The 56,776-nt window shown below is 67.5% G+C and carries 55 protein-coding genes, 1 tRNA gene and 1 pseudogene (1 of these 57 cut by a window edge); 39 read left to right on the top strand and 18 right to left on the bottom strand.

Translation table 11 applies throughout. The features are described from left to right. Together AC0B44_RS11790 and pdhA are read right to left on the bottom strand one after the other, a co-directional pair. On the bottom strand, window positions 1-376 hold the 5' portion of the coding sequence (locus AC0B44_RS11790; RefSeq protein ID WP_471903064.1) for an alpha-ketoacid dehydrogenase subunit beta. The gene continues 617 nt to the left of window position 1, outside the view; 376 of the gene's 993 nt are visible here — the first part of the coding sequence; the start codon lies at window positions 374-376; its stop codon lies beyond the left edge, outside the window. Continuing rightward, entirely contained in the window at window positions 373-1,473 is a 1,101-nt protein-coding gene (gene pdhA, locus AC0B44_RS11785) for a pyruvate dehydrogenase (acetyl-transferring) E1 component subunit alpha (RefSeq protein ID WP_471903063.1), read from the bottom strand. The genes AC0B44_RS11790 and pdhA overlap by 4 nt, the downstream gene beginning before the upstream one ends. 164 nt (window positions 1,474-1,637) lie before the next feature. Between pdhA and AC0B44_RS11780 the strand changes: the two genes are divergently transcribed. Next, entirely contained in the window at window positions 1,638-2,138 is a 501-nt protein-coding gene (locus tag AC0B44_RS11780) for an Lrp/AsnC family transcriptional regulator (RefSeq protein ID WP_471903062.1), read from the top strand. Here AC0B44_RS11780 and AC0B44_RS11775 read toward each other — a convergent pair. Both AC0B44_RS11775 and AC0B44_RS11770 read right to left on the bottom strand, forming a co-directional pair. After that, window positions 2,135-2,605 (bottom strand): acyl-CoA thioesterase, encoded by a 471-nt coding sequence (locus AC0B44_RS11775; protein ID WP_471903061.1) that lies wholly within the window; start codon window positions 2,603-2,605, stop codon window positions 2,135-2,137. The genes AC0B44_RS11780 and AC0B44_RS11775 overlap by 4 nt on opposite strands. Continuing rightward, the gene (locus AC0B44_RS11770; RefSeq protein ID WP_471903060.1) at window positions 2,565-3,806 is read right to left on the bottom strand and encodes a benzoate/H(+) symporter BenE family transporter; all 1,242 of its coding nucleotides are present in this window, start codon (window positions 3,804-3,806) and stop codon (window positions 2,565-2,567) included. Before AC0B44_RS11770 ends, AC0B44_RS11775 begins: the two co-directional genes overlap by 41 nt. 67 nt (window positions 3,807-3,873) lie before the next feature. On the opposite strand from AC0B44_RS11770, the gene AC0B44_RS11765 reads away from it, so the two are divergent. Beyond that, window positions 3,874-4,713 (top strand): sulfurtransferase, encoded by an 840-nt coding sequence (locus tag AC0B44_RS11765; RefSeq protein ID WP_471903059.1) that lies wholly within the window; start codon window positions 3,874-3,876, stop codon window positions 4,711-4,713. 76 nt (window positions 4,714-4,789) lie between these two features. Beyond that, window positions 4,790-5,665: a DUF5995 family protein gene (locus AC0B44_RS11760; protein ID WP_471903058.1), complete on the top strand. Its 876-nt coding sequence runs from the start codon at window positions 4,790-4,792 to the stop codon at window positions 5,663-5,665. A gap of 43 nt (window positions 5,666-5,708) precedes the next feature. On the opposite strand, the gene AC0B44_RS11755 is transcribed toward AC0B44_RS11760, so the two are convergent. Next, complete coding sequence (locus AC0B44_RS11755) at window positions 5,709-6,527, bottom strand: shikimate 5-dehydrogenase (protein ID WP_471903057.1); 819 nt, start codon at window positions 6,525-6,527, stop codon at window positions 5,709-5,711. A gap of 89 nt (window positions 6,528-6,616) precedes the next feature. On the opposite strand from AC0B44_RS11755, the gene AC0B44_RS11750 reads away from it, so the two are divergent. Beyond that, complete coding sequence (locus tag AC0B44_RS11750) at window positions 6,617-7,399, top strand: enoyl-CoA hydratase/isomerase family protein (RefSeq protein ID WP_471903056.1); 783 nt, start codon at window positions 6,617-6,619, stop codon at window positions 7,397-7,399. Window positions 7,400-7,462: 63 nt separating this feature from the next. Here AC0B44_RS11750 and map read toward each other — a convergent pair whose 3' ends face one another. Beyond that, window positions 7,463-8,236, bottom strand: a complete 774-nt coding sequence (gene map / locus AC0B44_RS11745) for a type I methionyl aminopeptidase (RefSeq protein ID WP_471903055.1) — start codon at window positions 8,234-8,236, stop codon at window positions 7,463-7,465. A 117-nt stretch (window positions 8,237-8,353) separates the two neighbouring features. Here map and AC0B44_RS11740 point away from each other — a divergent pair, with 117 nt between their 5' ends. Beyond that, the gene (locus tag AC0B44_RS11740) at window positions 8,354-8,620 is read left to right on the top strand and encodes a helix-turn-helix domain-containing protein (protein ID WP_471903054.1); all 267 of its coding nucleotides are present in this window, start codon (window positions 8,354-8,356) and stop codon (window positions 8,618-8,620) included. Between the two features lie 10 nt (window positions 8,621-8,630). Here the strand turns inward: AC0B44_RS11740 and AC0B44_RS11735 are convergent, their stop codons facing one another. Next, on the bottom strand, window positions 8,631-8,957 hold the full coding sequence (locus AC0B44_RS11735) for a hypothetical protein (protein WP_471903053.1): 327 nt from the start codon (window positions 8,955-8,957) through the stop codon (window positions 8,631-8,633). Between the two features lie 128 nt (window positions 8,958-9,085). Between AC0B44_RS11735 and AC0B44_RS11730 the strand changes: the two genes are divergently transcribed. Both AC0B44_RS11730 and AC0B44_RS11725 read left to right on the top strand, forming a co-directional pair. Next, window positions 9,086-11,899, top strand: coding sequence for a DEAD/DEAH box helicase (locus AC0B44_RS11730; RefSeq protein ID WP_471903052.1), 2,814 nt, complete (start codon window positions 9,086-9,088; stop codon window positions 11,897-11,899). Then, entirely contained in the window at window positions 11,899-12,615 is a 717-nt protein-coding gene (locus AC0B44_RS11725) for an SWIM zinc finger family protein (protein WP_471903051.1), read from the top strand. Before AC0B44_RS11730 ends, AC0B44_RS11725 begins: the two co-directional genes overlap by 1 nt. Window positions 12,616-12,651: 36 nt before the next feature. On the opposite strand, the gene AC0B44_RS11720 is transcribed toward AC0B44_RS11725, so the two are convergent. Genes AC0B44_RS11720 through AC0B44_RS11710 form a run of 3 tightly spaced genes read right to left on the bottom strand, consistent with a single transcriptional unit; the run spans window position 12,652 to window position 15,092 of the window. After that, entirely contained in the window at window positions 12,652-14,037 is a 1,386-nt protein-coding gene (locus tag AC0B44_RS11720; RefSeq protein WP_471903050.1) for a DUF6297 family protein, read from the bottom strand. Beyond that, complete coding sequence (locus tag AC0B44_RS11715) at window positions 14,034-14,702, bottom strand: ABC transporter ATP-binding protein (RefSeq protein WP_471903049.1); 669 nt, start codon at window positions 14,700-14,702, stop codon at window positions 14,034-14,036. Before AC0B44_RS11715 ends, AC0B44_RS11720 begins: the two co-directional genes overlap by 4 nt. Window positions 14,703-14,756: 54 nt before the next feature. Continuing rightward, window positions 14,757-15,092, bottom strand: coding sequence for a DUF6412 domain-containing protein (locus AC0B44_RS11710; RefSeq protein WP_471903048.1), 336 nt, complete (start codon window positions 15,090-15,092; stop codon window positions 14,757-14,759). Between the two features lie 131 nt (window positions 15,093-15,223). Between AC0B44_RS11710 and AC0B44_RS11705 the strand changes: the two genes are divergently transcribed. Genes AC0B44_RS11705 through AC0B44_RS11685 form a run of 5 tightly spaced genes read left to right on the top strand, consistent with a single transcriptional unit; the run spans window position 15,224 to window position 20,662 of the window. Continuing rightward, window positions 15,224-16,756 (top strand): CoA-acylating methylmalonate-semialdehyde dehydrogenase, encoded by a 1,533-nt coding sequence (locus AC0B44_RS11705; RefSeq protein WP_471903047.1) that lies wholly within the window; start codon window positions 15,224-15,226, stop codon window positions 16,754-16,756. 12 nt (window positions 16,757-16,768) lie between these two features. Further along, complete coding sequence (locus AC0B44_RS11700) at window positions 16,769-17,923, top strand: isobutyryl-CoA dehydrogenase (RefSeq protein WP_471903046.1); 1,155 nt, start codon at window positions 16,769-16,771, stop codon at window positions 17,921-17,923. Then, window positions 17,920-18,984: an enoyl-CoA hydratase/isomerase family protein gene (locus AC0B44_RS11695; RefSeq protein ID WP_471903045.1), complete on the top strand. Its 1,065-nt coding sequence runs from the start codon at window positions 17,920-17,922 to the stop codon at window positions 18,982-18,984. The genes AC0B44_RS11700 and AC0B44_RS11695 overlap by 4 nt, the downstream gene beginning before the upstream one ends. Continuing rightward, the gene (gene mmsB, locus AC0B44_RS11690; RefSeq protein ID WP_471903148.1) at window positions 18,921-19,889 is read left to right on the top strand and encodes a 3-hydroxyisobutyrate dehydrogenase; all 969 of its coding nucleotides are present in this window, start codon (window positions 18,921-18,923) and stop codon (window positions 19,887-19,889) included. The genes AC0B44_RS11695 and mmsB overlap by 64 nt, the downstream gene beginning before the upstream one ends. Beyond that, window positions 19,886-20,662: an enoyl-CoA hydratase gene (locus AC0B44_RS11685; protein WP_471903044.1), complete on the top strand. Its 777-nt coding sequence runs from the start codon at window positions 19,886-19,888 to the stop codon at window positions 20,660-20,662. The genes mmsB and AC0B44_RS11685 overlap by 4 nt, the downstream gene beginning before the upstream one ends. Window positions 20,663-20,775: 113 nt before the next feature. Here the strand turns inward: AC0B44_RS11685 and AC0B44_RS11680 are convergent, their stop codons facing one another. The 4 genes from AC0B44_RS11680 to AC0B44_RS11665 all read right to left on the bottom strand — a co-directional run bounded on the left by AC0B44_RS11680 (window position 20,776) and on the right by AC0B44_RS11665 (window position 24,504). Continuing rightward, the gene (locus AC0B44_RS11680; protein ID WP_471903043.1) at window positions 20,776-21,303 is read right to left on the bottom strand and encodes a MarR family winged helix-turn-helix transcriptional regulator; all 528 of its coding nucleotides are present in this window, start codon (window positions 21,301-21,303) and stop codon (window positions 20,776-20,778) included. Between the two features lie 86 nt (window positions 21,304-21,389). After that, window positions 21,390-22,538, bottom strand: coding sequence for a sulfotransferase family protein (locus tag AC0B44_RS11675; RefSeq protein ID WP_471903042.1), 1,149 nt, complete (start codon window positions 22,536-22,538; stop codon window positions 21,390-21,392). A gap of 11 nt (window positions 22,539-22,549) precedes the next feature. Then, window positions 22,550-23,341 carry an SDR family oxidoreductase gene (locus AC0B44_RS11670; RefSeq protein ID WP_471903041.1) on the bottom strand — a complete coding sequence of 264 codons (792 nt, stop codon included), beginning with the start codon at window positions 23,339-23,341 and terminating at the stop codon, window positions 22,550-22,552. Next, a complete protein-coding gene (locus AC0B44_RS11665; RefSeq protein ID WP_471903040.1) occupies window positions 23,338-24,504 on the bottom strand; it encodes a hypothetical protein in 1,167 nt (388 codons plus the stop codon). The genes AC0B44_RS11670 and AC0B44_RS11665 overlap by 4 nt, the downstream gene beginning before the upstream one ends. An 81-nt stretch (window positions 24,505-24,585) precedes the next feature. On the opposite strand from AC0B44_RS11665, the pseudogene AC0B44_RS11660 reads away from it, so the two are divergent. The 5 genes and pseudogenes from AC0B44_RS11660 (at window position 24,586) to AC0B44_RS11640 (ending at window position 30,585) form a co-directional block, all read left to right on the top strand. Beyond that, window positions 24,586-25,514: pseudogene (locus AC0B44_RS11660) on the top strand (IclR family transcriptional regulator). Window positions 25,515-25,627: 113 nt separating this feature from the next. Further along, complete coding sequence (gene cysD, locus AC0B44_RS11655; RefSeq protein WP_471903147.1) at window positions 25,628-26,584, top strand: sulfate adenylyltransferase subunit CysD; 957 nt, start codon at window positions 25,628-25,630, stop codon at window positions 26,582-26,584. After that, entirely contained in the window at window positions 26,584-28,419 is a 1,836-nt protein-coding gene (gene cysC, locus AC0B44_RS11650) for an adenylyl-sulfate kinase (RefSeq protein ID WP_471903039.1), read from the top strand. Before cysD ends, cysC begins: the two co-directional genes overlap by 1 nt. Continuing rightward, window positions 28,416-29,543 carry a 3'(2'),5'-bisphosphate nucleotidase CysQ gene (locus AC0B44_RS11645; protein ID WP_471903038.1) on the top strand — a complete coding sequence of 376 codons (1,128 nt, stop codon included), beginning with the start codon at window positions 28,416-28,418 and terminating at the stop codon, window positions 29,541-29,543. The genes cysC and AC0B44_RS11645 overlap by 4 nt, the downstream gene beginning before the upstream one ends. Window positions 29,544-29,595: 52 nt before the next feature. Next, the gene (locus tag AC0B44_RS11640) at window positions 29,596-30,585 is read left to right on the top strand and encodes an MBL fold metallo-hydrolase (protein ID WP_471903037.1); all 990 of its coding nucleotides are present in this window, start codon (window positions 29,596-29,598) and stop codon (window positions 30,583-30,585) included. A gap of 74 nt (window positions 30,586-30,659) precedes the next feature. Here AC0B44_RS11640 and AC0B44_RS11635 read toward each other — a convergent pair. The 3 genes from AC0B44_RS11635 to AC0B44_RS11625 all read right to left on the bottom strand — a co-directional run bounded on the left by AC0B44_RS11635 (window position 30,660) and on the right by AC0B44_RS11625 (window position 32,376). Then, window positions 30,660-30,735 (bottom strand) — tRNA-Arg (locus tag AC0B44_RS11635). A 106-nt stretch (window positions 30,736-30,841) separates the two neighbouring features. After that, window positions 30,842-31,534 (bottom strand): DUF305 domain-containing protein, encoded by a 693-nt coding sequence (locus AC0B44_RS11630; protein WP_471903036.1) that lies wholly within the window; start codon window positions 31,532-31,534, stop codon window positions 30,842-30,844. 2 nt (window positions 31,535-31,536) lie between these two features. After that, window positions 31,537-32,376, bottom strand: a complete 840-nt coding sequence (locus tag AC0B44_RS11625; RefSeq protein ID WP_471903035.1) for a DUF3105 domain-containing protein — start codon at window positions 32,374-32,376, stop codon at window positions 31,537-31,539. A 156-nt stretch (window positions 32,377-32,532) separates the two neighbouring features. Here AC0B44_RS11625 and argS point away from each other — a divergent pair, with 156 nt between their 5' ends. The 21 genes from argS (at window position 32,533) to AC0B44_RS11520 (ending at window position 54,452) form a co-directional block, all read left to right on the top strand. Continuing rightward, complete coding sequence (gene argS, locus AC0B44_RS11620; protein ID WP_471903034.1) at window positions 32,533-34,185, top strand: arginine--tRNA ligase; 1,653 nt, start codon at window positions 32,533-32,535, stop codon at window positions 34,183-34,185. Beyond that, window positions 34,182-35,603: a diaminopimelate decarboxylase gene (gene lysA, locus AC0B44_RS11615; protein WP_471903033.1), complete on the top strand. Its 1,422-nt coding sequence runs from the start codon at window positions 34,182-34,184 to the stop codon at window positions 35,601-35,603. The genes argS and lysA overlap by 4 nt, the downstream gene beginning before the upstream one ends. Next, a complete protein-coding gene (locus AC0B44_RS11610; RefSeq protein WP_471903032.1) occupies window positions 35,600-36,925 on the top strand; it encodes a homoserine dehydrogenase in 1,326 nt (441 codons plus the stop codon). The genes lysA and AC0B44_RS11610 overlap by 4 nt, the downstream gene beginning before the upstream one ends. After that, on the top strand, window positions 36,922-38,013 hold the full coding sequence (gene thrC, locus AC0B44_RS11605; protein ID WP_471903031.1) for a threonine synthase: 1,092 nt from the start codon (window positions 36,922-36,924) through the stop codon (window positions 38,011-38,013). The genes AC0B44_RS11610 and thrC overlap by 4 nt, the downstream gene beginning before the upstream one ends. Before the next feature lie 37 nt (window positions 38,014-38,050). Beyond that, window positions 38,051-38,980, top strand: a complete 930-nt coding sequence (gene thrB, locus AC0B44_RS11600) for a homoserine kinase (RefSeq protein ID WP_471903030.1) — start codon at window positions 38,051-38,053, stop codon at window positions 38,978-38,980. 452 nt (window positions 38,981-39,432) lie between these two features. Then, complete coding sequence (rho, locus tag AC0B44_RS11595; protein WP_471903146.1) at window positions 39,433-41,481, top strand: transcription termination factor Rho; 2,049 nt, start codon at window positions 39,433-39,435, stop codon at window positions 41,479-41,481. 119 nt (window positions 41,482-41,600) lie between these two features. Beyond that, complete coding sequence (rpmE, locus tag AC0B44_RS11590; protein ID WP_169622497.1) at window positions 41,601-41,834, top strand: 50S ribosomal protein L31; 234 nt, start codon at window positions 41,601-41,603, stop codon at window positions 41,832-41,834. 168 nt (window positions 41,835-42,002) lie between these two features. Further along, entirely contained in the window at window positions 42,003-43,082 is a 1,080-nt protein-coding gene (gene prfA, locus AC0B44_RS11585) for a peptide chain release factor 1 (RefSeq protein ID WP_471903029.1), read from the top strand. Window positions 43,083-43,215: 133 nt separating this feature from the next. Next, window positions 43,216-44,136, top strand: coding sequence for a peptide chain release factor N(5)-glutamine methyltransferase (prmC, locus tag AC0B44_RS11580; protein ID WP_471903028.1), 921 nt, complete (start codon window positions 43,216-43,218; stop codon window positions 44,134-44,136). 55 nt (window positions 44,137-44,191) lie between these two features. Next, window positions 44,192-44,854 (top strand): L-threonylcarbamoyladenylate synthase, encoded by a 663-nt coding sequence (locus tag AC0B44_RS11575; protein WP_471903027.1) that lies wholly within the window; start codon window positions 44,192-44,194, stop codon window positions 44,852-44,854. A 19-nt stretch (window positions 44,855-44,873) separates the two neighbouring features. After that, a complete protein-coding gene (locus tag AC0B44_RS11570) occupies window positions 44,874-46,079 on the top strand; it encodes a glycosyltransferase family 4 protein (RefSeq protein ID WP_471903026.1) in 1,206 nt (401 codons plus the stop codon). Between the two features lie 56 nt (window positions 46,080-46,135). Continuing rightward, window positions 46,136-46,573, top strand: coding sequence for a hypothetical protein (locus tag AC0B44_RS11565; protein ID WP_471903025.1), 438 nt, complete (start codon window positions 46,136-46,138; stop codon window positions 46,571-46,573). A gap of 255 nt (window positions 46,574-46,828) precedes the next feature. Continuing rightward, a complete protein-coding gene (gene atpB, locus AC0B44_RS11560) occupies window positions 46,829-47,677 on the top strand; it encodes a F0F1 ATP synthase subunit A (protein WP_174555795.1) in 849 nt (282 codons plus the stop codon). Between the two features lie 92 nt (window positions 47,678-47,769). Continuing rightward, window positions 47,770-48,021, top strand: coding sequence for an ATP synthase F0 subunit C (locus AC0B44_RS11555; RefSeq protein ID WP_072700316.1), 252 nt, complete (start codon window positions 47,770-47,772; stop codon window positions 48,019-48,021). 13 nt (window positions 48,022-48,034) lie between these two features. Then, window positions 48,035-48,598: a F0F1 ATP synthase subunit B gene (locus AC0B44_RS11550; RefSeq protein WP_169622503.1), complete on the top strand. Its 564-nt coding sequence runs from the start codon at window positions 48,035-48,037 to the stop codon at window positions 48,596-48,598. A gap of 5 nt (window positions 48,599-48,603) precedes the next feature. Then, window positions 48,604-49,419 carry a F0F1 ATP synthase subunit delta gene (locus AC0B44_RS11545; RefSeq protein WP_169622504.1) on the top strand — a complete coding sequence of 272 codons (816 nt, stop codon included), beginning with the start codon at window positions 48,604-48,606 and terminating at the stop codon, window positions 49,417-49,419. 60 nt (window positions 49,420-49,479) lie between these two features. After that, a complete protein-coding gene (gene atpA / locus AC0B44_RS11540; RefSeq protein ID WP_471903024.1) occupies window positions 49,480-51,123 on the top strand; it encodes a F0F1 ATP synthase subunit alpha in 1,644 nt (547 codons plus the stop codon). Window positions 51,124-51,171: 48 nt separating this feature from the next. Then, window positions 51,172-52,149 (top strand): F0F1 ATP synthase subunit gamma, encoded by a 978-nt coding sequence (locus AC0B44_RS11535; protein WP_471903023.1) that lies wholly within the window; start codon window positions 51,172-51,174, stop codon window positions 52,147-52,149. 6 nt (window positions 52,150-52,155) lie between these two features. After that, the gene (gene atpD, locus AC0B44_RS11530) at window positions 52,156-53,604 is read left to right on the top strand and encodes a F0F1 ATP synthase subunit beta (protein ID WP_072700323.1); all 1,449 of its coding nucleotides are present in this window, start codon (window positions 52,156-52,158) and stop codon (window positions 53,602-53,604) included. A 6-nt stretch (window positions 53,605-53,610) separates the two neighbouring features. Further along, window positions 53,611-53,976, top strand: coding sequence for a F0F1 ATP synthase subunit epsilon (locus tag AC0B44_RS11525; RefSeq protein WP_471903022.1), 366 nt, complete (start codon window positions 53,611-53,613; stop codon window positions 53,974-53,976). Window positions 53,977-54,029: 53 nt separating this feature from the next. Further along, window positions 54,030-54,452 (top strand): DUF2550 domain-containing protein, encoded by a 423-nt coding sequence (locus tag AC0B44_RS11520; protein ID WP_471903021.1) that lies wholly within the window; start codon window positions 54,030-54,032, stop codon window positions 54,450-54,452. Window positions 54,453-54,461: 9 nt separating this feature from the next. On the opposite strand, the gene AC0B44_RS11515 is transcribed toward AC0B44_RS11520, so the two are convergent. Next, on the bottom strand, window positions 54,462-55,034 hold the full coding sequence (locus AC0B44_RS11515) for a cob(I)yrinic acid a,c-diamide adenosyltransferase (RefSeq protein WP_471903020.1): 573 nt from the start codon (window positions 55,032-55,034) through the stop codon (window positions 54,462-54,464). Between the two features lie 57 nt (window positions 55,035-55,091). Here AC0B44_RS11515 and murA point away from each other — a divergent pair, with 57 nt between their 5' ends. After that, entirely contained in the window at window positions 55,092-56,372 is a 1,281-nt protein-coding gene (gene murA / locus AC0B44_RS11510) for a UDP-N-acetylglucosamine 1-carboxyvinyltransferase (protein ID WP_471903019.1), read from the top strand. Window positions 56,373-56,776 lie beyond the last annotated feature (404 nt).

The following is a 56,776-nucleotide window of genomic DNA, read 5'->3' as shown; positions in this document are numbered from 1 at the left end:
CGCCGTAGGGGATGCGGATGGTCAGCGGCGCGGTCACTGCGCCGGCAGTGCGATAGTGGATCTTCGCGACCTGCGAGACGATCTGGTCGAACGCGGGGTAGACGAAGCCGTCGAACTGGATCTCGCACACCGGGCGGTAGCCGCGCAGCGCCATTCCGAATGCTGTTCCCACGATGCCCGATTCGGCCAGGGGAGTGTCCATCACCCGCGCCTCGCCGAAGTCCTTCTGCAAGGTGTCGGTGACCCGGAAGACGCCGCCGAGGCGGCCGACGTCCTCGCCCATGATGATCACCTTGCGGTCCTGTTCGAGCGCGCGGCGCAATCCCGCGTTGAGGGCGGCGCCGAGCCCCATGGTCGTGGTCGTGGTGGTGGTCATCGCGCAGCCTCCTCGTCGGTGGCGGTGAAGCTCGCGAGATAGCCGGCGTATCCGGCGCGTTCCTGCGCGAGCAGGTCATGGTCGGTGGCGTAGACGTGGTCGAACATCGTCAACGGGTCCGGGTCGGGAAGTTCGATGGTGCCGCGGCGTAGCCGCATCGCCGCGGCCCCGGCGGCGGTGTCCACGTGGTCGAAGAACGCCTGATCGACGAGGTTCTCGCGTTCGAGCAGGCGCCGCAGCCGGTCCACCGGATCGCGGGCCTTCCATGCCTCGAGATCGGCGGGGGCGCGGTACCGGCCCGGATCGTCCGAGGTCGTGTGCGGTCCCATCCGGTAGGTGAGCGCTTCGACGAAGAAGGGACCCGAGCCTTCGCGGGCGTGCCGGGCGGCCTGACGGGTGACCGCGAGGACGGCGAGCACGTCGTTGCCGTCGACCTGCACGGCGGGCATCCCGAATCCGGCGGCGCGCTGGGCGAGCGGAACCGGGCTCTGCAACTGGGTGGGTGCGCTGATCGCCCAGTGGTTGTTCTGGCAGAAGAACACGACGCCGGCACCCCACCCGACCGCGAACCCGAGGGCCTCCGACAGGTCGCCTTGGCTGGTGGCGCCGTCACCGAAATAGACGATCGTGGCGATGTCGGCGCCGTCGAGTTTCGCTCCCATCGCGTAGCCGGTCGCATGCAGGCCCTGCGCACCGACGACGATCGCGGGGTTGGTCATGTTGACGTCGGCGGGGTTCCAACCCGAGTGGGCGCAGCCGCGCCACAGCGCTGTCATATCTGCGGGGTCGACGCCGCGACACCATGCGACGGCGTGCTCGCGGTAGCTGGTGAAAACGTAGTCGTCGGGGTCGAGCGCGCGGGCGGAGCCGACCTGGGCGGCCTCCTGCCCGGTCATCGGCGCCCAGAGCCCGAGTTCGCCCTGTCGCTGCAATGCGGTGGCTTCGGTGTCGAGGCGACGGACGACCACCAGGTCGCGATACAGGTCGCGGAGCCGGGCAGGTCCGATATCGGCGACCAGCGCGCTGTAGGCGGGGTTGTGGACGCGTTGCCCGTCGGGCTGGATCAACTGGACAGGGTGGGTCGTGGGTACAACCATCGGGTCACCTCGTGGGTGTCGTCCGGGTGAGCCGGGTGAGCCGCGCCGGAGTGTGAGTGGTGTACCTCACATCATCCACCTGCGGGACGCGTGCGCAATCGATGCCCGGCGGAGTGTGCAGGAAGCACAGTCGAAGGACCCGTCCGAATGGCAGACTGCGGAGAATGACCAGTTTGGACGGTACCGACGCACGCTTGCTGCTCGAGCTCGCGCGCACACCGCGCGCCACGGGTGTCGAGTTGTCGCAGCGGCTCGGCCTCTCCCGGAACACGGTTCAGGCGCGGCTGAGCCGGTGGGAGGCCGAAGGGGTGCTCGCCTCGTTCGAGCGGCGCGTCGATCCCGTCGCGCTCGGATACCCGCTCGCTGCCTACGTCTCCACCCGCGTCGACCAGCACCGCCTCGACGCGGTCGTCGACGAGCTTGCCGGGATTCCCGAGGTCACCGAGGTGTACGGGGTCACCGGCCCCATCGACCTGTCCGTGAAGATCGTCGCCCGCGACGCCGACGACCTGTACCGGCTCGCGGAACGCATCCTCGGGATTCCCGGCGTCGAACGCACCGACATGTCACTCGTGATGCGCGAACTGGTGCCACATCGCACCGGGCCGCTCCTCCGGCGCGCCGCCGGGGAGGGAGAGCTGCGAGGATCGGCGGGTGAGGGCTAGGTCCCGGGAGAGGTGACCAACTGCATCACAGCTTTCCGGATCTGTTCGGGAATCGGCACCGGCTGCCGGGTCTGTATGTCGATGTAGACGTGCACGAAGCGGCCGGTCGCCGCGGGCTGAAGCGTGCCGTCCGCCTCGCGGAAGATGGCGAGCGAGTAGGTGACGGAGCTGGTGCCGAGCCTGTGGACCGCGAGACCGACCTGGAGCCGGTCGGGGAACGACAGCTCGGAGAGGTAGCGGCACGAGGTCTCCGCGACCACTCCGATCGCGTCGAGTTCCCGGATGTCGACCCCGGTCGTGGCCATGAGCCAACCGTTCACCGCGGAGTCGAAGTACGAGTAATAGGTGACGTTGTTGACGTGGCCGTAGTGGTCGTTGTCGGCCCAGCGTGTCTGCATGGGCCAGAGCACCGGGAACTGTTCCGGATCAGGCTGTGCGGCGGGTCTCGTCGGCTGACAGTTGCTCACCCTTCGACGATAGTGCTCTCCGGACGGCAAGTCCGACCAACAACGCCCAGAATGCAGAACCGACACCGAATATCGACAATCCGGATGCCGCGACGAGGAAGGTCACCACTGCCGCCTCGCGCCCGTGCAGATCGCCCAGGGCGGCGGAGAGTGCGCCGCCGAGTGTCGCCAGCAGAGCGAGGCCGGCAACCGTCTCGACCACACCCGCAGGTGCCTGCGCGACCAGCGCGGCCAACCCGGCCGAACACATCGCGAGTACCAGGTACGACCACCCCGCGGACCACGCCGCGACCCAGCGGCGCCGCGGGTCGGGGTCGGCATCGGGCGCGGCTGCGAGCGCGGCACTGATGGCGGCCAGGTTGACCGCGTGACCACCCGCCGGAGCACCTACCAGCGTGCCGAGGCCGGTCACCGTCATCACCGCACGCCAGGGTGTCGGATAGCCGAACGAGTTCAGCACTGCCGTACCCGGAATGTTCTGCGACGCCATCGTCACGATGTAGAGCGGCAGCGCGATCCCCAGCAGCGCCTGCCACGTCCAGGCGGGTGCCGTCAGTTCGATGCGGGGGACGAGTTCGGCCGGCGTCACCGCCGTCCCGGTACGGACGAGATGCACGACGATCACCACCGCCGCCGCGGCGAACGCACCCGGAACCGCCCAGCGGGGTCGCACGCGTTGGAGCAGCAGCCATACCAGTGCCACCGGCGCGATCACCGCGGGGGATTCGGCCAGCGCGGTGACCGGGGCCAGGCACAACGGGACGAGGATGCCCGCGAGCATCGCCTGCGCGAGGGATGTGGGAATGGATGCGATCAGTCGTCCCAGGAAGGGCCACAGACCCGTAGCCACGATTGCCGCGCCTACGACGACGAAGGCGCCCACGGCCGCAGGCCATCCCCCGGCCACCACGCCTGCACCGGCGAGCAGCGCCGCGCCGGGAGTGGACCATGCGAGCGTGATGGGAGTTCGGAACCGGCGCGACAGCCAGAGAATGCCCAGACCCTGGGTCAGGCACAACGCAACGAGCCCCGATGCGGCTTCGGTGGGCGAGGCACCCACCGCGCGCAAGCCCGTGAGCACGACGGCGAAGGAACTGGTGAAACCGACGAGGGCGGTCACCACTCCCGCGGAAATCGGTCGCGAGATCGGTGCCGACGCACCTTCGGGCGGAGACGGGTCGTGCAGCGGCGGTTCGGTCACGCAGCGGCATTGTGCCGGATCGCGCATGGTGATGCGCACCGATCATGTTCCGTGCCAGGATCGAAACATGCCCGACACCAACGTGCTCGTCTCGGCGTCCGACCTGGCGCAGTTGATCGAACTCGGCAAGCCTCCGGTACTGCTCGATGTGAGGTGGGCTCTCGGCGACACCCACGGAATCGAGCGTTACTACCGGGGACACATTCCCGGAGCGGTCTACGTCGACCTCGACTCCGAACTGGCCGATCCGCCGTCGCTCGAACTCGGCCGCCATCCCCTTCCCGATATCGCGCACCTGCAACAGGCGGCGCGACGGTGGGGCATCTCCGATGGCGACCCGGTTGTCGCGTACGACGCGTCCGGCGGGCTCGCGGCCGCACGCGCATGGTGGTTGCTGCGCTGGGCGGGGCTGACCGATGTGCGCCTGCTCGACGGCGGGCTACAGGCGTGGAGTGCGGGCGGGCACGATGTGGCCGCGGGTCCGGGGGAGCACCCGTATCCGGGGAACGTGTCGTTGAGCGCCGGACATCTGCCGACCGTGGGCACCGACGAGGTGGCGCGTTTTCCGTCGCACGGGGTGCTGCTCGATGCGCGTGCGTCCGAGCGTTTCCGCGGCGACGAGGAACCTGTCGATCACCGCGCCGGACATGTTCCCGGAGCGGTCAGTGCGCCGACCACCGAAAACCTCCGGGAGGACGGCTCGTTCCGCCCGCCGGACCAGTTGGCGGCGCGGTTCGAGAGGCTCGGGGTGACCGGCGGTGACGTGGCCGTCTACTGCGGTTCGGGAATCCACGCGGCCCACGAGATCGCCGCGCTCGCGATCGTCGGGATCGACGCGGCGCTGTATCCGGGGTCGTGGTCGCAGTGGTCGGCCGATCCTCGGAGGCCCGTGGCGACGGGGAACTGATCCGGCGGTCCGCCGGCGCTGTGCGCGCCGATGCCGCGATCGTTCCCTTCTCCGTGTCCTGTGTAGATTCGGAAGAATGGCGCATTTCACACGAATGACACGGAGAAGAGTCGCCCTGTCCTTGAGTGCTGCGGCCCTGGCAGCAACGGTCGCGGCAGCGCCCGCTGCGTCGGCGGCGCCCACTGCTTCCGCCGTGCCCACGGATGCCGTTGCCTCGGCATGTGTGTCGGCCACACCGGTCGCCGATATCGCTGCGCTCACGGATCCCGCGGGGATCGAGACGTTCGACGACGCACGGGCCCGGATCGCCGAGTTGCGGGAGGTGCTCTCCCGCAGCGACGACTACCGGGGCACCTTCGCACTCGCCTTCGACGAGATCCTCGAACTCACCGGACCGACGCTGGACTCCGGTATCTACGACGACCCGGAGTGGGCGACTGCGCTCGCGGTCGAGGTCGTGCGCTTGTACCTGACCAATTTCCACGAATACGTCACCGGCGGAACCCCCGCGGCGCACTGGGCCGAGGCGTTCGCCGAGACCGAGCGATGCGACCGCAGTCCGGGGCGCGTGCTGGTCGGCGCGATCGTCGCGCACCTCGTGATCGATTTCCCCGAGGCACTCGTGACCATCGGCTCCACCCCCGACCACAAGGCCGACTTCTACACCTTCGGCGGCGCACTGGTCGACGCCGCGCCCGTCATCGCCGACGAGTTCGAAGCCACGTACGGAACGGCTCTGCACGACTTCTTCACCGGTTGGTTCGTCGGTGACCTGGTGGGCGAGACGGAGACGACGACACTCATGTTCCAGTCCGCGCGAACGTCCGCTTGGGTCAACAACTTCGGCCTCCAGGACCCGGACACGCACGAGCTGACCCGGTCGGCGATGAACGCGGCCTTCGGCGCGGCGAACGTGGCTCTCGACGGCCTCGAAGCCACGGGCACGATCTGATCCTCCGCGCCTTCGTCACGGCACTGGCACGCCCTGCCCCCGCTCAGGAGCGCGAGTATTCGGACGCGCGGCGCACCTGATCGGGGGTGGGGGTGACTCCCGTGTACAGCGCGAACTGCAGTGCTGCCTGAAGCGCGATCACCTCGTCGCCGGTGATCACCGGAATGCCCTGCTCGCGGGCGAATCGCACCAGCGGCGTCTCGGGCGGCACCGCGACGACGTCGAACACGACCGCGGCCGCGGCGACGACCTCTTCGGGGACGGGCAGGCGATCGGCGTCCGGCCCACCGGCCATCCCGACGGGCGTCGCGTTGACCAGCAATCCCGGCCGCGCCGCCTCGGCGTCCGCGTGCCATTCGTACCCGTACTTGCGGGCGAGCGGACGACCCGTCCGTTCGTTGCGCGCGACCACCACTCCTTCGGTGAACCCGCTGTGCCGTAGCGCGGCGGTGACCGCCTTGGCCATACCGCCGCTTCCGGTGATCGTCACCGGCAGTGAGGAATCCACGCCGTGAGCTACGAGCAGATCGGTGACCGCCTGGTAATCGGTGTTGTACGCGTGCAGCGCGCCGTCGTCGTTGACGATCGTGTTGACCGATTCGATGGCGCGTGCGGAATCGTGCAGAACGTCGACGAGGGGCAGCACCGCTTCCTTGAAGGGCATCGACACCCCTGCGCCGCGAATGCCGAGTCCCCGGATCCCCGCGACCGCGTCCTCGATGTTCGTGGGCGCGAACGCCTTGTAGACGAAGTCGAGTCCGAGTTCGTCGTACAGATAGTTGTGGAATCTGGTGCCGATGTTGCTGGGTCGAGCCGACAGGGAGATGCACAGCCGGGTGTCCTTGGTGATGCGCGCAAGCATCCTTCCACCGTAGTCCCGGCGTTCGGAGGCGCTCCGGGATCGCCCGAACATACCATTCTCATTTTGGGAGAATCGTATATGCTCCGGACATGGGAGACGACCTCAGTGCCGGTGGTTTGAGATTCGAGCGGGAAGGCGCGATCGGCTGGTGCATCATCGACCGGCCCGCGGCCCGCAACGCATTCACCCCCGCGATGTACTACGGACTCAAACGGGCGGTGCGGTTGGTCAACAGCGACCCCGACCTCGCCGCGCTCGTCATCACGGGCGTGGACGACGTATTCGCGCCCGGTGGTGACCTCGGCGGTCGCTCCGAGCCCGGAGACGACCTGCCCGAAGGTCTCGCCGGCAACGACGTGGTGCCGTTCCTGACCATCCGCGACAGCCGGGCGCCGGTCATCTCGGCGGTCAACGGCATCTGTCAGGCGGGTGGACTGCTCGTCGCGATGATGTCGGACATTGCCGTCGCGAGCGAGCGGGCAACCTTCCGCGTACCCGAACTGCTGCGCGGCATCCCCGACGCCACGTTCGCGGCGGCGCTGCCGGCTCATGTCGGGATCGCGGCGGCCCGCGACCTGATCCTCTCGGCGCGACGTTTCGACGCCGCAGAGGCCCTGCGGCTCGGAGTGATCTCGCGCGTGGTGCCGCACGACGAGTTGCGTGAGGCCGCGCTGACCGCCGCGCGCGAGGTCCTCCAGACGGCGCCGCTCGCGCGCGCTCAGGTCAAGCGCATGCTCAACGAGCGCTACGGGCAGATCGACTACCAGACGATGTTCGGTTCGCTCGAGACGTCGCCCGAACCGCGGGAAGGGATGCGCGCCTTCATGGAGAAGCGCGACCCGGAGTGGATTCCGCGCAACCTTCCCGTGTAACCGGATCGGGCGGCGCAGCAGTCGCATTCGACTCCTGGCCGCTGAGCCGGGATAATGGAGCGACTACTGCTCGGCCGGTGCGGTGAGGATCCGCGGGCCGTCCTCGGTGATCGCGATGGTGTGCTCGCTGTGTGCGGTGCGCGAACCGTCGGCGGAACGGATCGTCCAGCCGTCGGGGTCGAAGACGATCTCGTCCGTCGTCGGGGTCCACCACGGCTCGAGGGCGAGGGTCAGGCCCGGACGCAGAACGAGGCCGCGACGGGCACGGCCGGAGTTGGAGACGTGCGGGTCTTCGTGCATGGTGCGGCCGAGACCGTGGCCGCCGAACTGGGTGTTGACGGGGTAGCCGTATTCGGCGGCGACGGCTCCGATGGCCGCCGAGATGTCGCCGAGGCGGTTTCCGGCCTGCGCTGCGGCGATGCCCGCTGCGAGGGCGACTTCGGTGGACTCGATCAACCGGCGATCCTCGGGCCTTTCGGTCCCGACGACGACGGTGCGCGCGGAGTCGGCCACCCATCCGTCGATCGACACGGCGATGTCCATGGAGAGCACGTCCCCGTCCTGCAGCACGTAGTCGTGCGGCAGTCCGTGCAGCACAGCGTCGTTCACCGACAGGCAGATGACATTGCGGAACGGGCCACGTCCGAACGAGGGTGAGTAGTCCCAGTAACAGGAGACCGCGCCCCGGTCGGCGATCAGGTCGCGTGCCCGCTGTTCGAGGTCGAGGAGATTGACCCCAGGCGCCGCCCTGTGTGCGAGATCGTCGAGGAGGCCGGCGATGAACGCGCCGGTGGTGCGCATCGCGTCGATCTCTCGCGGGGTCTTCAGTTCGAGCACCGCTCGTGTCCTTCCGGAAGGGTTCGTGAGTTCCGGTATAAAAATACCAGAACGGCACGAGGTTGGTATTCTCATACCGGACCCCGGCCTTGTGGCGTCTCGGATACGCTCGAAGCCATGGTGCGTCTCCCGTTGTCCCCGCAACAGCTTGCTGCAGGTAAACGCCTCGGTGCGCTCCTCCGCGAGGCGCGGCGCGACCGCACCCTCGCCGACGTCGCCGAAGCGGCAGGAATCTCGCCGGAGACGCTGCGCAAGATCGAAACCGGCAGGCTTGCGACGCCGGGATTCGTCACCGTCGCGGCATTGGCACGTGCACTGGAACTCCCGCTCGACGACCTCGCGCAGGTCTGCCTCGACGCCGAGGAACTCGAGGACGCCGGCTAGATCTGCGACGTCACTCGCCGGGTCGTGCCGGGAACCGCGCCGCGCTGATCGACCCGACCGTGGCACCGTCGTGCCCGACGATCCACGACCCGCCGGATTCGGCACACTCCGCGATCTTCTCGAACATGTTGAGCAGGAAGAAGATCGCTTCCTGCGACGACGCGGTGGTGGCGAGCCGGTGCGACTCGCCCTGCTTGGTGCCGTCGAGCCACACACCGCAACGACCGTCGAGACGAAGCGTGGTCACGTGATCCCAGTCGACGAACCCGTACTTGACCTGTTCCCACGGCGTACGCGTGCTCGGCGTCTGTTCGAGAACCTGCACCAGAATGGACATCGCGGCTCCTGGAGTTTTCGGACGTGTGCCGACCAGTGTCCCCCGATCCCTCTCCGTTGACCGGCAGTTCGTTCGACGCGCCAACCCTCCCATGAGCCGCGCCGCGGGCGGCTGGCACCATGGAGGGCATGTTGCACGGGCTGTGGTCACCGGGATCAGGCCTGATGCTGTGGCGTGATCCCGCGGTCGAAGCCGACGACGACGTGTTGCCGTCGGCTCTGCGGCGCTGGATCGACCGGCCCTTCCGGCACCGCGTCGAGCTGACCCTCCCCGGTGACACCGCGCCGCGTGTGCTGCCGGCGGTCGCCGTGGCACCACCCGACGCGGCCGTTCTCCTGCTCGATCTCCCGCGACGCCCGAACGGTGTCGCGGGCGATCTGCGCTACCTCGCCCACGTGGCCCACGGCATCGAGCGGTGGGCGCAGGCGGGCCGGGTCGCCCCCGAACTCGTCCGCGCGGAGAAGCAGTGGTGGGCGCGGTGGCAGTTGCTCGGCGGCGAGAAGACACGGGCGTGGTCGGCGGAACTCGCCGCGGCGATGCCCCCCGTCCAGCGGCAACTCGGTCGTCCGACGGCGTTGCTCGACAACATGTGTGCCGAACTCACCGACCCGATCGTCCGCACCCTGCACGGGTCTTCGACATCCCTGCACCCGCTGGTCGCCGCCCTCGCGGAAGGCCGACCCCACCCCCGTGGCACGCAACGGATGGCGGATGCGCTGGACGAGTGGCGGGCGAGCCTCGCCGGTTACGAACCCGACCTGGTTCTGCGTCTCGTCGAACCGGAGGACACCGACGACGAGGGCGACATCGGTGTGGCCGCGTTGTGGCGGCTGGAAGTGTGCCTGCGCGCGGAGGGACAGGCGCCCGTGCCGGTGACCGTGGACGGCACCGACCCCCATCTTCTGCAGATCGCCATCCGCAAGCTCGGCGCGGCGATCACCGCCTACCCACGGCTCCAGGACGTGCCACGCGACATCGACACCCTCGACCTGCTGCTGCCCACCCCGGTGGTGATCGACCTCGTCGAACACGGTGCCCGGGCGTTGCAGGCCGCAGGCGTGGCGCTGCTGCTGCCGCGAGCCTGGGCGACAGTCGATCCGTCCCTGCGCCTCCAGGTCGACTCGCCCGTCGCGCCGGTCAGCGCCGACGACAGCGTCGTCGGCATGAGTGCGATCGTGTCGTACGAATGGCAGCTCGCGGTGGGCGACATGTTGCTCACCCGGGCCGAGATGGACGAACTGGTCGCGGCGAACAGCGACCTGGTCAAGCTGCGCGGCAAGTGGGTGCGCGCCGACGCCGAGGCACTCGCACGGGCCGCCCGCTTCGTCACGGCGCATTCGGAACGCGATGCCACTCTCGGGTCGCTGTTCGCGCAATTCACCGGGGAAGACGCCCCGCCCGTCGAGGTCACCGACATCGCCGCGTCCGGTTGGGTCGAGACATTGCTCGACGGGCAGGCACAGCCGGAGGAGATCACACCGCCGGCCGGACTCGTGGCGGAGTTGCGGCCCTACCAGCAGCGCGGACTCGAATGGCTCGCGTTCATGAGCCGGCTCGGACTCGGCGCGGTCCTCGCCGACGACATGGGGCTCGGCAAGACCGTGCAGGTGCTGGCACTGCTCGCACACGAACGCGAAACTGCTCCCGCGGGTGCGCCCACGCTCCTCGTGTGCCCGATGTCGGTGGTCGGCAACTGGCAGCGGGAGGCGGAGCGGTTCGTCCCGGATCTGCGCGTCTACGTCCATCACGGCGCGCAGCGGCTGAAGGGGGAGGCCCTGGCCGCGGCGGTCGCCGCCGGTGAACTGGTCGTCACCACCTATGCCATCGCTGCCCGCGACGTCGCGCAGCTTGCCGAATTGCCGTGGCGCCGTGTTGTTCTCGACGAAGCGCAGCACGTGAAGAACACCGCGACCGCACAGTCGCGCGCCACCCGGGCGATCCCGGCGGCCCACCGCATCGCCCTCACCGGTACGCCGGTCGAGAACCGGCTCGAAGAACTGCGGTCGATTCTCGATTTCGCGAATCCCCGGTTGCTCGGCAGTGCGGCCTCGTTCCGCGCGCGATTCGCTGTGCCCATCGAACGCGACCACGACCCGGTGGCGGCCGCGCGACTGCGGGCGTTGTCGGCGCCGTTCGTGCTGCGACGTGTCAAGACCGACCCGGACGTGATCTCCGATCTTCCGGAGAAGTTCGAGCAGACGGTCCGCGCCAACCTCACCGCCGAACAGGCTGCGCTCTATCGCGCCGTGGTGGACGACATGATGCGCAAGATCCGCGACAAGGAAGGTATGGCCCGCAAGGGCGCAGTCCTCGCCGCCCTGACCCGGCTCAAGCAGGTGTGCAACCATCCGGCGCACTACCTCGGCGACGGTTCGCCGGTGATGCGACGTGGCAGACACCGCTCGGGCAAGCTCGGACTGGTCGAGGACATCGTGGAGTCCGTGCTCGCCGACGGCGAGAAAGTCCTGCTGTTCACGCAGTTCCGCGAGTTCGGGGAGCTCATCGCGCCCTATCTCGCGGAGCGGTTCGCGACGACGGTGCCGTTCCTGCACGGTGGGGTGACCAAGACGAAACGCGACGACATGGTGGCGCGGTTCCAGGGCGACGACGGGCCGCCCATCATGTTGCTCTCGCTCAAAGCCGGTGGCACGGGCCTGAACCTGACCGCCGCCAATCACGTTGTGCACCTGGACCGGTGGTGGAACCCCGCGGTGGAGAACCAGGCCACCGACCGGGCGTTCCGTATCGGCCAGCAGCGCAACGTCCAGGTGCGCAAACTCGTGTGCGTGGGCACCGTGGAGGAGCGGATCGACGAAATGCTCACCGGCAAACAGGAACTGGCCGACCTGGCGATCGGGGTGGGGGAGAACTGGATCACCGAGTTGTCTACCGACCAGTTGCATTCCCTGCTGTCCCTCGGCGACGAAGCGGTGGGTGACTGATGGCGCTCGACAACCGGGTCGAGACCCGCACCAAGCGCGGCGCGATCGGCCGCAGCTGGTGGTCGAAAGAGCTGATCGCGACCATGGAACAGGTGGCCGACAAAGGCCGGCTGACGCGGGGTCGCGCCTACGCGCGGTCCGGGCAGGTGGTCTCGATGCGGATCGAGCCCGGCGCCGCGGTCGGGGAGGTCCAGGGCAGTCAGCTGCGACCGTTCACCTCGACGGTGACCGTGCGACGCCTCGACGACGACGCCGTCGAGGAACTGATCCGGGAGGTGCGAGCCTCACCCGGTGTGCTGGCACGACTGGCCGCGGGGGTGCTCCCCGAAGAACTCGGGCCACTGCTGCTGCCGCGACGCGCGGGCGAACTCGATTTCGACTGCACCTGCCCCGACGACGGCTGGCCGTGTAAGCACGCCGCCGCCGTGGCGTATCTGCTCGCCGAGCACATCGACGACAAGCCCCTCGCCGTTCTCACCCTGCGCGGTGTCGATCTGGGGACGCTGATCGGCGGTGTCGACAACGCCCCCGACACGGGCGACTTCTACGGCGAGGACACCGAACTGCCCGATCTTCCGTCGGAACGATTCCGGCCCGCGCTCGAAGACCTCGACCCGATGCTGTTGCGTCGCGCGTTGCGAGCCGGGGGCACGGACGAAGCCGTCGTCATCCGCGCGATGACCGACCTCGAAGATCTCTACCGCCGGATGCGCTGACGCCGCTGCAGCAGTTGCGTGCGGTGCCCGAGGGTTTCAGAGGATCAGCGCCAGAAGCAGTCCCGTGGCGATGAGGTAATCCGGTCCGCGGAGCCACTGTCGAACCAAGTCGACGGGCACCTGACCGACTGCCGTCTCCAGGATGAGGCCGTCGTATCCGGTGCGCAGGCGCGTACGCATCCGGTAGGTGGCGATGCAGGCACCGGCGGCGACGAGCACGCCGACGATCGGTGACCATCCCGTCACCGGCGCCGTCATCACCGTCACCACTGCGGCGGCACACGCCGGTACCACCGCCAGAGGGCAATAGAGATCGCGATCCGCTGCGCCGAGCATCGCGCGGAGTTCCGGCATTCCCGCCAGATCCCGTAGTCCACTACTGAACATGAGCGTCGCCACGAACACGGCCGCAAGCTGGATCCATGCCGCCACGACCGGGGATGCAGTCGCGCCGAGGATCCAGGCGCAGCCGACGACGACGGCCGTCGCCGCGAACGGAGACGGCCTGCGCAGATTCCGGAGCAGGTCGGCCCGGACGAGCGCACGAGTCCGGCCGGGTGGCAATGCCCGTGACCGCCGGGATGCGACCCGTTTCCAGGCGCGGGCGTCGTGGACGCCGACGACGATCGTGGGATCGAGCCCCACCAGGGACGTGCGGGCTGCCCCCGCGATCTCGGCGCGGTCGTCCAACTCCGCTGCCGTGATGCGGCCGCAGAAAAGAAGGGCGGCGCAGCATATGACGGCGACGGGCAGTGCGACGGCGACGACCGGAAGCCAGGTCACGAACACCGGCACGACCGTTCCCGTCGCGCATGTCGCCGCGACACTTACTCCCAGTACGATCGATGCGTACTGCATTGCGGGGAGGGTGCGAACAGGAAATACCCTGGCTTGCACGAGCACTGCTAGCGATGCCACGCCGACGCCCCCGAGCGCACCCGAGACGGCAAGGGGTGGCCAGAACTCCACGATGCCGGCGAAAGCGGCCAACCGTCCGGCGGCCGCTCCCGTCCCCGCTCCGGCGGCGAGTACCGCCCACACGGTGGGACGGAGCAATGCCGCCCGATCCACCGGGGTCGACAACAACCAGAACGCGCGCTCCGCACTCGAGGTCAGGGGTCCGAGCGCTCGCGCTGCCCCGACACCTGCGGCGACCGCGGCGCTACCGGCTACCCACGCCCAGCCCGGATTCCAGGACGCGGTATCCCACGACGCTCCGGTGGCTGCGGACACCGCGTCGACGAGCGCGGCCGGCGAGCGGGTGGCGACCCACCAGGCGAGCCCGGCGACGACATAGATACCGAGCACGGACAGGACAGCCGTGCCGATCAGGTCGGTTCGGGGTGCTTGGCTGCGGCCGAACCGCCGTCGCATGTCCCGGAGCGTGCCGGCCGCCGGGACCGCCGGACGCGGTTCCGTCAACGCCACGAGTCTGCGTCCACGACGTGGTCGGCGACCGCGGCGACCAGGTCCGGGTCGTGCGAGGCGAGGACGACCGCGCACCCTTCGTTCTTCTCCTTGACGAGACGGTGTGCGAGCCAGGATCGGCCGTCGTGATCGAGATGCTGCTCGGGTTCGTCGAGTACCAGCAACCGGCGCGGACGGACGAACGCCGACGCCAGCGCCAAGCGGCGGCGCTGACCGCTGGACAGGGTGACGGGCAGCTGCCCGGATGCTCCGGCCAGTCCCAGTTCGGACAGCGTCCGGGTCGCCTGACCCGCGGGATCGTGCATTCCGTGAGCGAGGGCGACGAGTTGCAGGTGTTCGTGGGCCGTCAGATGCGCGAACGTCGCGACGTCGCCGACGACGGATGCCACTGCTGCTCGGTGGTCGGGGGAGGATTCATCGCCCACCACGCCGTCGATCGTGACAGCGCCCCGATCGAGGCGGTCGGAGCCCACGATGCATCGCAGCAGTGTGGACTTTCCGGCACCGTTTGCGCCGGTGACAGCGCAGCATTCGCCGGCGGCGACGTCGAAGTGCACCGCGGTGAACACGAGCAGGTCGCCGAATCGGCGTTCCGCGTCGCGGACGGAGAGAACGTGACTACCGCGCCGCGTCGCGCCGCGGGGGAAAGCTCTGGGCACAGGGACTCCCGGTGTTCCTCGTGAAGAGTGTGGTCGCGAGGAAGCAGGGACCGGTCAGATGAAGAGAGACGTCGCGGCCCCTGCACCGGGGCCGGGTGCTCTGGGTCGCGGGCGACCGGCCGTATCGGGATGTGACTGTCGCCGGAACGCGCCGCGCAGACGTTGTTCCTCGACGGTGGGGCCGCGCGGGGTTCGGGACAGTCCGAACAGCAGGTCGTCGGCGCGCCGGACGATCAGCGCGGCAACCACGACGACGGTGACGAGAAACCCTGCCAGCATCGAGGCGAGGCTGTCTCCGGGGAGTGCGGGAGAGACCGCGAGCAGAGAGAAAAGAGCCCACAGCAGCAGGAAGGCCAGCGCATCGGTGCTGTTCCTCGGCCCGCGGGTCATGATGCGGAGTGTAGCCGACGAGGTGTGACCCTGGACATACGTGGACTTCCAACTATAGGATGAGCGAAGACTTTGGAACTCCCGGCTGCCCTGACACAGCCACCACTATCGAGCAAAGGACGGGTTCGCGCATGAGCATCCGAGAACTGACCCACTTCGTCGGGGGCAAGCATGTCTCCGGCACCTCCGGCCGTTTCGCCGACGTCTTCGACCCCAACACCGGCGAGGTCCAGGCGCGTGTTCCGCTCGCCGGCCGCTCCGAGGTCGAGGACGTCATCGCCAACGCCGCCGTGGCGCAGAAGGAATGGGCGTCGTGGAACCCGCAGAAGCGCGCTCGCGTCCTGATGCGATTCCTCCAGCTCGCCCAGGACAACATGGACGAACTCGCCCGGCTGCTCTCGAGCGAGCACGGCAAGACGATCCCCGACGCGAAGGGCGACATCCAGCGCGGTCTCGAGGTCGTCGAGGTCGCGCTCGGCGCTCCGCACCTGCTCAAGGGTGAATTCACCGAGTCGGCCGGCACCGGGATCGACGTGTACTCGATGCGGCAGCCGCTCGGCGTGGTCGCGGGCATCACCCCGTTCAACTTCCCCGCGATGATCCCGCTGTGGAAGGCCGCCCCGGCTCTCGTGTCCGGCAACGCGTTCGTCCTCAAGCCGTCCGAGCGCGACCCGTCCGTGCCGCTGCGACTGGCCGAACTCTTCCTCGAAGCCGGACTGCCCGCCGGCGTGTTCAACGTCGTCAACGGCGACAAGGAAGCAGTCGACGTCCTGCTCGACGATCCCCGCGTCAAGGCACTCGGATTCGTCGGCTCCACGCCGATCGCCCAGTACATCTACGAGACCGCCGCGAAGAACGGCAAGCGGGCGCAGTGCTTCGGCGGCGCGAAGAACCACGCCGTGATCATGCCCGACGCCGACCTCGACCAGGTCGCCGATGCGCTCGTCGGCGCCGCGTACGGCTCCGCCGGTGAGCGCTGCATGGCGCTGTCGGTGGCCGTCCCCGTTGGTGAGGAGACCGCCGACCGCCTCGTGGCCAAGCTCCAGGAACGCATCGCCGAACTCCGCATCGGCACCAGCTTCGACGAGAAGGCAGACTTCGGTCCGCTCGTGACCGCCGCCGCCCGCGACCGTGTCCACGGCTACATCGCCAAGGGCGTAGAGGAAGGCGCCGAACTCGTCGTCGACGGCCGCGGATTCGTGCTCGAAGGCAACGAGGGCGGCTTCTTCTCCGGTGCAACGCTCTTCGACCGCGTCACCACCGACATGTCGATCTACAAGGAAGAGATCTTCGGTCCCGTCCTGACGGTCGTGCGTGCCCGCGACTACGAGGAAGCCCTGCGCCTGCCCACCGAGCACGAATACGGCAACGGCGTCGCGATCTTCACCCGCGACGGTGACACCGCCCGCGACTTCACCACCCGCGTCGAGGTCGGCATGGTCGGCGTCAACGTGCCGATCCCCGTGCCGATCGCGTACTACACCTTCGGTGGCTGGAAGGCGTCGGGCTTCGGCGACCTCAACCAGCACGGACCGGACGCCTTCCGCTTCTACACCAAGACCAAGACCGTCACCCAGCGGTGGCCGTCCGGTGTCAAGGAGGGCGATCTCGAGGGCGCCCACGTCGCCGACACCGATCACTTCGTCATCCCGACGATGGACTAGGCGGTCACGCCGATGTTCACCCTCAGCGACGACGACCGGGCGATCCGCGACACCGCCCGCGACTTCGCCACCGAGTACCTGGCTCCCCACGCGGTCGAATGGGACCAGAACAAGCACTTCCCGGTGGATGTACTGCGCAAGGCCGCGGCACTCGGCATGGGCGGGATCTACATCCGCGAGGACGTGGGCGGATCGGGGCTGCGCCGCCTCGACTCCGTCCGCATCTTCGAGGAACTCGCCACCGGATGCCCGTCCATCGCCGCATACATCTCGATCCACAACATGGTCACGTGGATGATCGACAAGTTCGGTGACGACGAGCAACGGCACCGCTGGGTGCCGAAGCTGAGTTCGATGGAGTTCCTCGGAAGCTACTGCCTCACCGAACCGGGCGCGGGATCCGACGCCGCCGCGCTCAGCACCAGGGCCGTGCGCGACGGCGACGACTACGTGCTCACCGGCGTCAAGCAGTTCATCTCCGGCGCAGGAACTTCCGACGTCTACGTCGTGATGGCCCGTACCGGCGACACCGGCGCGCGCGGCATCTCGGCGTTCATCGTCCCGAAGGACACGCCGGGCCTGTCGTTCGGCGCCAACGAGAAGAAGATGGGCTGGAACGCGCAGCCCACCCGCCAGGTCATCCTGGACGGCGCACGCGTGCCGGCCGCGAACCTGCTCGGGACGGAAGGCGGTGGCTTCCGCATCGCGATGCACGGCCTCAACGGTGGCCGTCTCAACATCGCCGCATGTTCGGTGGGCGGCGGCCAGGCGGCACTGGACCGGACGGTCGCCTACCTCGCCGAACGCAAGGCGTTCGGCGACCGGTTGCTCGACTCGCAGGCATTGCAGTTCCGGCTGGCGGACATGCGCACCGAACTCGAGGCGGCGCGCACGCTGTTGTGGCGAGCAGCGGATGCCCTCGACAACGAGGCGCCCGACGTCGTGGAACTGTGCGCGATGGCCAAGCGCTTCGCCACCGACGCCGGATTCGCGGTCGCGAACGATGCGCTGCAACTCCACGGTGGCTACGGTTACCTGGCCGAGTACGGGATCGAGAAGATCGTGCGCGATCTGCGCGTGCATCAGATCCTCGAAGGAACCAACGAGATCATGCGGGTGGTCGTCGCGCGCAGCGTGGTGGCCGCAGCGCAGAACGGAGCGCAATGACGGGGCAGGAACCCGAGGTCCTCATCGAGGCGAAGAACGGACTGGGCCACATCACGCTCAACCGGCCCAAGGCGATCAACGCGCTCAACCACGACATGGTGCGCGTGATGGCCGAGGCGCTCACGGAGTGGGCGGCCGACGACTCCGTCCGCGCCGTCGTCGTCCGCGGTGCGGGGGAGCGTGGACTGTGCGCCGGTGGCGACATCGTCTCGATCTATCACGATGCCCGCGACGGCGGTACCGGCTCCCAGGAATTCTGGCGTGACGAGTACATCCTCAACGCCGCGATCGGTCGCTATCCCAAGCCGTACGTGGCGATCATGGACGGCATCGTGATGGGCGGCGGTGTCGGCATCTCCGCGCACGGCAACGTCCGGATCGTCACCGAACGCTCGAGCATCGCGATGCCCGAGACCGGCATCGGATTCATCCCCGACGTGGGCGGCACCTACCTGCTCTCGCGCACACCCGGGGAGATCGGCACCCACATCGCGCTGACCACCGGCCGGATGAAGGCGGGCGACGCGATCGCGCTCGGTTTCGCCGATCACTTCGTGCCGTCCGACGCCCTCGACAAGTTCGTCGCAGCGCTCGAGACCGGTTCGGTCGACGACGCACTCGCCGAATACTCCCGGCCCGCACCGGAATCGACGTTGCTCGCGCAACGCGACTGGATCGACGCGGCGTACTCGGCGGACACCGTCGAGGAGATCGTCGAGCGCCTGCGCAGCAGTGACGTCGACGAGGCACGGTCCACCGCCGAGCAGATCCTTGCCAAATCGCCTGTCGCGCTCAAGGTCACGTTGCGTTCGCTGCGGCACGCACGGACGCTCGGCAGTCTCGAAGAGGTGCTGAACGAAGAGTTCCGGGTCTCGTCCGCGTCGCTGAACTCGCACGACCTCGTCGAGGGGATCCGGGCCCAGGTGGTCGACAAGGACCGCAACCCGCAGTGGTCGCCCCCGACCCTCGTCGATGTCACCGCCGCCGACATCGACGCATACTTCCAGCCGCTCGGCGAGCTCGAACTCGGCCTCGCCGCTCCGAAGGAGAACGACCGATGAGTGAACTTCCCAACGTCGCCTTCCTCGGTCTCGGCCACATGGGTGGGCCGATGGCCGCGAACCTCGCCAAGGCGGGCTACCCGGTCACCGGGTACGACCCCGTGCCCGCCGCGCAGGAGGAGGCCACGAAGAACGGCATCACCGTCGTGGGATCAGCAGTCGAGGCCGTCCCCACGGCCGACGTCGTGATCACCATGCTGCCCAACGGCAAGCTGGTTCTCGATCTCTACGACGAGATCCTCGGCGCGGCAAAGCCGAACACGCTCTTCGTCGACAGCTCCACGATCGACGTCGCCGATGCACGTGAGGCGGCCGGTCGTGCGCAGGCTGCCGGTCACCGCGCTGTCGACGCCCCCGTGTCGGGCGGTGTCGCCGGCGCCGCGGCGGGGACTCTGGCCTTCATGGTCGGTGGCAGCGAGGACGACTTCGCCGCAGCGCAGCCGCTCCTCGACGTCATGGGCCGCAAGGTCGTCCATTGCGGCGGCTCGGGCAACGGCCAGGCCGCCAAGATCTGCAACAACATGATCCTCGGTGTGTCCATGATCGCGATCAGCGAAGCGTTCGTGCTCGGCGAGAAACTCGGCCTCGACAACCAGGCGCTGTTCGACGTCGCGTCCAACGCGTCGGGTCAGTGCTGGGCATTGACGAGCAACTGCCCGGTTCCCGGCCCGGTGCCCACGACCCCGGCCAACAACGATTACAAGCCGGGCTTCGCCGCGGCCCTCATGGACAAGGATCTCGGGCTCGCGTCGAACGCGGTGCGGTCCAACGGGGTCGAGGCCGAACTCGGGCTGCGCGCCGCCGAGCTCTATCATCGGTTCAACACCGGGGGTGGTGGCGCACTCGATTTCTCCGCCATCATCAACGACATTCGTGACCGCTCGAACGCAGAGGACAGCAAGTGACCGATTTCGAGACCATCCTGCTCGAGCGCAAGGCCCGCGTCGGCATCATCACGCTCAACCGGCCCAAGGCGCTCAACGCACTCAACTCCCAGTTGATGCGCGAAGTGGTCTCGGCGGTCGAAGAACTCGACGCCGACCGCGAGATCGGTGCGATCCTCCTCACCGGGTCGGAGCGGGCGTTCGCCGCCGGCGCCGACATCAAGGAGATGGCACCCAAGACCTTCTCCGAGGTGTACTCCGAGGACTTCTTCTCCGACTGGGACCGGCTGTCGTCCGCCCGCACCCCGATCATCGCCGCGGTATCGGGCTACGCGCTCGGCGGCGGTTGCGAGCTGGCGATGTTGTGCGACTTCATCATTGCGTCCGACACCGCCAAGTTCGGTCAGCCGGAGATCAAGCTCGGTGTCATCCCCGGCATCGGCGGCTCGCAGCGCCTGACCCGCGCGGTGGGCAAGGCCAAGGCCATGGATATGTGCCTCACCGGCCGCAACATGGACGCGGAGGAAGCCGAGCGCGCGGGCCTCGTCTCGCGTGTCGTGCCGGCCGCCGAACTGCTCGAGGTCGCACTCGACGCCGCCACCACCATCGCGTCGATGTCGCTGCCGGCCGCGATCATGGCGAAGGAAGCGGTCAACCGGTCCTTCGAGACGACCCTCGCCGAAGGCGTGCGGTTCGAGCGCCGGGTGTTCCACTCGACGTTCGCCACCGCCGACCAGAAGGAAGGCATGGCGGCGTTCGTCGAGAAGCGCACGCCGGACTTCAAGCACGCGTAGACGGACACGAGATACGAGAAAACGCCGTCCCCGATGTGGGGCGGCGTTTTTCGTGTCTGCTGTTCGTGTGACCGAGCCGTGCGGAGCGGTCCGCAAGTGTTACCGCCGCGCGCTCACCACTTCGACGGCGAACCCCCGGTGTCGAAATCGCCCGCGTCGTGGCGCATGGTCGCGAGTATCCGCAACAAGGTGTCGATATGTTCGGACGGAATCCCCGGGCGCGCGAACACCTCGGTGTTGAGCTTCTCGGTTGCCTGGATCGCCAGCGCACGACCTTCGTCGGTGAGTTCGATGAGCGTGGCGCGGCGGTCGCTGGGATGTGGGGTGCGGCGCACGAGATGCGCGGCCTCGAGTCGATCGACGGCATTGGTCACGCTCGTCGGGTGTACCTGGAGTCGCGCACTCGCCTTGGCCATCGGCAACGCTCCGGCCTTGGTGAAGTGCAACAGGGTGAGCAGTTCGTAGCGGGCGAACGTCAGGCCGAAGGGTTTGAGCACCTCTTCGACACGCGCCATCATGATCTGCTGCGCCCGCATCACCGACGTCACCGCGGCCATGCCGTCGGCGACCTCGCCCCAGCCGTGGGCAACCCACTGACGGTGGGCTTCGGCGATGGGATCGAGGGGGAGTGGTGCGGGCATGCCTCCATCATTCCATGCGGGAACGCGCAGGTAGGGAGGGCACACCGGGCGCCGGGCGGCATTGTGGGCAGCCAGGTGACGGCCGGTCAGCGATACGCATAGGCTGGGAAGCGCTCGTCGACGTCCTGTGTCGACAACCCGAACTCCTCGAGCGTGTATCGATGGGCGGGTTTCCGGGCTCCGCTGCGGCTTTCGTCGTGCAACGACGCCATCGCGCGTTCGGCGTCCGCAGTGAACGGCATGTCGAACCGGTCGTAGATCGTTCCCACGGTGCCCAACGGGTCACCTACGAAGTCCCGGTAGTCGACATCGACGAAGTGGGCCGGGTCGTGCCGGGCGCGTGCGCTGGTGAAATGGTCGTAGCCGCGTGCCCACAGATCGAGCTGGCTCCGGCCGATCGTCTCGCCCACGAAGGCCTCGGACCATCCCTCGGTGGCCTGTGCTGCCAGGCTGCACACGGACGGGATCACCGTCCTGGGGTCGCGGTGTGTCACCACGATCAGTGCGTCCGGATACACGGTGAGGAGTTCGTCGAGTGCGAACAGGTGACTGGGGTTCTTCAGCACCCACCGTTTGCCGGCGTCGGGCAGCCCGATGAGCTGGAGGTTCTTGCGGTGCCGGGCGTAGGCGCCCGTCCAGTCCTGTCCGGCCAGCCACCGCGCGTACGTGGGCAGGTTCGCGAGGCATTCGTACGAGATCGACCGGAACGACTGGCGGAGCAACTGCCAGCATTCCTCCACCTCCGCCGCGGACATGTAGTGCACACCCATGAACTCGGGATGCTCGACGTGGTGTTGCGCGAAGGCCGCGTCGATCCCCGCGAACACCGGGTCGTGCTCCCACGTCTCGCGCGGCGGCCGGGGTTGCGGCATCTCGGTCAGCCACATCTCCAGACCCTGGTGGGCCGGGTCCGCGGCGAGGAGGCGATGCAACGCGGTCGTGCCGGTGCGGGGCAGACCGGTGACGAAGACGGGGCGGGTGACGGGCACGTCCGCGTGGCCGGGATGCTGTGCCCACGCCGCTTCGGACAGCAGTCGCGCGACGAGTGCACCGCGGAGGAACACCCGCGACATCTTGCTGCCCAGTGGCGTGAGCGCCTCGTCCCGGGCGTACGAGTCGAGCAACACCTCGAGCGCCTCGCGGTAGTCGTCGTCGCCGAAGTCCGAGAGTCCCGTCAGCCGGGTCGCCGAGGCGTGCAGATCGTCGACGGTACCCACGGTGGTGCGTTCGCTCATCCGATATCCGTTCAGTGATGGTATTCGCCGCAGTTGACGTCGATGCATTGTCCGGTGATCGCCGACGCCATCGATGAGGCCAAAAAGATGACGGTGTCGGCGATCTCTTCGGTGGTCGGCAGGCGCCGCAGATCCGAGGCCGCGGCGGTGTGCTCGTAGATCTGCTCGACGGTGGAGCCGTATTTGCCCGCCTGATGTTCGAAGTACCCCCGGAGGGTCGGTCCCCAGATATAGCCGGGAGCAACAGAATTGACGCGGACTCCCTGCGGTCCGAGTTCGGTGGCGAGGGACTGTGACATCGCCAGCAGTGCCGACTTGGCGAGTTTGTAACTGCCGTAACGCTCCTGGGAATGACGCAGAACCATCGAATTGATGTTGACGACGGAGCCGTCCGATTCGGCGAGCGCGGGCGTGAACGACCGGGTCATGCGCAGCGCGCCGAGCACCGTCAACTCCACACTGTCGCGGATCTGCTGGAAATCCGTGCCCGCCAACGGTTTCATCGACGGGACGGAGAACGCATTGTTGACCAAGGTGTCGATGCGGCTGAACTCACCTGTCGCGACCTCGGCGAGTTTTGCGACGGATTCGTCGTCGGTGATGTCGGTCGGAACGGCCAGTGCCCGCCGCCCCAGCGCCTCCACTTCGGCAGCCACCTTCTCGAGCCGTTCCCGGGTGCGGGCGGCGAGGACGACGTCGGCGCCCTGGGCCGCACAACGCAAGGCGAGGGTGCTGCCCAAGCCGGGGCCGACACCGGAGACGACCACGACGCGATCCTGCAGCAAGCCGGTCGCGGCGCTCATCCGAGCATCCGATCGGCGACCGCGGCCTGGCGTGCGGCGATGCGCGCCGCCCACTCGTCGGGGGTGATGCGGTTCGCGTCGTGGAACGGCAGTGCGTCGGCGAGATTGTCGAACGGAACGACCTGTGCCACAGGCCCATCGGAAGCAGTGAGTTCACGATCGAGTCGCTGCCAGCGGAACTGCAGGATGCCGCGGCTGCGCCCGAGGGTTTCCACCCAGTTGGCGAGGCCGGGGTTTCGCGCGGAGACGACGATCCGGACCATGCCGTCCGGGTCGACGCGGGCCTGGGTGTTGTTGAGCGAGGTCTGGTGGTGGATGTAGTCGAGCGAGATGTACCAGAGGCTTCCGATCTGGAAGCCGAGGTAGGGGGCGTCGGTCGCGGGCAGGGTCAGGATCATCGCTTCGTCGTCGGCCAGGTCGAAGTGCCCCACCGACGAGTACTGGGTGTCGAGTCCGCCGGGTGTACGCCGGGGTTCGGTGACCGTGTTGACGGGCAGTTTCAGGTAGAACCACTCGGGGAATTGCAACCACGTCTTCACCCGCGAGACCAGGCCGCGACCTGCGCGTTCGTACCGTTTGACGGCGTCCTGGTGGGTGGGCGCCGGAGCCGGCGTGCCGAGGGTGTCGAGACGGTCGATGCGCAAGGTGCCGCGGCGTTGCGTCCAGTCGCTGTAGACCTCCCGCACGACCAACTGGGAGGAGCCCGGCGCGAGGGTGAAGTAGTTGCGCTCGGGATCGGCGGGCCCGGGGCCGAAGCGGACCTCGAAGGTGCCGTCGTCCGCTATGCGTAGGGCGCGGTCGTCGAAGGCGGTGACGTTGCCGGGTACGGCGGCGTCGGTGTAGTTTCCGGCGAGCACCTGGAAGCTGAGATCGCATGTGCTGCCGCGACGCCCGGTGACGAGGTATTCGGCGTTGTCGCGCACTGCCGCGCCCCAATACAGCGTGTCGGGGTTGTCGAGACCCATCTTCGCGTAGGGGCCGGTGCCCGTGATGAACACGGGATGGGTACTGCTGTGCGCCCACGCGGCATGGACACAGGCGGCGATACCGCCCGCGAGGTAGCCGTACCCCTCGGTGAGATCGTCCTCGGTCCGGATGTGCGGGGCGGTGGCGACGAGTTTCTCGGCCTCGGCTATCGCCGCGGTGAGTGGATCGGTGAGCACGTCGGTCTCCTGTGGTCCAAATATGTACCGCTGCGGTAGTGTCCGTTGCGCCGACGATAGAACGTGTTCCAGGGAGGGTCAATGGCCGGTCGCAGGGACGGCGCCGGGGAATCGGGGCCGGGTACCGCCCGCCGCTCGCCGCCGACCGAGCGTGTCGTGCAGGTCCTCGACCATCTCGTCGCACGGCCGGGCCTCTGGTTCGGGTTGTCCGAACTGTCTCGCGAACTCGACCTGAGCAAGCCGACCTGCCTGGGCATTCTCACCGCGCTGACCGACGCGGGCTATCTCATCCGCGATCCGGTCGACAAGACGTACGGCCTCGGCCCGGCCTTGATCGTGGCGGGCCGGGCCGCGCAGCGCGGGTTCGCGTCGGGACCGGTCGCGCACCGGCACCTCGCCGCCCTGAGTGCGGAGTTCGGCGTGATGTGTACGGCCTCGGCCGTGGTCGGTGACCGCATCGCGATCCTCGACGTGGTGGGGGAGCGGGCACTCCCGTCGCGCGCGTGGGCGAGGTCTACCCGTTCGCACCGCCCGTCGGACTGATGTACGTGCTGTGGGACACCGACGACCGCATCGACCGGTGGTTGGCCCGCGAACCGACGCTGCCGTTGACCGTCGAACGGACGCACCTGAGGGCAGTGATCGACGAGTGCCGCCGTACGGGCTATCTCGTCGAGTCGCTCACCCCCGGCGGGCGCCGTCTCTACGCATTGATGGCCGGGGTCGTGTCCCACGATCTGGCACCCGAGATGCGGGAGATGCTCGCAGAACTGGTCTCGAGTCCCGGCGAGCGCGTGCTGCTGCCCGGCACCCTCGACGAGGGCGGCACGCACCGCGTCAATCTCATCGCCGCACCCGCGTTCGATCCCGATGGTCACCAGTCGCTCGTGCTCGCGCTCCACCTCGAGCGGGAGGCCGATCGTGCGGAGATCGAGCGTTGCGGCACGGCGCTGGTGGCCGCCGCGGACGCGATCACCGCCGATCTCGGCGGCCGGCGCGTGTCCCGATAGCGGGCGGGAAGCGGGCGTTGACCCGGAATTGAAACTCGTTCTATTCTGGACCGGTCCGTTTCGACCACTTCGGTACATATATGGACCGAACACTCCGGGGCTGGGAGCGCGCAATGACGACGGTGCCGCCACATCGACCGCCCCGAATCGACGCGCCCGAAGTGCCGTCCTACGAACTCGGGCTGCTCGGTGCGCTCGAAGCGGAGTCCGTGCACATCTTCCGGGAAGTCGCCGCGACCTTCGCGCGTCCGGTGCTGCTGTTCTCCGGCGGTAAGGACTCCGCAGTGATGCTCCACCTCGCGACGAAGGCGTTCTGGCCGGCGCCGCTGCCGTTTCCGGTGCTGCACATCGATACCGGGCACAACTTCGACGAAGTCATCGAGTTCCGCGACCGCACCGTCACGCGGAACGGGCTGCGCCTGCTCACGGCGTCGGTGCAGGACGACATCGATGCCGGACGGACCGTCGAAGACGACGGGCCCCGCGCCACCCGCAACCGGCTTCAGACGGGAACACTGCTGCGGGCACTGCGGGACGGCGGTTTCGACGCCGTGTTCGGCGGTGCCCGCCGCGACGAGGAGAAGGCCCGCGCCAAGGAACGCATCTTCAGCCTGCGAGACGAGTTCGGACAGTGGGACCCGAAAGCGCAACGGCCGGAGGTGTGGCGCCTGTACAACGGCAGGCACCGCCCCGGCGAGCACGTCCGGATCTTCCCCCTGTCCAACTGGACCGAACTCGACATCTGGCGCTACATCCGCGACGAGCGCGTCGACCTGCCGTCGCTGTACTACGCCCACCGACGTCCGGTCGTCGAGCGGGACGGAATGCTGCTCGCCCACACCCGGTTTCTCACGCTCCTACCCGGTGAGTCGGCACGGGAGACCCTCGTCCGGTTCCGCACCGTGGGCGACGCGACGTGCACCGGTTGCGTCGAATCCGCCGCGAGAACCGCGGACGAGGTAGTCACCGAAGTTGCCGCGAGCCGCGTCACGGAGCGTGGCGCCACCCGCGCCGACGACCGCATCTCCGAGGCCGGAATGGAAGACCGCAAGAAAGAGGGGTACTTCTGATGCCGGGCCTGCTGCGCATCGCCACCGCCGGCAGCGTGGACGACGGCAAATCCACTCTCATCGGCCGGCTCCTGTTCGATTCGAAGGCGGTCTTCGAGGACCAACTCGACGCGGTGACCCGCACGAGCCGCGACCGCGGAGCCGATCGCGCCGATCTGTCGCTGCTCACCGACGGGCTGCGGGCGGAACGCGAACAGGGCATCACCATCGATGTCGCGTACCGCTACTTCTCCACCCCCCACCGCACATTCGTCATCGCGGACACTCCGGGGCACGAGCAGTACACCCGGAACATGGTGACCGGGGCGTCCACAGCCGATCTGGCGCTCGTCCTCGTCGACGCCCGCAAAGGCATCGTGCGCCAGACCCGGCGACATGCGTTCCTCGCCGGGTTGCTCGGCGTGCGGCACGTGGTGCTGTGCATCAACAAGATGGACCTCGTCGACTGGTCGCGAGAGCGGTACGACGAGCTGTGCGACGAATTCCGCACCTTCGCAACCAAACTCGACATACCCGACCTCACGTTCGTTCCGGTCTCGGCGCTGCACGGCGACAACGTCGTCTCGCGCACCGCGAACATGCCGTGGTACGAGGGCGCGTCGTTGCTGCACCACCTCGAACAGGTGCACGTCGCCTCCGACACGAACCTGATCGACGCGCGCCTGCCGGTGCAGTATGTGATCCGCCCGCAGGACGCCGGCCGTTCCGGGTTCCGTGGCTACGCGGGAACGGTCGCGGGCGGCGGGTTCGCGCCCGGAGACGAAGTCGTCGTGCTTCCGTCGGGCTTCGGCACCCGCGTGCGGAACATCTGGGGCCCCGGAGGCGCCGCGCTCGAGCACGCGTACGCGGGATCCGCGGTCTGCGTCGAACTCGACGACGACCTCGACGTCGGTCGCGGAGACATGCTGTGCAGACCCAACAACCGGCCGCTCGTCGGCCACGAACTCGACGCCATGGTGTGCTGGTTCGACGACCGCTCCGCACTCGACCCGGACGCCCGCTACGTGCTGCTCCACACGACCCGTTCCGTGACCGCGCGGGTCGTGCGCCTGGACTACCGGCTCGAAGTCGACACGCTGCACCGCGACGAGACCGCACCCTCGCTGGGTCTCAACGAGATCGGCCGGGTGCAACTGCGCACCCGGCAACCCCTGCTGTTCGACCCGTACCGGCGCAACCGCACCACCGGCAGTTTCGTGCTCGTCGACGACAGGACGGGCAACACCGTCGCAGCGGGGATGATCACCGGCCCTACCCTCGGTGGCACGGCGGTGGTGTGGCACTCGTCCGAAGTCGGGCGCGGCGACCGCGGGGGGACGGGCGCAACCGTGTGGCTCACCGGACTGTCCGCCTCCGGCAAGTCGACCGTGGCGGTCGAACTCGAACGCCGACTGCTCGCGGAAGGGATCCCCGCCTACCGACTCGACGGGGACAACCTGCGGCACGGGCTCAATTCCGATCTGGGCTTCGGAGCGGAGGATCGCGCCGAGAACGTGCGCCGCGTGGGCGCGGTCGCCCAGATGATGGCCGATGCCGGTTTGGTTGCCATCTGTGCGCTCATCAGCCCGTACCGTGCCGATCGCGAACGAATCCGGCGGCAGCACGAGGAGGCGGGTATCCCGTTCCTGGAGGTCTTCGTCGATACGCCGCTCGCGGAATGCGAAGCACGCGATCCCAAGGGGATGTACGCGCGGGCCCGCGCGGGTGAGCTGACGGGGTTCACCGGCATCGACGACCCGTACGAACCGCCCCGATCTCCCGAACTGGTACTGCGCCCCGGTGACGGCACCGCGGCAGCCCAGGCGTCGCTCGTCGTGCAATTGTTGACGGCATGACCGACGATCAGCTCGACGACGCCCGACTCGCTGCCGAGATCGCCTCCGGTGCAGGTGAATTGTTGTTGACCGTGCGCGCGATCGAGGGTGACGCTCTCAGCGGCCGTGACCTGGGGCGTCGCGGTGACCATGCCGCCAACACCTACATCCTCGACCGGCTTGCCGCCGCGCGCCCGCGAGACGCAGTGCTCTCCGAGGAATCCGCGGACGATCCGGCACGGGTGGACGCGGACCGGGTCTGGATCGTCGATCCGCTCGACGGCTCGAAGGAATACGGGATGCCCGGCCACGTCGACTGGGCAGTGCACGTGGCGCTGTGGGAGGCGGGCAAGGGGCTGACCGCCGGAGCGGTCGCGCAACCCGCGATCGGCGCGGTACACAGCACCGACGACCCGGCACCGACGTGGGGTTCGCTGCGCCGGCGCCCCCGCATCGTCATCAGCGGAAGCAGGCCTCCCGGTTTCGTGTTCGAACTCGCACGCGACCTCGGCGCCGACCTGGTCCGGATGGGCTCGGCGGGTGCGAAGGCGATGGCGGTGGTCCGCGGTGAGGCAGATGCCTACATCCACGCGGGCGGGCAATGGGAGTGGGATTCGGCAGCGCCGGTCGCGGTCGCGCAGGCAGCGGGCCTGCACTGCGCGCGGATCGACGGCAGCACGCTCGAATACAACCGGCCGCATCCGTATCTGCCCGACCTCGTGATCTGCCGCAGCGACTGGGCGCCCGCTGTGATGGCTGCGCTCGCCGAGCACGCCGCGGCGCCCGGCGACAGCCCCCGGGTGGCCATGGCCCGCGCGTACATCCGCTCGCTCGTCCGGCACGATGCCACGGACGTGCGGTTCGCGGCCGACGCGTGGCGCGTGGAGAACGGGCAACGCACCGGCGACAGCGGCGCGGACATCCGCCACCGCCTCGAACACGGCGCCGAGTACCTGCCCATCCGAAGGGTGCGAGACCTGCACTTCCACGAGTGGCACCACAGTGTCGTCGCGCGGTTCGTACTCGATATCGCTGCGGGCCCGGCCTCCGAAACCTCCGTTTCGGTCACCGAGCATTTCGACATCCCGGCGGGGGAGATCCGTTCGATCGTCGCGATTATCGAGCCCGTTCCGGAAATCGGCTGAACGGTATGTGTAGCGTCGGTCCGATTTCATTTTTCGTTGGGAGGCATCACGAATGACCGAAGCACGCGATATCGGAGACGGCATACATGTCGTACCGGTCCCGGTGGCAGACCTGCCCGTCGGCGACACCCAGGTCTACGTGATGGAGTCCCCGGGCGGCGTGGTCCTGGTGGACGTGGGATGGGACGACGACCGGTCCTGGGCGGCGTTGCAGAACGGTCTGGCGACGGCCGGACTGTCGGTGACCGACGTCGAGGGAGTGGTGGTCACCCACTTCCATCCCGACCACGTCGGTCTCACCGGACGAATCCGGGAAGCATCCGGCTGCTGGGTCGCCATGAACGAGGCCGACTTTCCGCACCTCGAGGCGATGACGTCCGGAACCGACCGGAGCACCGAGGAAGCGGAACTGTTGCGCCGCGCGGGGGCTCCCGCATCGGAGATCGACGACCATCTCGCGTCCGCGGTCTACCCGCCCGGCCGGCCGGACATGATTCCCGACCGCAAACTCGCGGCCGACGAGGTGATTCCCCTGACGGGACGCTCGTTGCGCACCGTCCTCACGCCCGGTCACACGGCCGGCCACGCGTGTTTCCTGCTCGAAGACCACGGCGTGCTGTTCAGCGGCGACCACGTGCTGGCCACCACCACCCCGCACGTCGGTGAATTCGACTTCCCGCTCCCGGAGCGGGACGCGCTCGGCGAGTACCTGACGTCCCTGGCGGCGGTATCGACGCTGCCCGTCCGGCGCACTCTTCCGGCGCACCGGCAGGAGATCGACGACCTGCCGCGCCGGACCGGGGAACTCATCGCGCACCACGATCAGCGTCTCGACGATCTCTACGACGCGTTCGGCGACGAAGAGCTCACCCTCTGGGAGGCCACGTCGCGGATGCGCTGGTACCGGCCGTGGAACGAAACACCCATGCAGGGCAAGAAGATGGCGCTCGCGGAAGGGTCCGCGCACGTGCGCCAGCTGATCGAGCGGGGGCGGATTCGCCGGCTCCCGGGGACCGACCCGGCTCGGTTCGCCCGGTTCTGACGGCACCGCTCGCCGAACCGGACATCGGAAAACGACGACGGCCCCGCTTCGAAAACGAAGCGGGGCCGTCGTGGTGGTGCCCTCGGCAGGATTCGAACCTGCGACTTCTTGCTCCGGAGGCAAGCGCTCTATCCCCTGAGCTACGAGGGCAATCCGGGCCCACCGGATGACCGGCGGTGCGGGAGCTAGCCTAGCGCATTGTGCGCGCAACTCCACATCCGCAGGTCACGGGGGCAATCCGGACTCACGCCGCCGGTCAGTTCATCGGCAACGGTTCGCCACCGCGCTCGGTGAGCATGGAGGTGATCAACTCGGACTCACCCTGCTGGGTGCCGAGCATCTTCCGGGCAATGTTGCGCACCACATCCGTGGTGGCGTACTGCGCGCCGTACTCCATCATCGGCAGACCGCCCTGGTGGTGACGCAACATGAGCTGGAGGAACAAGACGTCGAGTTCGGTGCCCCGCGCAGCACGCAGCGCGGCGAGATCCTCGGACGATGCCATGCCCGGCATCGCCGTCGCGCCCGGCATGTCCGCGGCGCCGCCGGCCCCGTGGTCGTGACCGCTGCTCTCGGTCATCCAGGTCATGTACTCACCGACGGGGAGCGGAGGGAACCCCCACAGAGTGAGCCAGCCCTGCATCTGGCCGACCTGATTCTGCTGGGTGGTCAGAATGTCGTACGCGAGACTGCGCACCCGCTCGTCCTCGGACATCGTCACCGCGACCGCGGCCATTTCGATCGCCTGATTGTGGTGCACCGACATGTCCTGCAGGAACCCCACGTCGACCGAGTCCGCCGCCGGAGTCGCGGGCGACCGGTCCTCGAGCGGAATCCGCGCGAGGAAGCCGGCGAGGAAGCCGACGGCCACAGCAGCGACCGTCAGCAGCACCAGGAACAAACGCCGGTGACCCCGCTCGTCGGTCGGGTGTGCGGTGATCTCGGTCATTCTCAGCTCCCGGCCGGAACCTGCATGTCGGCAGGGATCTGCTCGGTGCCGTCGACGGTGCCGCCGTTCATCGGTACCGCGTCCGCGCCGGGCGCCGAGGCGTCGAAGGGCGGCGGGTTCGCCGGATCGAACGATCCGGGGAGCGTCGAACAGCTCGCACCGACCTCGGGGTAGGCGTACTGATTCAGGCGCAGCGAGGCGATGAACTGGTCGATGCGCTCGTCGTCGGCGCTGTCGACCTTGAGCTGATGACCCCACGACTGCAACGAAATCGGGGAATCGAGTCCCGGGTACGGCGACATCATCGTGTAGCTGCGGCCGTCGACCTTGGATTCCAGCGTGTCGCGTGCGGCGTCGTCGATCACATCCGGGTTGTAGGCGATCCACACCGCGCCGTGCTCGAGCGAATGCACCATGTGCTCGGTCCGTACCGGCTGGTCGTACACGGTGCCGGTGCAGGTCGCCCACACGGAGTCGTGCGGTCCGCCGAACGGAGGGGTGTAGTCGTACGCCACGCGCTGCGTCGCACCGACGTGCTGACCGGCCTCGTAATCGACCGTGACGATGCCGTCGATCGCCGTCGACGGATCCTGATTGGACTCCGTCGGCGACCAGGCAGCCATCTCCTGCTGATTCTGGTACTTCGGCACGATGCTCACCGCGATGACCGCGATCAGGACGACGACGAGAGCGACGCCTCCGATCATCACCCACGGGATCTGGCGTTGTGAGGGCACGCCGCGTGAACCGCGGCTCTGCTTCTTGGCGGCCGCGATGGCCTTCGACGACTTGGCTCCGGTTTTCTTGTTACCGGGGCCACCACTTACAGAACCGCTGGGCATCGCTGGTTGCTCTTTCGACGGGTGGACAAAGAAGATGCGAGCCGCCGAAGCGCGCACGCAACGACAACTCTACGGGCGTCGCGGTGACAACGGCCCCGGCGTCGGCTATGGGGGAGCGTCCGCACCGCTTTGGACGAGCCAATAGGATGAACACCTGTGACTCCTTCCGACCTTGCCGAATTGCTCCGTGGAACCGCCGCGACCGTCCTCGCCGATCGTGGTCTCGACGTGTCCGTCCTCCCCGAGACCCTCACCGTGGAACGTCCGCGCAACCCCGAGCACGGCGATTACGCGACCAATGTCGCAATGCAGGTCGCGAAGAAGGCCGGAGTCAACCCCCGTGAGCTGGCCACCTGGCTGGCCGAGGCGCTCACCGCCGCAGACGGCATCGACTCGGCCGAGGTCGCCGGTCCCGGATTCCTCAATATCCGGCTCGCCGCCGACGCTCAGGGAGCGATCGTCGCGAAGGTCCTCGACGAGCGCGACGAGTACGGCAACGGGGGCGACCTCGCCGGAAAGAAGATCAACCTCGAGTTCGTGTCCGCGAACCCCACCGGTCCGATCCACCTCGGTGGCACCCGCTGGGCCGCGGTCGGCGACGCGCTCGGCCGGGTCCTGACCGCGCAGGGCGCCGAGGTCACCCGGGAGTACTACTTCAACGATCACGGCACCCAGATCGACCGCTTCACGCGGTCGCTGATCGCTTCGGCGCTCGGCCGGCCCGCCCCGGAGGACGGGTACGCCGGTGCGTACATCGTCGACATCGCCGGTGAAGTGCTGAAGCAGCGGCCGGACGTGCTGGATCTGCCCGAGGAGGAGCGCGACGAGGTCTTCCGCTCGATCGGTGTCGAGCTGATCTTCGCCCACATCAAGCGGACCCTCCACGAATTCGGCGTCGACTTCGACGTCTACTTCCACGAGAACTCGCTGTTCGAATCCGGCGCGGTGGAGAAGGCGGTCGAGACGCTCAAGGCCTCCGGCAACCTGTACTTCTCGGACGGCGCATGGTGGCTCAAGAGCACCGACTTCGGAGACGACAAGGATCGCGTCGTCATCAAGTCCGACGGCAACGCCGCCTACATCGCCGGTGACATCGCCTACTTCCAGAACAAGCGGTCGCGGGGCTTCGACCTGTGCATCTACATGCTCGGCGCCGACCATCACGGCTACATCGCCCGGCTCAAGGCGGCCGCGGCAGCGTTCGGTGACGATCCCGACACCGTCGAGGTCCTCATCGGCCAGATGGTCAACCTGGTGCGCGGCGGCGAGGCCGTCAAGATGAGCAAGCGCGCGGGCACCGTGATCACCCTGGACGACCTGGTCGAGGCGATCGGCGTCGATGCCGCCCGGTACGCGCTCGTCCGCTCGTCGGTCGACCAGAGCATCGACATCGATCTCGAGTTGTGGACGAGCACGACCAGTGAGAACCCCGTCTACTACGTGCAGTACGCGCACGCACGGCTCTCGTCGATCGCGCGCAACGCCGCCGACCTCGGTCTCGGCACCGAGGGCGCCGACCTGTCGCTGCTGACGCACGACCGCGAAGGCGATCTCATCCGCACCATCGGTGAGTACCCGCGCGTTCTCGCCAAGGCAGCCGAACTGCGTGAACCGCACCGGGTCGCCCGGTACCTCGAGGAACTCGCCGGCACCTACCACCGGTTCTACGACTCCTGCCGCATCCTGCCGATGGGCGACGAAGAACCCGGCGCCATCCACACCGCGCGCCTCGCGCTGTGTGCCGCGGCCCGCCAGGTGCTCGGCAACGGACTCGAACTGCTCGGCGTCTCTGCCCCGGAGCGGATGTGAACGCGCATCCGGCCGGACCTCGGCACGCAGAGATCCCGCACGCCCCCGCCCTCGCCGAACGTCCTCGCGACGCCGGTGAACTCAACAAGCTGCACCGACAGATCTGGCCCCGCAACGCGAGTCGCGCCGACGACGGCGTCATGCAGGTCGCGGGTGTACGCGTCACCGACCTCGCCGAGAAGTACGGCACACCGCTGTTCGTCGTCGACGAGGACGATTTCCGGTCGCGGTGCCGCGAGATCGCCGAGGCCTTCGGCCCGAACGCACGAGTGCACTACGCGTCGAAGGCCTTCCTGTGCACCGAGATTGCGCGCTGGGTCCACCAGGAGGGGCTGTCGCTCGACGTGGCCTCCGGCGGCGAACTGGCCGTCGCGCTGCACGCCGGCTTCCCCGCCGACAAGATCGCCATGCACGGCAACAACAAGTCCGTGCACGAACTGCGAAGCGCCGTGGGCGCCGGTGTCGGACATATCGTGCTCGACTCGATGGCCGAGATCGACCGCCTCGACGAGATCGCCGGTGAACTGGGTGTCGTGCAGGACGTCCTGATCCGGGTCACCGTCGGTGTCGAGGCCCACACCCACGAGTTCATCTCCACAGCGCACGAAGACCAGAAGTTCGGCCTGTCGCTCGCCGGAGGCGCCGCAATGGGCGCGATCCGCCGGGTGTTCGCCACCGGCAACCTCCGTCTCGTCGGCCTGCACAGCCACATCGGCTCGCAGATCTTCGACGTCGACGGATTCGAACTCGCCGCGCATCGCGTGATCGGGCTGCTGCGCGACGCCGTCGCCGAGTTCGGCCTGGACAAGACCGCGCAGATGAGCATCGTCGATCTCGGCGGTGGTCTCGGCATCTCGTACATCCCGAGCGACGACCCGCCGCCGGTTGCGGACCTCGCGGCGAAGCTCACCGACATCGTGCGCAACGAGTCGGCCCTCGCCGGCCTGCCCGAACCGACGATTGCCGTCGAACCCGGACGTGCAATCGCCGGCCCGGGCACCGTGACCCTGTACGAGGTGGGCACCGTCAAGGACGTCGGCGTCGGTACCGGCCACACCCGCCGCTACATCAGTGTCGACGGCGGCATGAGCGACAACATCCGCACCTCGCTCTACCAGGCCGAGTACGAGTCGCGGCTCGTCTCGCGGGTCAGCGAGGCGGAACCTGTCGTCGCGCGCGTCGTGGGCAAGCACTGTGAGAGCGGTGACATCGTGATTCGTGACGCCTGGATGCCGTCCGACGTGGGCGCCGGTGATTTACTGGCGGTAGCCGCGACGGGTGCATACTGCTACTCGATGTCCAGCAGGTACAACCTGCTGCCCCGTCCTGCCGTCGTGGCTGTCAAGGACGGCGTCTCGCGTGTCCTGCTACGTCGGGAAACCGTCGAAGATCTGCTCAGCTTGGAGGTTGCGGAGTGACCAACTCAACGACCGATGCACCGGGGCAGCGCCCCGTCGGTGTAGCGGTACTCGGCCACGGCACGGTAGGGGCCGAGGTCGTGCGGATCATCCGTGACGACGCTGCGGACCTTCGTGAGCGCATCGGCGCCCCGCTGGAACTGCGCGGAATCGCGGTGCGGGACCTGTCCTACGACCGGGGTGTGCCGGCCGAACTGCTCACCACCGACGCCGAAGCGCTGATCACCCGTGACGACGTGGACATCGTCGTCGAGTTGATCGGCGGAATCGACCTCCCGCGCAAACTGGTGCGTGCGGCGCTCGACGCCGGTAAGTCGGTCGTCACCGCGAACAAGGCCCTGCTCGCCGCGAACACCGGCGAACTCGCCGAAGCCGCCGAGTCGCACAACGTCGACCTGTACTTCGAGGCCGCGGTGGCCGGCGCGATCCCCGTGATCCGTCCGCTGACGCAGTCGCTCGCGGGTGACCGGGTCGACCGCGTCGTCGGCATCGTCAACGGCACCACCAACTACATCCTCTCCGCGATGGACGAGACCGGTGCGGACTACGCGGAGACCCTCGCCGAGGCGGGCCGGCTCGGATACGCCGAAGCGGACCCCACCGCGGATGTCGAGGGTTACGACGCGGCGTCCAAGGCCGCGATACTCGCCTCGATCGCGTTCCACACGCGGGTGACCGCCAACGACGTGTACCGCGAGGGCATCTCGACCATCACGGCCGCGGATCTCACCTCCGCCCGCGCCCTGAACTGCACCATCAAACTGCTCGCGCTGTGCGAACGGGTGACAGGTCCGGACGGCAAGGACCGCGTCTCCGCGCGGGTGTACCCGGCTCTCGTGCCGCGGGAACACCCCCTGTCGACGGTGAGCGGCGCGTTCAACGCCGTCGTGGTCGAGGCCCAGTCCGCAGGGCGGCTGATGTTCTACGGCCAGGGCGCCGGCGGCGCCCCGACCGCATCTGCCGTGATGGGCGACGTCGTGATGGCCGCCCGTAACCGTGTGCAGGGTGGCCGCGGACCGCGCGAGTCCCGCTACGCGAAGCTCGATATCGCTCCCATGAGCGACATCGTGACCCGGTACTACGTGAATCTGCAGGTCGCCGACCGCGCCGGTGTGCTCTCGGCAGTCGCCGCCGAGTTCGCGACCCGGGGCGTCAGCATCGCCGCTGTTCGTCAGGAGGGCGCCGCAGAGAGTGCCCGCCTGGTGGTGGTCACGCACCGTGCCACCGATCGGGCGCTGGCGGACACCATCGCTGCGCTCGACAAGCTCGAATCCGTTATTGCTGTGACCAGCGTCCTGAGACTGGAGGGATCCGCCGAATGAGTGCGGCCGAAAAGAACACTGCTCCCGTGCACACCCCGTGGCCCGGGCTGATCGAGGCGTACCGCAGTCGCCTCCCGATCGGTGACGGCTGGAAGACGGTGACGCTGTGCGAGGGCGGTACGCCGCTGCTTCCGGCACCCCGTCTGTCGGAGATCACCGGCTGCGAGGTCTACGTCAAGGTGGAAGGTCTCAACCCCACCGGGTCGTTCAAGGACCGCGGCATGACGATGGCTGTCACCGAAGCACTCGCGACCGGTAAGCAGGCCGTGCTGTGTGCCTCGACCGGCAACACGTCCGCGTCGGCCGCGGCATACGCGTCGCGCGCCGGTATCGGCTGCGCCGTGCTCGTGCCGCAGGGCAAGATCGCGATGGGCAAGCTCGCCCAGGCGGTCATGCACGGCGCGAAGATCGTGCAGGTCGAAGGCAACTTCGACGACTGCCTCGAACTCGCCCGCAAGACGACCGCCGAGTTCCCCACGATCGGGCTCGTGAACTCCGTCAACCCGGTCCGCATCGAGGGTCAGAAGACCGCTGCCTTCGAGATCGTCGACGCTCTCGGCGATGCGCCGGACGTGCACGTGCTGCCCGTCGGCAACGCCGGCAACATCACCGCCTACTGGAAGGGCTACTCCGAGTACTTCGCCGACGGCGTGAGCACGCGCCGGCCCCGGATGCTCGGCGTCCAGGCGGCCGGTGCCGCCCCGCTGGTACTCGGACACCCCGTCAAGGATCCCGAGACCATCGCCACGGCCATCCGGATCGGCGCTCCCGCGTCGTGGAACGGTGCGGTCACGGCGAAGGACGAGTCGAACGGTGCGTTCCGTGCTGCCACGGACGAGGAGATCCTCGAGGCGTACCACCTGCTCGCGAAGTCGGAGTCGATCTTCGTCGAGCCTGCCTCGGCTGCCTCGATCGCCGGTCTGCTCGCCGCCTCCAAGGACGGTTGGCTGCCCCGCGGTCTGCGCGTCGTGTGCACGGTGACCGGCAACGGGCTCAAGGACCCGGACACCGCACTGCGCGACGTTCCCGTCGTGGAGCCGATCTCGGTCGATCCCGTCGCAGTGGCGTCGGCGCTCGAGTTGGTCTGAGTTGACCGCAACGCCTTCCTCTGTTGGGAATCAGGACATGACGCAAACGCTGCCCGTAGGGATCTCGGTGACCGCCCGGGTTCCCGCATCGAGTGCGAACCTGGGCGCCGGTTTCGACTGCCTCGGGCTCGCGCTCGGGTTGTACGACGAGATCACCGTCACGACAACCGGTTCCGGGCTCGACGTGCGCGTCGAAGGGGAAGGCGCTCAGGAGGTTCCCTGGGGCCCGTCGCATCTCGTGGTGCGCGCCGTCGAGCGCGGTCTCGAAGCGGCGGGCATCTGGGCCGACGGTCTCGACGTCGTGTGCCGCAATGTGATTCCTCACTCCCGCGGTCTGGGATCGTCGGCCTCGGCCGCGGTCGGGGGATTGGCTGCCGCGAACGGTCTCGTCCGCAAGGTCGCACCCGAGCGTGTGCTCGACGACGAACAGCTCGTCCAGCTCGCGTCCGAGTTCGAGGGGCACCCCGACAATGCGTCGGCGAGCGTGCTCGGCGGCGCGGTCGTGTCGTGGAGCGAAGCGGACGCCGGCTGCGAGCAGCGCCGGTACCGCGCGGTCTCGCTCGGTGTGCACCCCGACATCAAGGCAATCGCACTGGTGCCGTCGGTTCGCTCGTCGACCGCGCACACCCGCGGGCTGCTGCCCACGCTCGTTCCGCACCGCGATGCGGCATTCAACGTCAGCCGGGCGGCTCTCGCCGTCGTCGCGCTCACCGAGCGCCCCGACCTGCTGATGGCCGCCACCGAGGATCTGCTGCACCAGGCGCAGCGCGCTCCCGCGTTGCCGCTCACCACCAAGTGGGTCTCGGCTCTGCGTTCCGCGGGGATTCCCGCGATGGTGTCCGGCGCCGGTCCCACCGTGCTGGCACTGACCACGGAGCCGTTCCCGGACGAGCTGCGGGCAGCGGCGGAGGCCGACGATCTGACCGTCCTCGCACTCGACGTCGCCGACGGAGTGCAGGTCGACTGACACGGTTCGTGTCAGATCACACACCGTTTCCTGCGCGCGTCGATTCTTGCCCTGCGTCCAGTTCGTCGCTATCCTGTGGGAAGTCCGCACGTCGTGCGTCCGAAGTCGCCGGATTCTCCAGGACACTCACTCCAGCTCCATGGGGCGTCGATCCCGGGTTTATCTCACCTGCTCCCGCTCCAGGGGGAGGGGCAGGCCGCACCCACCGGATCGGTGTGGTGGCGGACGTGCCGACCGTTCGATTCATGAACTCGTACGGCAATCCCAGTCAGTGCAACGAACTGATCTGCGGAACGAACCCTCGGCTCTGCGTAGAGCAACGAGGGAAGGAAAGGATCTCCGTGACAGATACGGACCTGATCGCCACACCCGCTCCTGATACCGCCCCGTCTGCCGGCGATTCCGCACAGTCTGCGGCTCGTGCCGGCCGGCGCGGAGCCGGCCTGTCGGGCATGGTTCTCGCCGAGTTGCGGGCTCTTGCCGCCGAACTCGGCATCAAGGGAACCTCGGGAATGCGCAAGGGCGATCTCATCGCTGCGATCAAGGAGCGGCAGGGCGCAGGCTCCAAGCCGGCTCCTGTGGCAGCACAGCCCACCGCAGAGACGCCGGACGAGACCTCTGCTCGCCCCGCACGTGGTCGCCGTACCCGCGCCGCGCAGGACGCCCCTGCCGCGGCCCCGGCCGCCGACGACGCGCGTGGCGAGACCAAGCCCGCAGAGCACGCGCCCGCTGAGAATGTGCCTGCGGAGAGCACGCCTGCCGAGGCCGCCCCCGCTGCGAGGCAGGAACGCACCGCAGACGCCGGCGCAGATTCCGAAGGCGAGTCCGACGGACCCCGCCGCGGACGCGGTCGTCGCGGCCGTCGCGGCGCGGACCAGTCCGAGCAGGGCCAGAACGACGGCGGCGCACCGGCAGCCGAGGGCAACGATCGCGACTCCCAGGAGCGCGGCGAGGCTCATTCTCGTGAAAAGTCACAGGACCGCTCCGAGGGTGACGGCGGTAACCGCCGTAACGACCGCAACCAGGGCGACCGTAACGACCGCAACCAGGGCGACCGTAACGACCGCAACCAGGGCGACCGTAACGACCGCAGCCAGGGCGACCGTAACGACCGCAACCAGGGTGATCGCAACGACCGCAACCAGGGTGATCGCAACGATCGCAACCAGGGCGACCGCAACGATCGCAACCAGGGTGACGGCAACAACGGTCCGCGCCACGACAATCGCGCGGGAGACGACGAGGAAGGCGGCCGCGGTCGCCGCGGACGTCGATTCCGCGAGCGTCGCCGTGGACGCGAGCGCGGCGAGGGTGGCGGCGGTTCCGACCGTGAGCCCGAGATCCGCGAAGACGACGTTCTGCAGCCCGTCGCAGGCATCCTCGATGTGCTCGACAACTACGCGTTCGTGCGGACCTCCGGTTACCTGGCAGGCCCGAACGACGTCTACGTGTCGATGAACATGGTGCGCAAGAACGGCTTGCGCCGCGGTGACGCCATCACCGGTGCCGTCCGTGTGCCCCGCGAGGGCGAGCAGGCCGGCAGCCAGCGCCAGAAGTTCAATCCGCTCGTCCGTCTGGACACGGTCAACGGTGGGGACGTCGAGGCCGCCAAGCGCCGTCCCGAGTTCAACAAGCTCACGCCGCTGTACCCGAACGAGCGACTGCGCCTCGAAACGCAGCAGAACATCCTGACCACTCGTGTGATCGACCTGGTCATGCCGATCGGCAAGGGACAGCGCGCGCTCATCGTCTCGCCGCCCAAGGCAGGTAAGACGACGGTCCTGCAGGACATCGCGAACGCGATCGCCGTCAACAACCCCGAGTGCTACCTCATGGTGGTGCTGGTCGACGAGCGTCCCGAAGAGGTCACCGACATGCAGCGTTCGGTGAAGGGCGAGGTCATCTCCTCGACCTTCGACCGTCCGCCGTCAGACCACACGTCCGTGGCCGAACTCGCGATCGAGCGCGCCAAGCGCCTCGTGGAAATGGGACGCGACGTCGTCGTGCTGCTCGACTCGATCACCCGCCTCGGCCGCGCGTACAACAACTCGTCGCCGGCGTCGGGACGCATCCTGTCGGGTGGTGTCGACTCCACGGCCCTGTACCCGCCGAAGCGGTTCCTCGGTGCTGCTCGCAACATCGAGAACGGTGGATCCCTCACCATCATCGCCACGGCGATGGTGGAAACCGGGTCCACGGGCGACACGGTGATCTTCGAGGAGTTCAAGGGCACGGGTAACGCCGAGCTCAAGCTCGATCGCAAGATCGCCGAGCGTCGCGTGTTCCCGGCGGTGGATGTCAATCCGTCGGGTACCCGCAAGGACGAACTTCTCATGAGCCCGGACGAGTTCGCGGTCGTGCACAAGCTGCGCCGCGTGCTTTCCGGCCTGGATTCCCATCAGGCGATCGATGTGCTCATCGACCGGCTCAAGAAGTCCAAGACGAACATCGAGTTCCTCATGACGGTCGCGAAGACCGCTCCGGGGGCTCTGGAAGACTGACACCGGTCCCCGGGAATTTTTCCCGGGCCCAGGTGTTTGGCATAATCGAACGGCTCAGTCCGGCTCCGGTTCACGTCTTCGATCCGCGAAGGCGACCCGGCGGCCATGAAAGGGACACCATGAAGGCAGGAATCCACCCCAACTACGTGGCGACGACCGTCGTCTGCGGTTGCGGTAACACGTTCGAGACGCACAGCACGAAGGAGTCGGGACGGATCACCGTCGAAGTTTGCTCCAAGTGCCACCCGTTCTACACCGGCAAGCAGAAGATCCTCGACACCGGCGGCCGCGTCGCCCGCTTCGAGGCTCGCTACGGCAAGCGTCCTTCCAAGAAGGCCGACGCCGACAGCTAGCTGTCCCGCCGACGCCCGGTTCTGTCTTCGCACAGGCCGGGCGTCGGCTTTTTTGGTTCTACCGGTGTCTTCCGGCCCTGCCGGCACCCACGAAGCACGGCTCCGGGCCCACGGCATCGAAGCAGCGCGCAGCATCGAAACACACAGCAACACAGAGCGGAGCGACCCATGGCGGGGCAGACCAAGCCGTCGGCCATCGACGACATCCTGGCCGAATACGCGGGTCTGGAACAGCAATTGTCCGACCCGGCACTGCACAACGATCCGTCGATCGCGCGCAGGGTCGGAAAGCGATTCGCCGAACTCGCACCGGTCATGGCTACGTACACCAAGCTGAAGGCCGCCCGCGGTGATCTCGAGGCCGCCCGCGAACTCGCGGCCGACGACTCCGCCTTCGCCGACGAGGTGAACAGCCTCGAAGAGCAGGTGGAGCAACTCGATCGCACCCTCACCGATCTCCTCGCTCCCCGCGATCCGCACGACGGCGACGACGTGGTGCTGGAAGTGAAGTCCGGGGAAGGCGGTGAGGAGTCCGCGTTGTTCGCGGCCGACCTCGCCCGCATGTACACCCGTCATGCCGAGCACGCCGGCTGGCGCGTCGAGGTGCTCGGAGCGACGTATTCGGACCTCGGCGGCTACAAGGACGTCACGTTCTCCATCAAATCGAAGTCCGACGTCCGCGACGGTGTGTGGTCGCGGCTCAAGTTCGAGGGCGGTGTGCACCGCGTCCAGCGTGTGCCGGTGACCGAATCGCAGGGACGCGTCCATACCTCCGCGGCGGGTGTCTTCGTCTACCCCGAACCCGACGAGGTCGAAGAGGTACAGATCGACGAGGGTGACCTGCGCATCGACGTGTACCGCTCGTCGGGCAAGGGTGGCCAGGGCGTCAACACGACCGACTCGGCCGTCCGTATCACCCACCTGCCGACCGGCATCGTCGTGACCTGCCAGAACGAGCGGTCGCAGCTCCAGAACAAGGCCCGCGCCATGCAGGTGCTCGCGGTGCGGTTGCAGGCACTGGCCGAGGAAGCAGCGGATGCGGAGGCGTCGGCGGATCGTGCGAGCCAGGTGCGCACGGTCGACCGCTCCGAGCGCATCCGCACCTACAACTACCCCGAGAACCGCGTCACCGACCACCGCATCGGCTACAAGGCGCACAATCTCGACGCCGTGCTCGATGGAGACATGGACGCGCTTCTCGACGCGCTGCAGGCCGCCGACCGTCAGGCCCGGCTCGCAGCCGAGTAAGCACACGCCCCACGCGTGCCGGCGCCGACGGCTCGGCATGCGTCGCGTTCCGGCTCCCGAGGTCCCCTTTGCGAAGTATGCGTAGGGGACCTCGTGGCATCCGGACGGCCGTACACATGGCACGCTGTACTGCGTGAGTCGTCAACCCCTGCGCCTGGCCATCATCGAAGCAGCGTCGGTGCTCGAGGAAGCGGGTGTCGCCAGCCCGCGTGTCGACGCCGAATTGCTTGCCGCGCACCTGCTCGGAATAGAGCGGGGCCGGCTCGGGCTCGTGCCCCTCGTCGATTCGGCCATGATCGACGCCTACCGGGCGATGGTCGACCAGCGCGCCAAGCGCATCCCCCTCCAATACATTCTCGGTACTTCACCGATGGGCGAGATCGACCTGGCTGTCGGCCCCGGCGTGTTCGTCCCGCGACCCGAGACCGAACTGCTTCTCGGCTGGGCGCTGGCGTTCCTCGAACGTCACGGGCGCCGCAATCCCGTCGTACTCGATCTCTGCACCGGGTCGGGCGCGCTCGCCCTCGCAATCGCCCACGCCCGGCCGGATGCGGTCGTGCATGCGGTGGAACTCGAACCGCGGGCATTGGCCTGGGCGCGACAGAACGCCGAGACCCGGGCGAACGACGGCGACACGCCGATCGTGCTGCATCAGGGCGACGTGACCGACCGCACGCTGCTCGCGGCCCTCGAAGGCGCCGTCGACATCGTGGTGTCCAACCCCCCGTACATCCCCGAGGGCACCCCGCTCGAACCGGAAGTGGCCGACCACGACCCGCACTCCGCGTTGTTCGGTGGCCCGGACGGTCTGTCCGTCATCAAGCCGATGGTCTCCAACATCGCGCGCTGGTTGCGGATCGGGGGAGCGGCGGCGGTCGAACACGACGACACCAACGGCGCACTCGTCGCCGAGCTGTTCGCGCAACGCCGCGTCTTCGGCGACGTCGTCGAGCACTACGACCTGGCAGGCAAGCCCCGATTCGTGGTCGCACACCGGGTGCCGACCGACGTCGAAGCCAGCCGTGCGTCGGTCCGATCCACCGCGGGCGGGTAGCCCGGTCTCCGAGCCCCACGACCGAATACTCGAGCGCAAGTGGCAGGATGAGTGCGTGAGCACCGTGTACGACTGCAACAAACCCGACTCGCGCGCCGCAGGATTGAACGCGGCGCGCGGAGCACTCAAGGCAGGACGCCTCGTCGTCGTCCCCACCGACACGGTGTACGGCCTCGCGGCCGACGCATTCGACAGTTCCGCGGTGTCGGCGCTGCTGCGGGCGAAGGGACGCGGGCGCGACATGCCGGTTCCCGTCCTCGTGGGGTCGTGGACGACGATCGACGGACTCGTCGGTTCCGTGCGTCCCGAAGCGCGTGAACTCATCCGCGCGTTCTGGCCCGGTGGACTGAGCCTCGTGGTGCACCAGGCACCGTCGCTCGCATGGGACCTCGGCGACACCCGGGGAACGGTGATGCTGCGCATGCCGCTGCACCCGGTGATCCTCGAGTTGCTGCGAGAGGTCGGACCGCTCGCTGTGTCGAGCGCCAATATTTCCGGTCGTGCCCCCGCGACGAATGCCGCCGAAGCGCGCGAACAGCTGGGGGAGTCCGTCGGGGTCTACCTCGACGGCGGCCCCGCCGAACACGGCGTCGCATCGACCATCGTCGATCTGACCGGTGACCGCCCCCGGATCCTGCGCGAAGGCGCAGTGTCGGCAGAGGAGGTCGCCGAGGTTCTCGGCGACGATCCCGAACGCCTGCGTTCCGGCGGGGAGTAGCGGCGGGGGATCGGAGCACGTGACTTCAGCCGACACAGCGGTCGTATTGCTCGCGCAAGCAGGAAGCGGCGCGGGCGTACCCATCCGGGAACTGCTCCTGGTACTTCTCACCTCTGCTGTGGTGACGTTCCTCGTCACCGGTGTGGTTCGCATCCTCGCGCTGAAGTTCGGTGCCGTGGCCGTTCCCCGCGACCGTGACGTCCACGTCACACCGACGCCGCGTCTGGGCGGGGTCGGTATGTACATCGGACTCGTGGCGGGCATCGTCTTCGCGCAGCACCTGCCGGCGTTGACCAGAGGATTCGAGTACACCACCGAAATGGGCGCCGCACTGGTGGCGGCGTCGATCATCGTGCTCGTGGGCATCATCGACGACCGGTGGGGCCTCGATGCCCTCACCAAATTCGTCGGACAGGTGACCGCCGCGGGCGTGCTCGTGGTGATGGGTGTGAGCTGGATCGTGATCTACGACCCGTTCAGCGGTTCCACACTCGTGCTCGACCAGTTGCAGGGCGGACTCATCACCGTCGCCGTCGCGGCCGTGATGATCAACGCGATGAACTTCGTCGACGGCCTCGACGGTCTCGCAGCAGGCCTCGGGCTCATCGCCGCGGTGGCGATCTGCGTCTTCTCGGTGGGACTGCTTCTCGACCAGGGCGGCGACGTCTCGGCCTATCCGCCGGCACTGATCGCGGCTGCGCTCGCGGGCGCGTGCCTCGGCTTCCTGCCGTACAACTTCCAGCCCGCGAAGATCTTCATGGGCGACTCGGGCTCGATGCTGATCGGCCTGATGCTCGCGGCCATCTCGACCAGCGCATCCGGCCGTATTCCGCTCAGTGCCTACGGTTCCCGGGATCTCCTCGGCCTTCTGTCGCCGCTGATCCTGGTCGGCGCGGTCATGTTCATCCCGATCCTCGACCTTCTGCTCGCGATCGTGCGACGCACCCGCGCCGGCGTGAGCCCGTTCAGCCCCGACAAGATGCATCTGCACCATCGCCTGCTGCAGATCGGGCACTCGCACCGGCGAGTGGTCCTGCTCCTCTACTTGTGGGTCGGCGTGCTGGCCTTCGGCGCCGTGGGTTCGTCGCTGCTCGACCGCCGGGTGGTCGTGCTGATGACGGCGGCCGGTCTGCTGTTCGCACTCGTCGTGACCGCCGTCCCATCGCTGCGACCCCACGACGGTGACGGAGACGCGCCGACCAAGCGCTTCCGGCGGGTCCGTTAGGCTCGAATACTGTGACCTCCCCTGATCTCCCTGAACCCGATCGCACCCTGCCGTCCATGCCCGACGCGTCGGCGCCCATGCGCGCGGCTGTCCGGTACGGCGCACTCGGATTGCTCGCGCTGGCCGTCGTGGCGTCGATCGTGTCCGTGCTCGTCGCGGGAACGCCCGGCCTCTGGGGAGCGCTGATCGGCGCGGCAGTCGGTGGCGGGTTCATCCTGTTCACCGCGCTCGGCGTGCTGCTGACCGCGAAACTCCCCGCGATGACCGCGGGTGCGGTACTGCTCGGAACCTGGCTTCTCAAGCTCGTTCTCGCCATCGCAGTGATGGCGTCGCTCGAGTCGCTCGACTTCTACAACCGGTACGCGCTCGTCCTGACGATCGTGCTGGCGTTGGTGATCGTGCTCGGTGCGGAAACCTACGGCGTGGTGTCCCAGCGCGTGCTCTACGTCGATCCGAAGCCCTCGAGTGACCCTGCCAACAGCGAAGAGAACTAGTTTCAGGTGTCTATTACCCGCGGGTAGGGTACCCAGCTACGCACTGTCGTAGAGCAGTTGGTAGTGTGGTTTTCACGAAGGTGACACTGCACGCGAGGGCCCAGGTCCAGCACGCGGTTGTGACTTCATAGGCGGTCGTGTCTAATGACCGCCGAGTCGACGAGAGTCGCCGAGACCGGCAGGATGCAGAACCGCTTCGGCGGTTCGGACACTGGCGAATACGCGAGCCGACCTGGTCGACTTGTTGGATCGTCAATGTCCGATCGAACCGCAGACGGCAATGCCTGCGGCCGACTACGGGAGAGAGCGCTGAGCGTCACCACCTTGGCAGCCGGAGAATTCCACGCGCCGTCACTTGCTGATTTTTTCCCACCGCCAATCCTCTTCGAGGGCACCCCCTTCGAGATGGATCGACTGATGCTTATCCGCGTCGTCGTCGCACTGCTCGTCGCAGTGTTCTTCTTCTTCGCCATGCGGAGTCCGAAGATCGTGCCGCGAGGCGTGCAGAACGTCGCCGAGATCATGCTCGACTTTGTTCGTATCCACATTGCCGAGGACATCCTCGGCAAAGAGCAGGGGCGCCGGTTCCTGCCGGTGATCGTCACCATCTTCTTCTTGGTGGTCGGGCTCAACCTGACCTCGATCATCCCCTTCCTCAACATCTCGTCGAATGCGCGAATCGGCATGCCGATCGTCCTTGCTGCGCTCGCCTACATCGTCTTCAACTACGTAGGCATCAAGAAGTACGGATTCTTCCGCTACGTCAAGAGCAGCATCGTCATTCCGAACCTGCCGCCGGCACTTCACCTTCTGGTGATCCCGATCGAGTTCGTCTCGACATTCCTGCTGCGGCCGTTCACCCTCACCATTCGTCTCATGGCGAACATGCTGGCCGGACATATCATGCTGGTGCTGTTCTTCAGCGCCACGCAGTTCTTCTTCTTCGACTCCGACGGCATCATGAGGTTCTTCGGTATCGGTTCGCTCATCGGCGGAGTCGCGTTCACCTTCTTCGAGCTTCTGGTGATCGTCCTGCAGGCCTACATTTTCGCGCTGCTCACAGCGGTGTACATCGATCTGGCGCTGCACGCCGAAGAGCATTAGCTCCCCGAACTGCACGACCTACATCTCTACACACAGACTGACTCGGTCGCCGATCCCCGGGGCCGGGCCACAAGAAAGGGAATGGAACACCAATGAGCGTTGCGCTTCAGGCAGCAGACGTCCTCGCCCAGTCGGAGACCACCATCAGTGGACTCGGTGCGGTCGGCTACGGCCTCGCTGCGATCGGCCCCGGCATCGGCATCGGCATCGTCGTCGGTAAGGCGATCGAGGGCATGGCTCGTCAGCCCGAGATGGCCGGTCAGCTGCGTACCACCATGTTCCTCGGTATCGCATTCACCGAGGCACTGGCGCTGATCGGTATCGTCGCCGGCTTCATCTTCTGATTCGACGACAACCATGGCTGACAGCATCCTGATTCTCGCGGCAGCGGAGGGGGAGACACCCAATCCCCTGCTGCCCGCGACATACGACATCGTTTGGTCGCTCGTCGCCCTGATCATCGTCGGCATCGTCTTCTGGAAGTTCGTACTTCCGATGTTCCAGAAGGTTCTCGACGAGCGTTCGGAGCTGATCGAAGGCGGCATCAAGAAGGCAGAGGAAGCTCAGGCAGAGGCTGCGGCCGCGCTCGAGCAGTATCGTGCCCAGCTCGCCGAAGCCCGTACCGAGGCGGCGCAGATCCGTGAAGAGGCCCGTACGCAGGGCCAGCAGATCATCGCCGACATGAAGGCACAGGCTCAGGAAGAGAGCGACCGCATCGTCGCTGCAGGTCACAACCAGCTGCAGGCCCAGCGCCAGCAGATCGTGGCCGAACTGCGCACCGATCTCGGACGTAGCTCGGTGGATCTCGCCGAGAAGATCATCGGCGAGACACTCGCCGACGATGTGAAGCGTGCCGGCTCGATCGATCGATTCCTCGACGAACTCGACTCCCTCAGCGCTGACTCTGCATCCGGAAAGTGAGCACCATGTACGCAGCAAGCCGTGAGGCACTCGCTCATACGCGTTCCGCGTTGCAGTCCGCCCTGGGCTCGGGTGCCGCGACTGCCGCTGCGGCTCAGGCCGGTTCCGAACTGTTCTCGGTGGTCGAGGCGCTCGACAACCAGCGGGCTCTCCGGAGCGCGCTGGCAGACGCCTCGGCCCCGGTCGCCGTTCGGGTGACGCTGGCCGAGCAGGTCTTCGGGGGGAAGGTTTCGGCCTCGACCCTCGCGACCGTCAAAGCCGCGGCGGGGCAGGACTGGTCGGCACAGTCCGACCTGACCAACTCTCTCGTCCAGCTCGGTCGTGAGGCGTTGCTGAAGGCGGCAGCTGAGCAGAACCAGCTCGACACCGTCGAGGACGAGCTTTTCCGCCTCGGACGCATCGTGGCCGGTAACCCGGACCTCGAGCGGACACTTTCCGACCGCAGCACCACGGTTACGGCCAAGCGGGAGCTGCTGTCGCGTCTGCTCTACGGCAAGGTGACCGCGATCACCGAGGCGTTGGCGGTTCATGCCGTCGGTCGGCTCCGCAAGCCGCCGGCCGAGACGCTCGACGAATTGTCGGCGCTCGCCGCAACCCAGCGCGATCGTGCCGTTGCGCACGTCCGGAGCGCGGCACCCCTCGATGCGACGCAGGAGGAGCGGCTCGCCGCTACTCTGGGCCGCATCTACGGGAAGCCTGTGACGGTGCACGTCGAGGTCGATCCCGAGCTTCTCAGTGGATTGGTCGTCCGGGTGGGCGACGAGGTCATCGACGGCAGTGCTGCGGGTCGACTCGCGGCAGTGCGCAAGAGCCTCACGTAGTCCACTTCCGAACACACACATAGATCTTTCCGAAGACCTGATACCGAGAGCAGGAAGAACATGGCGGAGCTGACGATCTCCTCCGACGAGATCCGTAGCGCGATTGACAATTACACCGCGAGCTACTCCCCGGAGGCCTCCCGCGAAGAGGTCGGCGTGGTCGTCGACACCAGTGACGGCATCGCGCACATCAGCGGCCTCCCGTCGGCGATGTCCAACGAGCTGCTGGAGTTCCCCGGCGGCGTTCTGGGCGTGGCCCTCAACCTCGAAGCCACCGAAATCGGTGCCGTGATCCTGGGTGACTTCCAGTCCATCCAGGAAGGCCAGGAAGTCAAGCGGACCGGCGACGTTCTGTCCGTCCCGGTCAGCGACAACTTCCTCGGACGTGTCGTGAACCCGCTGGGACAGCCGATCGACGGCCTCGGCGACATCGAGGCCGACGAGACCCGCGCCCTCGAGCTGCAGGCCGCATCCGTTCTGGAGCGCCAGCCGGTCGAGGAGCCGCTCCAGACGGGCATCAAGGCCATCGACGCGATGACCCCGATCGGCCGTGGCCAGCGCCAGCTCGTGATCGGTGACCGTAAGACCGGCAAGACCGCGGTCTGCATCGACGCGATCCTGAACCAGAAGGCCAACTGGGAGTCCGGCGACCCGACGAAGCAGGTGCGTTGCATCTACGTCGCGATCGGCCAGAAGGGCTCCACCATCGCGGGCGTCAAGCAGGCCCTCGAGGAGAACGGCGCGATGGAGTACACCACCATCGTCGCAGCTCCGGCCTCCGACTCCGCCGGCTTCAAGTGGCTCGCCCCGTACACCGGCTCGGCCCTCGGCCAGCACTGGATGTACCAGGGCAAGCACGTCCTCATCGTGTTCGACGACCTGACCAAGCAGGCTGAGGCATACCGTGCCATCTCGCTGCTGCTGCGTCGCCCGCCGGGACGTGAGGCATACCCCGGTGACGTCTTCTACCTGCACTCGCGCCTGCTGGAGCGTTCGGCGAAGCTCTCCGACGCGCTTGGTGGCGGTTCGCTGACGGCACTGCCGATCATCGAGACCAAGGCGAACGACGTGTCGGCATACATCCCGACCAACGTCATCTCCATCACCGACGGTCAGGTCTTCCTCGAGTCGGACCTCTTCAACAAGGGCGTCCGTCCCGCGATCAACGTCGGTATCTCGGTTTCCCGAGTCGGTGGCGCCGCGCAGACCAAGGGCATGAAGAAGGTCTCCGGCTCGCTGCGTCTGGAACTCGCGCAGTACCGCGAGCTCGAGGCGTTCGCGACCTTCGCTTCCGATCTCGACGCGGCGTCGAAGGCGCAGCTCGAGCGCGGACAGCGGCTCGTCGAGCTCCTCAAGCAGGATCAGTACTCGCCGATCGCCGTCGAGGACCAGATCATCTCGATCTACCTTGCCGGTGAGGGTGTCTTCGACTCCGTTCCCGTCGGCGACGTCCGTCGTTTCGAGACCGAGCTTCTCGAGGATCTGCATCGCAACGCTTCGGGCGTCTACGAGCAGATCGCCGGTGGCAAGGCCCTGACCGACGAGTCGATCGAGGCACTGACCGCCGCGACCGCCAAGTTCAAGGAGGGCTTCCTCGCCTCCGACGGCAGCCGCGTCGTGAACGAGGCCGAAGCAGAGGCTCTCGGCGCCGACGAAGTGGCGCAGGAGCAGGTCTCCGTCAAGCGCACCTCCGTTCGCAAGTGAACGGGGCGGCCATGACCCAGCGTCCAGTGAAGGGAGTGTGATCGACGAATGGCGAACTTGCGTGAGCTGCGCTCGCGGATCAAGTCGGTCAACTCGACCAAGAAGATCACCAAGGCGCAGGAACTGATCGCGACGTCGCGCATCACGAAGGCTCAGGCCCGAGTGGCGGCATCGAAGCCCTACGCCGAGGAGATCACCAAGGTCCTCTCGGAGTTGGCCAGCGCGTCCTCGTCGCTGGATCACCCCCTGCTCAACGAGCGCGAGAACCCGAAGCGTGCGGCAGTGCTGGTTGTGACCAGCGACCGCGGTATGGCCGGTGGTTACAACTCCAACGTCTTGAAGGAGGCGGAGGAGCTGCGCCAGCTGCTCGTCAGCGAGGGCAAAGAGCCTGTGCTGTACGTGCTGGGCGGTAAGGGCCTGTCGTTCTACACCTTCCGTGAGCGTCCCGTCGCGGGTGCCTGGACGGGCTTCTCGCAGGAACCCCGTTACACGGATGCTGCGAAGGCGAGCCGGCACCTGGTCGAGCTGTTCATGGCCGGATCCGGCTCCGAGGTGCCCGCCCCCAACGGCGAAGGCACCATCGAGGGCGTCGACGAGTTGCACATCGTCTACACCCGGTTCGTGTCCATGCTGACGCAGGTCCCCGAGGTGCGCCGGATGGCGCCGCTCGAGGTGAGTGTCACCGAGGACGAGATCGAACTGGGCTCGGACATGCTGAGCGACGGTCATCGTGTATCCGAGGGCCCCACGGCCGACTACAACTTCGAGCCCGAGGCGTCGACGCTTCTGTCCGCGCTTCTGCCGAAGTACATCAGCACGCGAATCTTCGCGTCGCTGCTGGAGGCTGCTGCCTCCGAGTCGGCTGCCCGTCGTACCGCGATGAAGGCCGCGACGGACAATGCCACGGATCTGGTGAACACCCTCAGCCGTCAGGCCAATCAGGCCCGCCAGGCCCAGATCACCCAGGAAATCAGCGAGATCGTCGGCGGTGCCGGTGCGCTCGCCTCGAGTGCAGGAAGTGACTGAACCACAATGACCGCAGCAGTTACCGACAAAAACGCCGGTGCGGCGTCGGCCCTTGCCGGGCGCGTCGTCCGCGTCATCGGCGCCGTCGTCGACGTGGAGTTCCCGCGTGGCGCCGTACCCGAACTGTTCAACGCCCTGCACGCAGAGGTCACTCTGCCGTCCGTGGCGAAGACCCTGACCCTCGAGGTCGCGCAGCACCTGGGTGACAACCTGGTCCGCACGATCTCGATGCAGCCCACCGACGGTCTGGTGCGCGGCACCTCCGTCACCGACACCGGTCGCCCGATCTCCGTGCCGGTCGGCGATGTCGTGAAGGGCCACGTCTTCAACGCCCTCGGCGACTGCCTCGACGCTCCCGGAACCGGTCGCGACGGCGAGCAGTGGGGTATCCACCGCAAGCCCCCGGCCTTCGACCAGCTCGAGGGTAAGACCGAGATCCTCGAAACGGGCATCAAGGTCATCGACCTGCTCACCCCGTACGTCAAGGGCGGCAAGATCGGCCTGTTCGGTGGTGCCGGTGTCGGCAAGACCGTGCTGATCCAGGAGATGATCACCCGTATCGCGCGTGAGTTCTCCGGCACGTCGGTGTTCGCCGGCGTCGGCGAGCGCACCCGTGAGGGCACCGACCTCCACCTGGAGATGGAAGAGATGGGCGTCCTTCAGGACACTGCCCTTGTCTTCGGCCAGATGGACGAGCCGCCGGGAACGCGTATGCGCGTCGCCCTGTCGGCACTGACCATGGCGGAGTACTTCCGCGATGTCCAGGGCCAGGACGTTCTGCTGTTCATCGACAACATCTTCCGGTTCACCCAGGCCGGTTCCGAGGTCTCGACCCTTCTCGGTCGTATGCCTTCGGCCGTGGGTTACCAGCCGACGCTGGCCGACGAGATGGGTGAGCTGCAGGAGCGCATCACCTCGACGCGTGGTCGTTCGATCACGTCGCTCCAGGCGATCTACGTCCCCGCCGACGACTACACCGACCCGGCGCCGGCCACGACGTTCGCGCACCTCGATGCGACCACCGAGCTCTCGCGTCCGATTTCGCAGATGGGTATCTACCCCGCTGTGGACCCGCTGACGTCGACCTCGCGCATCCTCGAGCCCGGCATCGTCGGCGCGGATCACTTCCGTGTCGCCAACGAGGTCAAGCGGATCCTGCAGAAGTACAAGGAACTGCAGGACATCATCGCCATCCTCGGTATGGACGAGCTTTCCGAAGAGGACAAGGTCACGGTCAACCGTGCCCGTCGTCTCCAGAAGTTCCTCGGCCAGAACTTCATCGTCGCCGAGAAGTTCACGGGTCAGCCCGGTTCGGTCGTGCCGCTGAGCGACACCATCGAGGCGTTCGACCGCGTCTGCAAGGGCGAGTTCGACCACCTTCCGGAGCAGGCCTTCAACAGCTGCGGTGGACTCGACGATGTCGAGGCCGCGGCCAAGAAGATCTCCGGGAAGTAGGCCCACATGGCTGAGATGCGCGTAGACATCGTTGCCGTCGAGGAACGTGTCTGGTCCGGAGAGGCGACTCTCGTCACCGCCCAGACCACCGAAGGCGAAATCGGCGTCATGCCCGGACACGAGCCGGTCCTCGGCCAGCTCGTCGAGGGCGGCGTCGTGTCGGTCAAGACCGCCGACGGCGAGCGTATCGTCATGGCAGTGGACGGTGGATTCCTCTCGGTGACCGCCACGACAGTGACGGTCCTCGCCGAGGCGGCCGTTCTGGTCGAAGACATCGACGTCGAGGCAGCGAAGTCGACCTTGGCCGAAAGCCAGGACGAGGCGGCAATCGCAGCGGCCAAGGGCCGCCTGCGGGCCGTCGAGCGGGCCTGATCGTCGAATACAACGAAGAGCCGCGACGGAGCCGACGACCAGTGTCACCAGGAATGATTGTTCTCATCGTCCTTGTGATGCTGCTCGCGGCCGCCGTCGCGGCTCTCGTTTATCGTGCCCTGGCACTTCGCGGTGGGGGAACCGCCGCGATCGTCAGGGTGCTACCGCACAACGACTGCGCCGGGTGGCGCCACGGGATCATCCGCTACGGCGACGAGACGCTCGCGTTCTACAAGCTCTCGAGTCTGCGGCCCGGCCCGGATACCCGGATTTCCCGTCAGGGCATCGAGGTGCGCTCGCGCCGGCGCCCGACGGCAGCGGAGACGGACATCATGACCGAGGACATCGTGATCCTCGACATCGCCGACGGCGACCGCTCCTACGAGATCGCTCTGGACAGCGGCGCGAAGACGGCGTTCCTCTCCTGGCTCGAGTCCAGGCCGTCGGGACGCTCGCAGCGCCGCCGTCCCTATTAGATCGACCGACTACGCGCCCGCTCCGGGCTTCCACAGGACGTCACCCTCCGGGTTCGTGACCCTGCTGAGAATGAACAACAGATCCGACAACCGGTTGAGGTACTTCGCCGGCAGGAGTGTCGTGGTCTCGGGCGCTGCTTCTACCGCGGCCCACGCCGAACGTTCCGCCCGGCGCGCCACTGTGCGCGCTGTGTGCAGCAGAGCCGCGGCCGGGGTTCCGCCCGGAAGAATGAACGAATCGAGCGGTCCCAGCTCTTCGTTGAACTCGTCGCACCACGTCTCGAGCCGGTCGATGTACGGCTGGGTGATTCGCAGCGGCGGGTACTTCGGGTTCTCCGCCACCGGGGTGGACAGATCGGCACCTGCATCGAACAGATCGTTCTGGATCTGCTGCAGTACCGGGACCAGACGGTCCGGTACGGAACCGAGCGCGAGCGCGACACCGATCGCCGCGTTGGTCTCGTCGCAGTCGGCGTAAGCGATCAGTCGCGGGTCGTTTTTGGATACTCGCGAAAAATCGCTCAGTCCCGTCGTACCGTCGTCTCCGGTACGGGTATAGATCCTGGTGAGATGCACTGCCATGGGCGCTACGGTACCGGTTCGGCTGTAGGGACAGACACGACGTTAGGCTGTGTCGTTGTGAGTGAACGCTTTCTTGTCAGCGGGGGAAACCGGCTCGTTGGTGAAGTCGTCGTCGGTGGTGCCAAGAACAGCGTGCTCAAGCTGATGGCAGCCGCGCTTCTCGCCGAGGGCACCACGACGATTACGAACTGTCCCGACATTCTGGACGTTCCCTTGATGGCTGAGGTCCTGCGGGGACTCGGCTGCGAGGTCGAACTCGAGGGTGACGAGGTACGGATCACGACGCCGGCGCAGCCGTCGTATCACGCGGACTTCGCGGCGGTGAAGCAGTTCCGCGCCTCCGTGTGTGTGCTGGGGCCCCTGGTTGCTCGGTGTCGCCGCGCGGTGGTCGCACTCCCCGGTGGAGACGCGATCGGCTCGCGCCCCCTCGATATGCACCAGTCCGGACTCCGCCTGCTCGGAGCGCACAGCACCATCGAGCACGGTTGTGTCGTCGCCGAGGCGGACGACCTGCACGGCGCGACCATCCGGCTGGCCTTCCCGTCTGTGGGCGCCACCGAGAACATCCTGATGGCGGCTGTACTCGCGAAGGGCGAGACCACGATCGACAACGCGGCGCGAGAGCCCGAGATCGTGGACCTGTGCACGATGCTCGTTCAGATGGGAGCGCGCATCACGGGTGCCGGCAGCACAACGCTCCGGATTTCCGGCGTCCCTGCTCTCTCGCCGACGAGCCATCGCTGCATCGGCGATCGCATCGTCGCGGCGACGTGGGGGATCGCGGCAGCGATGACACGTGGCGATCTGACGGTGCGGGGCATCAACCCCAAGCACCTCTCGCTCGTACTCGACAAACTCCGGGGCGCCGGAGCCGAAGTTGCCCCGCTCGTCGATGGGTTCCGGGTGGTCCAGCGCGATCGCCCGCGCGCAGTCAACTTCGCGACGCTTCCGTACCCAGGATTTCCCACCGACCTCCAGCCGATGGCCATCGGTCTCGCCGCGGTGGCTGACGGGACGTCGATGATCACCGAGAACGTCTTCGAAGCTCGGTTCCGTTTTGTCGACGAGATGGTGCGGCTCGGGGCCGACGCACGTACCGACGGGCACCACGCCGTGATTCGCGGAGTAGAGGAACTGTCGAGCGCTCCGGTGTGGGCGTCGGACATCCGGGCGGGCGCCGGCCTCGTGCTGGCAGGCCTCTGCGCGGACGGGGTGACCGAGGTGCACGACGTCTACCACATCGATCGCGGTTATCCGCGGTTCGTCGAAATCATCCAGGAGCTCGGCGGGAACATCGAGCGTGTGGGTGCCGGCGAGCCGACCCTTCTGCACGGTTGAGAGACCGGCTCGGGGCTGTGTCCGGCGTCACGATTGAAGAATCGGGAATGCGGGGTACGGCGGAGGTGCCGCGACCTGCGGTTTCTCCACGCGAAACTCCTCTGACCTGGCAATTTGCGGGGTAGTTCACCGTCGCGTAACTTAGTCCAAGTCAGAGCGACACGGACACCGACCCGGACCTGAGGGACTGGGAAAACGAGGTTGGACGAAGGCGCCTGCAGATTTACACGACACCCGATCATCTGGTAAGGTCGGTGTCCGCCCCAGGGAGTCGATGAGGTTCCCCCGGAGGGGCAAAGAACCCCGGATCGAACAAGTTGAGAAACTTGGGAGTGATGGTGTGTGCGTGTTCTTTGAGAACTCAACAGTGTGCCGATGAATGTCAGTGCCAATTATTTGGGTGC

The organism is Rhodococcus sp. NPDC019050, assembly GCF_055664235.1.
Note: the sequence above shows the minus strand (reverse complement) of the source record. Positions and strands in the feature narration are given on the sequence as shown.

Coding starts and splice junctions, on each gene's coding strand:
- pdhA (WP_471903063.1), bottom strand. CDS start 1,473: ATGGTTGTACCCACGACCCACCCTGTCCAGTTGATCCAGCCCGACGGG.
- AC0B44_RS11780 (WP_471903062.1), top strand. CDS start 1,638: ATGACCAGTTTGGACGGTACCGACGCACGCTTGCTGCTCGAGCTCGCG.
- AC0B44_RS11765 (WP_471903059.1), top strand. CDS start 3,874: ATGCCCGACACCAACGTGCTCGTCTCGGCGTCCGACCTGGCGCAGTTG.
- AC0B44_RS11760 (WP_471903058.1), top strand. CDS start 4,790: ATGGCGCATTTCACACGAATGACACGGAGAAGAGTCGCCCTGTCCTTG.
- AC0B44_RS11755 (WP_471903057.1), bottom strand. CDS start 6,527: ATGCTTGCGCGCATCACCAAGGACACCCGGCTGTGCATCTCCCTGTCG.
- AC0B44_RS11750 (WP_471903056.1), top strand. CDS start 6,617: ATGGGAGACGACCTCAGTGCCGGTGGTTTGAGATTCGAGCGGGAAGGC.
- AC0B44_RS11740 (WP_471903054.1), top strand. CDS start 8,354: ATGGTGCGTCTCCCGTTGTCCCCGCAACAGCTTGCTGCAGGTAAACGC.
- AC0B44_RS11735 (WP_471903053.1), bottom strand. CDS start 8,957: ATGTCCATTCTGGTGCAGGTTCTCGAACAGACGCCGAGCACGCGTACG.
- AC0B44_RS11730 (WP_471903052.1), top strand. CDS start 9,086: ATGTTGCACGGGCTGTGGTCACCGGGATCAGGCCTGATGCTGTGGCGT.
- AC0B44_RS11725 (WP_471903051.1), top strand. CDS start 11,899: ATGGCGCTCGACAACCGGGTCGAGACCCGCACCAAGCGCGGCGCGATC.
- AC0B44_RS11710 (WP_471903048.1), bottom strand. CDS start 15,092: ATGACCCGCGGGCCGAGGAACAGCACCGATGCGCTGGCCTTCCTGCTG.
- AC0B44_RS11705 (WP_471903047.1), top strand. CDS start 15,224: ATGAGCATCCGAGAACTGACCCACTTCGTCGGGGGCAAGCATGTCTCC.
- AC0B44_RS11700 (WP_471903046.1), top strand. CDS start 16,769: ATGTTCACCCTCAGCGACGACGACCGGGCGATCCGCGACACCGCCCGC.
- AC0B44_RS11695 (WP_471903045.1), top strand. CDS start 17,920: ATGACGGGGCAGGAACCCGAGGTCCTCATCGAGGCGAAGAACGGACTG.
- AC0B44_RS11680 (WP_471903043.1), bottom strand. CDS start 21,303: ATGCCCGCACCACTCCCCCTCGATCCCATCGCCGAAGCCCACCGTCAG.
- AC0B44_RS11675 (WP_471903042.1), bottom strand. CDS start 22,538: ATGAGCGAACGCACCACCGTGGGTACCGTCGACGATCTGCACGCCTCG.
- AC0B44_RS11670 (WP_471903041.1), bottom strand. CDS start 23,341: ATGAGCGCCGCGACCGGCTTGCTGCAGGATCGCGTCGTGGTCGTCTCC.
- cysD (WP_471903147.1), top strand. CDS start 25,628: ATGACGACGGTGCCGCCACATCGACCGCCCCGAATCGACGCGCCCGAA.
- cysC (WP_471903039.1), top strand. CDS start 26,584: ATGCCGGGCCTGCTGCGCATCGCCACCGCCGGCAGCGTGGACGACGGC.
- AC0B44_RS11645 (WP_471903038.1), top strand. CDS start 28,416: ATGACCGACGATCAGCTCGACGACGCCCGACTCGCTGCCGAGATCGCC.
- AC0B44_RS11640 (WP_471903037.1), top strand. CDS start 29,596: ATGACCGAAGCACGCGATATCGGAGACGGCATACATGTCGTACCGGTC.
- AC0B44_RS11630 (WP_471903036.1), bottom strand. CDS start 31,534: ATGACCGAGATCACCGCACACCCGACCGACGAGCGGGGTCACCGGCGT.
- AC0B44_RS11625 (WP_471903035.1), bottom strand. CDS start 32,376: ATGCCCAGCGGTTCTGTAAGTGGTGGCCCCGGTAACAAGAAAACCGGA.
- thrC (WP_471903031.1), top strand. CDS start 36,922: ATGAGTGCGGCCGAAAAGAACACTGCTCCCGTGCACACCCCGTGGCCC.
- thrB (WP_471903030.1), top strand. CDS start 38,051: ATGACGCAAACGCTGCCCGTAGGGATCTCGGTGACCGCCCGGGTTCCC.
- rho (WP_471903146.1), top strand. CDS start 39,433: ATGGTTCTCGCCGAGTTGCGGGCTCTTGCCGCCGAACTCGGCATCAAG.
- rpmE (WP_169622497.1), top strand. CDS start 41,601: ATGAAGGCAGGAATCCACCCCAACTACGTGGCGACGACCGTCGTCTGC.
- prfA (WP_471903029.1), top strand. CDS start 42,003: ATGGCGGGGCAGACCAAGCCGTCGGCCATCGACGACATCCTGGCCGAA.
- AC0B44_RS11565 (WP_471903025.1), top strand. CDS start 46,136: ATGCCCGACGCGTCGGCGCCCATGCGCGCGGCTGTCCGGTACGGCGCA.
- atpB (WP_174555795.1), top strand. CDS start 46,829: ATGTCCGATCGAACCGCAGACGGCAATGCCTGCGGCCGACTACGGGAG.
- AC0B44_RS11555 (WP_072700316.1), top strand. CDS start 47,770: ATGAGCGTTGCGCTTCAGGCAGCAGACGTCCTCGCCCAGTCGGAGACC.
- AC0B44_RS11550 (WP_169622503.1), top strand. CDS start 48,035: ATGGCTGACAGCATCCTGATTCTCGCGGCAGCGGAGGGGGAGACACCC.
- AC0B44_RS11545 (WP_169622504.1), top strand. CDS start 48,604: ATGTACGCAGCAAGCCGTGAGGCACTCGCTCATACGCGTTCCGCGTTG.
- atpA (WP_471903024.1), top strand. CDS start 49,480: ATGGCGGAGCTGACGATCTCCTCCGACGAGATCCGTAGCGCGATTGAC.
- AC0B44_RS11535 (WP_471903023.1), top strand. CDS start 51,172: ATGGCGAACTTGCGTGAGCTGCGCTCGCGGATCAAGTCGGTCAACTCG.
- atpD (WP_072700323.1), top strand. CDS start 52,156: ATGACCGCAGCAGTTACCGACAAAAACGCCGGTGCGGCGTCGGCCCTT.
- AC0B44_RS11525 (WP_471903022.1), top strand. CDS start 53,611: ATGGCTGAGATGCGCGTAGACATCGTTGCCGTCGAGGAACGTGTCTGG.
- AC0B44_RS11520 (WP_471903021.1), top strand. CDS start 54,030: ATGATTGTTCTCATCGTCCTTGTGATGCTGCTCGCGGCCGCCGTCGCG.
- AC0B44_RS11515 (WP_471903020.1), bottom strand. CDS start 55,034: ATGGCAGTGCATCTCACCAGGATCTATACCCGTACCGGAGACGACGGT.